Source organism: uncultured Aggregatibacter sp., assembly GCF_938046485.1.
GTDB lineage: Bacteria > Pseudomonadota > Gammaproteobacteria > Enterobacterales > Pasteurellaceae > Aggregatibacter.
In genome coordinates this window covers 1-57,671 of record NZ_CALIWN010000036.1, presented here as the reverse complement: position 1 = coordinate 57,671, position 57,671 = coordinate 1, and the positions used below count along the sequence as shown (strand labels likewise).

The window sequence follows — 57,671 nt, the reverse complement described above, 5'->3', positions numbered from 1 at the left end:
TTCCTATTGCAGGAAAACCGGAGCAGGTAATCCATAACGGGAATACCGTTACTGAAGTTGCTTTGCTGGGTGAAGAGTATGTGGGAATGCGCCCTTCGATGAAGGTTCGCGAAGGTGATGTAGTGAAAAAAGGTCAGGTGCTTTTTGAAGACAAAAAGAATCCTGGTGTGATTTTCACCGCACCGGCGAGTGGCACGATCACCGCGATTCATCGTGGCGAGAAACGTGTATTACAGTCTGTGGTAATTAAAGTGGAAGGCAATGAAGCGCTTTCTTTCGATAAATACGAGACAGCTGAACTGAACACGTTAAGTGCAGAGCAAGTGCGTAAAAATTTACAGGAATCCGGTTTATGGACAGCGTTCCGTACCCGTCCATTCAGCAAAGTTCCGGCGATTGATAGCGTGCCTTCATCCATTTTCGTTAATGCGATGGACACCAATCCCCTCGCGGCAGATCCTGCGGTTATTATTTCTGCGTCCGAAAATGATTTCGTCAATGGCTTAACCGTGTTAAGTCGTTTACATGACGGCAACATTCACTTATGTAAAGCGCCTGATAATAAAATTCCGGCATCACATGCGAGTAATGTGGTGATTAATGAATTTGCAGGCCCTCACCCGGCGGGGTTAAGTGGTACTCATATTCACTTTATTGATCCTGTGGGAATCAATAAAACCGTTTGGTATATCAACTATCAAGATGTGATTGCTATCGGTAAATTATTTACCACTGGTGAGCTCAATGTAGAACGTGTGATTTCTCTTGCAGGACCACAAGTCAAATCGCCACGTTTAGTGCGTACAGTCATCGGTGCGAACCTCTCTCAATTAACCGCAGGTGAATTAAAAGACGGTAATAATCGCGTGATTTCCGGTTCAGTGCTTTGCGGTCAAACGGCAAAAGGTGTGCATGATTATTTAGGTCGTTATGCATTACAAGTGTCTGTCATTGCAGAAGGTAATGAGAAAGAGTTCTTCGGTTGGATTACACCACAACCGAATAAATATTCGATTACCCGTACAGTGCTTGGTCACTTTGGCAAGAAATTATTTAACTTCACTACCGCAGAAAATGGTGGTGAACGTGCAATGGTACCAATCGGTAGCTATGAGCGTGTGATGCCGTTGGATATTTTACCGACATTATTATTACGTGATTTAATCGTGGGCGATACTGATGGCGCACAAGCGTTAGGTTGTCTTGAATTAGACGAAGAAGACTTGGCGTTATGTTCTTTCGTTTGCCCGGGCAAATATGAATACGGTTCAATCTTGCGTCAAGTACTAGATAAGATTGAGAAGGAAGGTTAAAAATGGGTTTGAAAAATCTTTTTGAAAAAATGGAACCCGCGTTTTTACCAGGCGGTAAATACAGCAAGCTTTATCCGATCTTTGAATCGATTTATACCTTGCTTTATACACCGGGTACGGTAACGCACAAAAACACACACGTTCGTGATGCGTTAGACTCAAAACGTATGATGATTACGGTTTTCCTCGCATTGTTTCCGGCGATTTTCTACGGTATGTACAATGTGGGTAACCAAGCAATCCCTGCCTTAAATCAATTAGGCAATTTAGAACAATTAATTGCGAGTGATTGGCACTATGCCCTTGCAAGTTCATTAGGTTTAGATTTAACCAATAATGCAACTTGGGGCTCTAAAATGGCGTTAGGGGCGATTTTCTTCTTACCAATTTACTTAGTGGTGTTTACCGTATGTACGATGTGGGAATTGTTATTCTCGGTTGTGCGTGGTCACGAAGTGAATGAAGGGATGTTCGTTTCTACGATTCTGTTTGCCTTAATCGTTCCGCCAACATTGCCATTATGGCAAGCGGCACTCGGTATTACCTTTGGTATCGTAGTAGCAAAAGAAATCTTCGGTGGTGTCGGTCGTAACTTTATGAACCCTGCGCTTGCTGGTCGTGCATTCTTATTCTTCGCTTATCCGGCACAAATTTCCGGTGACTTAGTATGGACTGCTGCAGATGGTTTCTCAGGCGCAACCGCACTTTCACAATGGTCACAAGGTGGTCAAGCCGCATTGCAACATACGGTAACCGGCGAACCAATTACTTGGATGGATGCGTTCATTGGTAATATTCCCGGTTCAATGGGTGAGGTTTCAACGCTCGCATTGTTAATTGGTGGTGCAGTGATCGTGTTTACCCGCATCGCCTCTTGGCGCATTATGGCGGGTGTGATGATCGGTATGATCGGTACTGCAACCCTCTTTAACCTTATCGGTTCTGATTCTAACCCAATGTTCTCTATGCCTTGGCATTGGCACTTCGTATTAGGTGGTTTTGCACTTGGTATGATCTTCATGGCAACTGACCCTGTTTCTGCTTCATTTACAAATACCGGTAAATGGTGGTACGGTGCGTTAATTGGTGTGATGGCAGTATTAATTCGTACAGTGAACCCGGCTTATCCGGAAGGGATGATGTTAGCGATTTTATTTGCAAACTTGTTTGCACCAATTTTCGACTACATCGTGGTTCAAGCAAATATCAAACGTCGGAGAGCAAGAACAAATGGCTAAATTTAATAAAGATAGCGTTGGCGGTACAGTTACCGTTGTTGTATTGCTAAGTTTGGTGTGTTCTATTGTGGTTTCCGGTGCCGCAGTGGCATTGAAATCAAAACAAGATGAACAAAAAGCACTTGACGTTCAGCGTAATATTTTAACGGTTGCCGGCCTAATGAAAGAAGATAATGCTTCCGTCATTAAAGACACTTATAACAAGTTTATTGAACCTCGTTTAGTGGATTTGCAAAGCGGTGATTTTGTTCAAGCCTCAAAAGAGGATGTGGAAAAGTTTGATCCAAAAACAGCGGTAAAATCGACCGCACTTAGCCAAGCCATTCCTGCTGAACAAGATAAAGCCGGGATTAAAGTGCGTGCAAATCAGGCGCGTGTTTACCTTGTGAAAGATGAACAAGGCAATGTCAGCCAAGTGGTATTACCAATGTATGGTCGTGGTTTATGGTCAACAATGTACGGTTTCGTTGCAGTTGCCCCAGATGCCAATACCATCAAAGGCATTACTTACTATGACCAAGGTGAAACAGCCGGTCTTGGTGGTGAAATCGCCAATCCGCGTTGGCAAGCACTTTTCGTAGATAAAAAACTGTTTGATGATAATCAACGTGTGGCTATTCGTGTTGCTAAAAATGCGTCTTCTAACAAAGAACACGGCGTTGATGCCTTATCAGGTGCAACCTTAACCTCAAATGGTGTGCAAGGTTCCTTTGATTATTGGTTTAGTCAAAATGGTTTTGGTCCATTCTTAGCAAAATTTAAAGCGGGGGCAAGATAATGGCTGATGCAAAAAGCAATTTAAAATCACTTTTGCTTAATCCGATCGTAAAAAATAACCCGATTGCGCTGCAAATTTTGGGTATTTGTTCTGCGTTAGCGGTAACAACTCAATTACAAACCGCAATCGTTATGGCAATTGCGGTAAGTTTAGTAACCGGTTTTTCCAGTATGTTTATTTCAATGATTCGCCAGTACATTCCAAATAGTATTCGTATCATTGTACAACTGGCAATTATCGCGTCTTTGGTAATTTTGGTTGACCAAGTATTGAAAGCTTTTGCTTATGGTTTATCGAAACAGCTCTCAGTATTCGTGGGATTGATTATTACCAACTGTATCGTAATGGGTCGTGCAGAAGCTTTTGCGATGAAATCTCGTCCGCTTGAGAGCTTTGTTGACGGTATCGGTAACGGTTTAGGTTACGGTGCAATTTTATTAATTGTTGCAACGTTACGCGAGTTAATTGGTTCCGGTCGTTTACTTGGTTTCCCAGTATTCCAAACCATTCAAGACGGTGGTTGGTATCAACCGAACGGCTTGTTCCTTCTTGCACCAAGTGCGTTCTTTATTATCGGCTTCATCATTTGGGGCTTAAGAACGTGGAAACCTGAGCAACAGGAGAAATAATCAATGGAACATTATATTAGCCTATTTGTGAAGGCGATCTTCATTGAAAATATGGCGCTTTCTTTCTTCTTAGGAATGTGTACTTTCCTTGCCGTATCGAAAAAAGTGTCAACAGCATTCGGCTTAGGGGTTGCGGTCACCGTTGTGCTTGGCATTTCTGTACCGGCGAACCAATTTGTGTTTGAACACGTGTTAAAAGATGGGGCTTTAGTTGAAGGCGTAGATTTATCCTTCTTAAGCTTTATTACGTTTATCGGGATTATCGCGGGTATCGTTCAAATTCTTGAAATGACGCTCGATAAATTCTTCCCGGCACTTTATAACGCATTGGGGATTTTCCTTCCGCTTATTGCTGTAAACTGTGCGATCTTCGGTGGCGTATCCTTTGCGATTCAACGTGAATATACCTTCGCAGAATCTGCCGTGTACGGTATTGGTGCAGGCTTGGGGTGGATGTTGGCAATCGTTGCGTTAGCCGGTTTAACTGAGAAAATGAAATATGCAGATGTGCCGGCCGGTTTGAAAGGTTTAGGGATTACCTTTATCTCAGCGGGCTTAATGGCGCTTGGCTTTATGTCATTTTCCGGTATTCAGTTATAAGGAGGGCGTAAATGAGCGAAACAACAATTCTTGTACTCGGTGTTGCAGCCTTTACCGCGATCGTTTTAGTGCTTGTCGCCATTATTCTATTTGCCAAATCTAAATTGGTCGATTCCGGCGACATTACCATTCAAATTAATAATGATCCCAATAAAGCCATTACGTTACCAGCCGGTGGCAAATTGCTTGGTGCGCTTGCCAGCAAAGGGATCTTTGTGTCATCAGCTTGTGGCGGTGGCGGTTCCTGTGGTCAATGTGTGGTAAAAGTGAAAAGCGGTGGCGGTGAAATTTTACCGACAGAGTTATCTCACATCACCAAACGTGAAGCGAAAGAAGGCTATCGTCTTTCTTGCCAAGTGAACGTGAAAGGCAATATGGACATTGAATTGCCGGAAGAAATCTTTGGTGTGAAAAAATGGGAATGTACTGTTATTTCTAATGATAACAAAGCCACCTTTATCAAAGAGCTGAAATTAGCGATTCCTGAGGGTGAAGAAGTACCATTCCGTGCTGGTGGTTATATCCAAATCGAAGCCGATCCACATACGGTTTACTATAAAGATTTCGATATTCCGAAAGAATACCACGAAGATTGGGACAAATACGATTTATGGCGTTATGTGTCTAAAGTGGATGAGCATATTATCCGCGCTTACTCCATGGCATCTTATCCGGAAGAAAAAGGCATTATTATGTTGAACGTGCGTATTGCGACGCCTCCGCCACGTCAACCGGATGCGCCTCCGGGACAAATGTCTTCTTACATTTGGTCATTAAAACCGGGTGATAAAGTGACCATTTCCGGTCCGTTTGGTGAATTCTTTGCGAAAGAAACCGACAACGAAATGGTCTTTATTGGTGGTGGTGCAGGTATGGCGCCAATGCGTTCCCATATCTTCGACCAATTAAAACGTTTACATTCTAAACGTAAAATGTCTTTCTGGTATGGTGCCCGTTCTAAACGTGAAATGTTCTATGTAGAAGATTTTGATCAGCTTCAAGCAGAAAACCCGAACTTTACATGGCACGTAGCATTATCAGATCCGTTACCGGAAGATAACTGGACAGGTTACACCGGCTTTATTCACAACGTACTTTATGAAAACTACTTGAAAAATCATGAAGCGCCAGAAGATTGTGAATACTATATGTGTGGACCTCCGGTCATGAATGCGGCGGTAATCAAAATGTTGAAAGACCTCGGTGTTGAAGATGAAAACATCTTATTAGATGACTTCGGTGGTTAATCTATAATAGAGAGAAAACTATCTCAAAACTGACCGCACTTGAGCATCATGCTTTCTATGATCAGTTTAAACACAATAAGCCCTGTATTTTGCAGGGCTTATTTTTTGTCTAAACGAATGCTTTATTTAATTTTTATTATAGCCAGCCAAAGTCTGGCTATGAAAACCATACGCTATGTGTATGGAGCTAAATAGCTTAAGCGATGAACAGAAAAAATCCTCGCTATACAGTGAACAAGGCGACAACCCAAATTCAGCATATAGGAAGATTATTTACCCCTCGTAGCGTGCAACTTGTTGCACGAATGATTAAAACATTAACTTCGATGCACAATTCATGATTTTGTGCGTAGCGTGCAACTTGTTGCACGCATGATTAAAACATGAACTTTGATGCGCAATTCACGATTTTGTGCGTAGCGTGCATCTTGATGCACGACCAAATTACACACGGAACGTTATTTAACGCTTTCGGGCATTCACGATTTCGTGCAACAAGTTGCACGCCACAATTCACTAAAATAGGGATATGAAAATAGACATTTCCGAGTGAAAGGATTTTTTGTCAGCATCGTGGGCTTAAATACAAAAGTTGTGGAGGACTATATAAGGAATCAAGAAAAAGAAGACATGGTTCAAGATAATTTATCAACGAAAGAGCATATTGACCCTTTTAAGGGATATGCAAGGAAGTCATTAGACACGCCTGTCAGTTTTCACAAGCCCTTTGAGGAGCTTATGAAGTATAGACCCTTATAGGGGAGCTTAAAAACCGCACGTTTTATGTGTGGGTTGTTATTTAGATGAATCTCAATAAAATTATTAAATAATTAGATATTATCTATATTATTCTATCTTTTATTCTAAATTTTTTCTGTTTTTGATGGTTGTTTTGGAAAAATAAGAAGAGTTGTTGCATAGTGATTCCGATTAATAAAAACAATATATGCAAACATCATCAACAGGAGATTTTTTATGTCTAACGCAGTCGCTTCCTTAGAAGCCTTCTTAGCCAAAGTCGAACAACGTGACGGAAACCAACCGGAATTTTTACAAGCGATACGCGAAGTATTCACGTCTATTTGGTCATTCCTTGAGAAAAACCCGAAATACCGCTCTGAAGCCTTATTAGAACGTTTAGTTGAACCGGAACGCATCATTCAATTCCGCGTAGCATGGACGGATGACAAAGGCCAAGTGCAAGTCAACCGCGCTTTCCGCATTCAATTTAACAGCGCTATCGGTCCTTTCAAAGGTGGAATGCGTTTTCACCCGTCCGTCAACCAATCCATTTTAAAATTCTTAGGTTTTGAACAAATCTTCAAAAATGCTTTAACCACATTGCCAATGGGCGGCGCCAAAGGCGGTTCAGACTTCGATCCGAAAGGCAAAAGCGATGCGGAAGTCATGCGCTTCTGCCAAGCCTTGATGACAGAACTTTATCGCCACATTGGTCCGGACACCGACGTGCCGGCAGGCGATATCGGCGTGGGCGCGCGTGAAGTGGGTTATTTAACCGGCATGATGAAAAAACTCTCCAATCAAACCGGCTGTGTGTTTACCGGCAAAGGCTTGAGCTTCGGCGGCAGCTTAATTCGTCCGGAAGCCACCGGCTATGGTTTGGTTTATTTCGTCCAAGCTATGCTGGCAGAAAAAGGTCAAGATTTGAAAGGCAAAACCGTCGCGGTTTCCGGCTCCGGCAACGTGGCACAATATGCCATTGAAAAAGCGATGGCGCTTGGCGCAAAAGTCATTAGCTGTTCCGACTCATCGGGTACCGTTGTGGATGAAGAAGGTTTCACGGCTGAAAAATTAGCCGCTTTAATGGACATCAAAAATGTCAAACGGGGGCGGGTAAAAGATTACGCTGATCTCTTTGGCTTGAAATATGTCGCCGGTGCTCGGCCGTGGCATTTAAAAGTCGATATTGCGCTCCCATGTGCGACCCAAAACGAATTAGAATTAGCCGATGCCCAAATCCTTATCGCCAATGGCGTACAAGTGGTGGCGGAGGGTGCCAATATGCCAACGACCATTGAAGCCACCAATGCCTTTATTGACGCCGGCGTACTCTTCGGACCGGGCAAAGCAGCAAACGCAGGTGGCGTTGCCACTTCCGGTTTGGAAATGTCGCAAAACGCACAACGTCTAAGTTGGACAAGAGAAGAGGTGGATGCAAAATTACACCGCATTATGTTAGACATTCATGCTAACTGTAAAAAATACGGCAGTGATGCACAAGGCAATATTAACTATGTCGTGGGTGCGAACGTCGCCGGTTTCGTTAAAGTGGCTGATGCCATGTTGGCGCAAGGCGTGTATTAATTTTTCAAAATTTCGCTTGCGATGTTAAAGAAAAGTGCGGTGGATTTTTAAAACGTTTTACTCCACCGCACTTTTTTATTTTGAGCTTTGCGCTTATTTCATCGCAATCATGGAACCGAAGTTAAAGCATTGGAACCAAAGCTCCACATGAGAAAAGCCGACATTTTTTAATCGCGCTTTATGGGTTTCAATGCTGTCTGTGCGCATCACATTTTCAAGTGCGGTGCGTTTTTGGCTCACTTCTAATTCACTGTAACCGTTGGCGCGTTTAAATTGATGGTGAAGATCAATCAGCAATTCATTGGTTTGTTCGTCCTCAAAGCGGAATTTTTCTGACAGCACCAATACGCCGTTTGGATTTAATCCTTGATGAATTTTTTCCAACAACGCCACGCGATCTTGTGGCGGCAGAAATTGCAGGGTGAAATTCAAAATCACCATGGATGCATTTTGGATCTCAATGTGGCGAATGTCGTCACAGAGAATCTCTACCGGAATGTCGCTATGGTAGGCGGCAACATGTTGACGACAACGTTCCACCATCGGTTGGGAATTGTCCACCCCGATAATTTTCACATTCGGTTGGTTAATATGACGACGAGCGGAAAGGGTCGCCGCCCCACGGGAACAACCTAAATCATAAACGTTGCTGTTTGCCGTCACAAAACGTTCGGCAAGCATGCCGATAGCTGTGATGATGTTGGAATAGCCCGGCACAGAGCGTTGGATCATGTCAGGAAATACTTCCGCGACGCTTTCGTCAAAGGTAAAATCGCCCAATTTTTCAATGGGCGCAGAGAATAGGGTATCCTTCATATTTTTTGCGATGCAATGATTTGAAATAAAAAGTGCGGTTATTTTAGAGAAAGTTTTTAACGGCGCAAATAAATTTCGCTTTCCAATTCAAAAGCCCAGGCAATTTCCGTATAATCGGACGGTTAATTTCTCTTTAATGATTCAGAATATAATAAGGAATAAAAAATGATGCGTTCACATTATTGCGGTGCGTTAAACCGCGCAAATATCGGTCAAGAAGTGACATTAAGCGGTTGGGTTCATCGCCGCCGCGATTTAGGTGGGTTGATCTTTATTGATATGCGCGATCGTGACGGCATCGTGCAAGTGTGTTTCGACCCGAAATACCAAGACGCCTTGACCGCGGCTGCCGGTTTGCGTAACGAATTTTGTATTCAAATCAAAGGTGAAGTGATTGCTCGTCCGGACAACCAAATTAATAAAAACATGGCGACCGGTGAAGTGGAAGTCTTGGCAAAAGCATTGAAAATTTACAATGCCTCCGATGTGTTGCCGTTAGACTTCAACCAAAACAACACGGAAGAACAACGCTTAAAATACCGTTATTTGGATTTACGCCGTCCTGAAATGGCGCAACGTTTGAAAACACGTGCGAAAATCACCAGTTTTGTACGTCGTTTTATGGATGACAACGGTTTCTTAGATATTGAAACCCCAATGCTAACCAAAGCCACACCGGAAGGTGCGCGCGACTATTTAGTGCCAAGCCGTGTGCATAAAGGCAAATTCTATGCATTGCCACAATCACCACAGCTTTTCAAACAGTTGCTCATGATGTCCGGTTTTGATCGTTATTATCAAATTGTGAAATGTTTCCGTGATGAAGATTTGCGTGCGGATCGTCAACCGGAATTTACCCAAATCGATGTGGAAACCTCTTTCCTGACAGCGCCTGAAGTGCGTGAGATTATGGAACGTATGGTGCACGGTTTATGGCAAAACATCATTGGTGTGGATTTAGGCAAATTCCCTGTGATGACTTGGCACGAAGCGATGAATCGCTTTGGTTCCGACAAACCGGATTTGCGTAACCCACTTGAATTAGTCGATGTTGCAGACATCGTTAAAGAGGTGGATTTCAAAGTGTTCCAAGGTCCAGCCAATGATCCGAATGGTCGAGTGGCGGTCATTCGTGTACCAAATGGCAGCGAAATTACCCGTAAACAAATTGATGAATACACCCAATTTGTTGGTATCTACGGCGCGAAAGGTTTGGCTTGGGCGAAAGTGAATGATATCAATGCGGGCCTTGAAGGCGTTCAAAGCCCAATTGCGAAATTCTTAACTGAAGATGTATGGAAAGCGTTAGCTGAACGTGTAAAAGCACAAAACGGTGATATCTTGTTCTTCGGCGCAGACAAATGGCAAACCACCACAGATGCCATGGGCGCATTGCGTTTGAAACTGGGACGCGATCTCGGCTTAACCCGTTTAGACGAATGGCAACCGCTTTGGGTAATTGATTTCCCAATGTTTGAACGTGATGATGAAGGCAACTTGGCGGCAATGCACCACCCATTCACATCGCCACGTGATTTCACACCGGAACAATTGGAAGCTGATCCGACAAGTGCGGTCGCTAATGCTTACGATATGGTGATCAATGGTTACGAAGTAGGTGGCGGTTCTGTGCGTATTTTCGATCCGAAAATGCAACAAACTGTATTCCGTATTCTTGGCATTAACGAACAAGAACAACGCGAAAAATTTGGTTTCTTGTTGGATGCATTGAAATTCGGCACACCGCCACACGCAGGTTTAGCATTCGGTTTAGACCGTTTAACTATGCTCTTAACCGGAACCGAAAATATTCGTGATGTGATTGCATTCCCGAAAACGACGGCAGCGGCGTGCTTAATGACCGAAGCGCCAAGTTTTGCGAATCCACAGGCGTTAGCTGAGCTGAGTATTCAGGTGGTTAAAAATGCTTAACGGCTAATTTTGAATAAAAAGTGCGGTGTCTTTTTTGATTGAATTATGAAACAAAGAAGACCGATGAGCTATATTTTAGTCATGTTACTCATGACTGAAATATAGCTTTTTTATCACTTGAAATATCGTTATTTTTCAATAGCATAGATACTACTACTACTACTACGAATAAGAATTATAATAAATAATATGGATAATAAGCCTAAAATGGTTGTGGAATAATAAATTTCTCGTTAAAATTGTGCGAATTAAGTCACACTTTCATGTAAGATATGTTACACAATGTAAAATTTATGTAATAAAAATGTTAAGTAAATGACTTGCTTTAGGTTTCTTGCTATAATCGATTTGCAAAATCGTTTCAATACCAAAGCCAAAATAACTAGAATAAGATTAAACAATATGAAAAAGCCGCGTTCTATCCCGATTATTTGTTGGACTAATATCATTATTAATTATCTTATTGTATTAGGACTCACTTTGATTGTGCTTGCTCTTGGCGACTCCTTTATTCAGTCCAGCGCTCTGCTTTTTATGCCTTATTTAAATTTTGTCGTCATTTTCTTCCTCAATAAAAACATCTTACACGGCCGACATTGGGCGAGAGATATTTTTATTGCGTGGCTGCTTGCCGTTAATGTGCTGGTTTATGTGTTGTTTGAGAATATTCCTATCACAACGTGTCATGTCTTGTTGTTAATTGTTAATCTTATTTGTTTATTTCACCCTTCTGCAAATGTATTTTTTCACTCAAAAAATACTGAATAGCACCATCGTCTCTTGAATCTCTCAATCAGGCGTACCGTGAATATAAATTTTATATGACTTTGTTAAAAATTTTATTCACTGTCATTCGTCAAGTTAGCAAGATTTATCCGTTTTTAATCTCTTATTTTTTGGAATAAAATGCTGATTTTTAGAAAAACAAAGTTTTTTATCTTTTGCTTTGTTTTTTCTTATTGCTGTGTTCACTTTACTCTAGATGAAAATTCTATTATAAATACGCACCTTTCTATCATTTAAAGAGACATTTTATGAGTGAACCAATCAATCAAGTTGAAAAATCTACATGGGCGAGTAAATTCTCTGCCTTAGGTCCCGGAATCGTCATGGCATCTGCTGCTGTTGGCGGTTCGCATATTATCGCATCCACCCAAGCCGGTGCGATTTATGGCTGGGAATTAGTGAGCATCGTAATTCTTGCGAATTTATTCAAATATCCTTTCTTCCGTTTCGGTGTGCAATATACCTTAGATACCGGCAATACCTTGTTGGAAGGTTACCGCCAAAAAGGTAAATTTTATTTGTGGCTATTCCTTGCATTAAATATTTTTGCCACCGTGATTAACACCGCCGCGGTAGGTTTGTTAACCGCAGCCATTTTAACTTTTGTGATCCCTATTCCATTGCCAATGCCGGTCCTCAGTTTATTGGTGATCGGTGTCACAACCGGTATTTTACTGTTAGGGAAATATCGCTTATTAGACAGCTTATCCAAAATCATCATGATCGCCTTAACTGTGACAACAGTCAGCGCCGTGGTGATTGCATTCATGCGTAACGGTATGCAAGGTGTCGCACCGGCAGATTTCGTTGCGCCTTCCCCGTGGGAATTAAGCAAATTGGCATTTTTAGTGGCATTAATGGGCTGGATGCCGGCGCCGATTGAAATTTCTGCCATTAACTCCATGTGGGTGGTGGCAAAACGTCGTTTGACCAAAGTGTCTTATCAAGATGGTTTGTTTGACTTCAACGTGGGTTACATCGGTACGGCGATTTTAGCGGTCGTGTTCTTGGCGCTTGGCGCATTGGTACAATTCGGTTCACCTGAAACCGTAGAAATGGTGGGCGGTAAATATATCGCGCAATTAATCAATATGTATGCCAGCACCATCGGTGAATGGGCGCGTTTATTGATTGCAGTGATTGCCTTCATGTGTATGTTTGGCACAACTATCACCGTTATCGACGGCTATTCCCGTACCAACGTTGAATCCTTGCGTTTATTACTTGGTAAACGCGAAAGCACCGTAAAAACCTTAAACATTGCCATGGTGCTTGCCGCGGTCTCCGGTTTAGCCATTATTTTCTATTTTAATAACGCCGTTGGTCCGATGTTGAAATTCGCTATGATCGCTTCCTTTGTTTCTGCGCCGGTGTTTGCATGGTTGAACTTATCCTTAACCATGAAAGCGAAACACAGCGTGAAAGGCGGATTATTGTGGTTATCCTTTATCGGCTTATTCTACCTAACCGCGTTTGCCGCACTCTTTATTGCACAGCAAGCCGGCTGGTTAGGCTAAAAATTTCTCTAAAAACGACCGCACTTTAAGGGTTTCTTTAAAGTGCGGTTCTTTTTTACGTTGTTTTAAGTGAAAATACATGGCGAACTTTTTATTTGCGTGGATATCCAATTGAAATATAAAAACAACCAATCTGTCCTTGTTGTCATTTATGCCAAAGAGAGCGGCAGAGTGCTTATGCTACAGCGTCGAGATGATCTGGCTTTCTGGCAATCGGTCACCGGTTCTTTGGAAGAACATGAAATGCCGTATGACGCTGCAGTGCGTGAAGTTTGGGAAGAAGTGCGGTTAAAAACGCCGTCAAAAAGCACCGCACTTTGGGATTGTCATGAAAGCGTAACGTTTGAAATTTTTCCGCATTTCCGCTATAAATACGCACCGAATGTTACCCACTGCCGAGAGCACTGGTTTTTGTTGGCCGTGGAGCAGGAATTTACCCCTGAATTAACCGAACATCTCGCTTTTCAATGGGTTTCGCCGGCACAGGCGGTGCAGATGACGAAATCCCCTAATAACGCAGAAGCGATAAGAAAATATTTATTTGATTTGACAAAATAGAAGGAAAACAACATGGCAGGCCATAGTAAGTGGGCAAATATTAAACACCGTAAAGCAGCACAAGATGCGCAACGTGGCAAAATCTTTACTAAATTAATTCGTGAATTGGTAACCGCTGCAAAAATCGGTGGCGGCGATGCGGGATCGAACCCACGTTTACGTGCGGCAGTGGATAAAGCGCTCAGCAACAACATGACCCGTGATACCATTAACCGTGCTATTGAGCGTGGTGTTGGTGGTGGCGATGACACCAATATGGAAACCAAAATCTATGAAGGTTACGGACCGGGTGGCACGGCTGTCATGGTGGAATGTTTAAGCGATAACGCCAATCGTACTATTTCTCAAGTTCGTCCAAGTTTTACCAAATGTGGCGGTAACTTAGGCACAGAAGGCTCTGTTGGTTATTTGTTCAGTAAAAAAGGATTGATTTTAGTGCTCCAAGCGGATGAAGATGCGTTAATGGAAGCGGCAATCGAAGCGGGTGCAGATGATGTTCAACCACAAGATGACGGTTCTTTCGAAATTTATACCGCTTGGGAAGAATTAGGCGCGGTGCGTGACGGTATTGAAGCCGCCGGTTTTAAAATTGAAAGCGCTGAAGTGACAATGATTCCATCAACGACAGTGGATTTGGATGCGGAAACTGCACCGAAACTATTGCGTTTAATTGATATGTTGGAAGACTGTGATGACGTACAAAACGTTTATCACAATGGTGAAATTAGCGATGAAGTCGCTGCAATGCTATAAGGAGCATTTATGAAATTTGTTAAAGTATTCTCTGCAATGGCTACAGTTGCCATTTTGGCGGCGTGTTCTAATGCAACAGCCAATGTCGAATCCAAAGCTGCCGGCGCCATGCCAACGATTACGGATAAAACCGTCGTGTATTCTTGCAACAAGAAAACTGTGACTGCCGTGTATCAATTCGAAGGTCAAGAACCGACAGGTGCAATGGTGATGGTCGGCAATAAAGTGATTGCAAAAGACTTTGCTCGCGATGCGTCTCAAAAAGATTTTACCGCATTTACTTCCGGCAACTATGTGTGGAATGTGGACAGCGGTTTAACCTTGGATAAATTTGATTCTGTCGTGCCGGTAAATCTTTTACAAAAAGGCAAAAAAGCCGACAAAATTATCGTGAAAAACTGTGATGTGAACGCGAAAGCGACCGCAAAAGCAAATCAATAAACTTTCACGTCAAATAAAAACGGCTAGGTCTTCTAGCCGTTTGTTTTATACCCGATTATGGCAATTATTTTAGGCATTGACCCCGGTTCGCGCGTGACCGGTTATGGCGTTATCCGACAAACCGGGCGACAATTGGAATACCTTGGCAGTGGTGCCATTCGCACTCAAGTAGATGATTTGCCAACCCGTTTAAAACGTATTTATGCCGGTGTGACTGAAATCATCACGCAATTTCAACCGGATATGTTTGCGATTGAACAAGTGTTTATGGCAAAAAATGCGGATTCAGCACTGAAACTCGGACAAGCTCGTGGTACGGCGATTGTTGCAGCGGTGAATCATGATTTGCCGGTGTTTGAATATGCAGCACGCCTAATCAAACAAACGGTGGTAGGTATTGGTTCGGCGGATAAAATTCAAGTGCAGGATATGGTGACTCGTATTCTTAAACTTTCCGATAAGCCACAAGCCGATGCGGCGGATGCTTTAGCGATCGCCATTACGCATGCCCATTCCATACAGCACTCTTTTCATGTGGCAGATGCCGCGGGTCAAAATGAAACGCAGGAAAAATTGACCGCACTTTTACGCACGCGATATAGTCGAGGCCGTTTCCGTTTAAAAATTTAACTGGATATTTATCCAGTTTTATTTTATGCTACGCACAATTTTTTACAGATAACTAGGATTACTATGATTGGTCATCTCACCGGCATTTTAATGGAAAAACAGCCACCGGAAATTTTGTTGGATGTGCAGGGTGTCGGCTATGAATTGTTGTTGCCGATGACAAGTTTTTATCATCTTCCCGAAGTGGGCAAACAAACCAGCTTATTTACCCATTTGGTCGTGCGTGAAGATGCTCATTTACTCTTTGGATTTGCACAAAAAACAGACCGCACTTTATTTCGTGAATTGATCAAAACCAATGGTGTAGGCCCTAAATTGGCGTTGGCAATTTTATCTGCCATGTCGGTAGATGAGTTTGCGTATGCCATTGAACGTGAAGAACTGTCAAAATTAGTGAAGATTCCGGGGGTCGGTAAAAAAACCGCAGAAAGACTCTTGGTTGAACTCAAAGGTAAATTTAAAGGCGTAAAAAATAACGACTTCTTTATGCAAGCGGATCATTTGCCAAGTCTTAGCATGGAAACCGTTGCAACCGCTGAACCTTCTAATGAGGCTGTTGCCGCATTGATCGCCTTGGGCTATAAGCCTGTCGATGCAGAGAAAATGGTGAAAAAAGTGTCTAAACCGGCGCTTTCCAGTGAGCAGTTAATTCGTGAAGCTTTAAAAGCCGCGTTGTAATTTGAGATAGACAAGATGATTGAAGCAGACAGAATTATCAGTGCTACGGCAAAATTAGACGAAGAGGTGATTGACCGTGCCATTCGCCCTAAGTTGTTGGCGGATTACGTGGGACAACCGCAAGTTTGCGAACAAATGGAAATTTTCATCAAAGCGGCACAATTACGTCAGGATGCGTTGGATCATTTGTTGATTTTTGGCCCGCCGGGATTAGGAAAAACCACATTGGCTAATATTGTCGCCAACGAAATGGGGGTAAATATTCGCACGACATCCGGTCCGGTTTTGGAAAAAGCGGGTGATTTAGCCGCCATGCTGACAAATCTTGAACCTCATGATGTGTTGTTTATTGATGAAATTCATCGCCTTTCACCGGCCATCGAAGAAGTCCTTTACCCGGCAATGGAAGATTATCAGCTGGACATCATGATTGGCGAAGGCCCGGCTGCCCGCTCCATTAAATTGGATTTACCGCCTTTTACGCTTATCGGTGCGACAACTCGGGCGGGTTCTTTAACCTCGCCATTACGCGATCGTTTTGGCATTGTGCAACGCTTGGAATTTTATTCCGTGCCCGATTTAACGTCCATTGTGTCAAGAAGTGCGGTCTGTTTGCAGCTTAAAATTGATGATTCGGCAGCCTATGAAATTGCTCGTCGCTCTCGCGGAACACCACGGATTGCCAATCGCTTATTGCGTCGAGTGCGAGATTATGCAGATGTGCGTAATAACGGCGTGATTACCGGAGCCATTGCCAAAGCGGCGCTGTCTATGTTAGATATTGATGATGCCGGGTTTGATTATTTGGACAGGAAGTTGCTGACAGCCGTTTTAGAGCGTTTTGATGGTGGTCCGGTGGGATTAGACAATTTAGCCGCGGCTATTGGGGAAGAGCGGGATACTATTGAAGATGTGCTGGAACCTTATTTAATTCAGCAGGGATTCTTACAACGAACACCTCGCGGAAGAATGGCGACCTCAACAACTTATCGTCATTTTGGCATTGAAAAAATATCATGTGAAGACTAAAAAACAAAAGGCTTATTCAATCAAATAAGCCTTTTGTTTCGTGAGAAATTACTGTGTTTGTTGCTGTTGTTTCATGCTGTTGAGTTTCGCCATGGCAACATCGCAACTTTTAATTTGCGTAGCTAACTCCATTTCGAGAATTTGTTTTTTACTTTGATTGAGCTTACTACGGATTTTATTGACTTGAGGGTGTGTACCTGGTTGTTTCTCCGCTTCTGCAATCAAATTTTCGGTTTCACTGAATAAATCCTTGCACTGTTGTGGAACGTTCGCAATGGATTTTGCGTTTTTGTCTTTATCCACGTCTGCGGCATTGGCTACATTTGAAACACTTGCAACCATCATTGTCGTGAAAAGTGCGGTAAAAATGTGCGTTATTTTTTGTGTCATATTGAAGCCTTTTTGTTGTTCAAGTTATCTTCAAAGTGTAAATCTTGCATGAAGTTATCAGAATCCTTTTGTGATGTCTAGTCTCTTTTTTCGAATCACCCTCATTTTTATGCAGTTAAAGTGAATAGATGTTGAAATTATGTTAATAGAATATATAATTTGATCCTGATCAATTTAGCCTAAATTACTTATTTTGAGTTGTTTTTGATTTAATTTCAAAAATGTGATCTTTGCGACATATTTCTCTATTCTTTATCCCTATATTTAGTAGTAGAATGTGCCAATCATTTGGGTTGTCTATGTAATCACTGATGTTTATCCAAATTAAGCCGCAGTCATTATAAAGATAATTTTCTTATGCAAATTCAAAACATTTTTGATGTTTATGGGGTGATTACTTGGTAATCATGAATTTAAGGACTTGTAGCTTTTACAAGGAGTCGAGATGTTAGACGTTGTTGAACTCTCAAGATTACAGTTTGCTTTAACGGCGCTGTATCACTTCATTTTTGTGCCGCTGACACTAGGATTGTCTTTCGTGCTTGTCATCATGGAAACGACCTATGTCGTAACAGGTAAAGAAGTGTATAAAGATATGACAAAATTTTGGGGTAAGTTATTTGGGATTAACTTTGCCCTAGGGGTAACGACCGGTATCATTATGGAATTCCAATTTGGTACGAACTGGTCTTACTATTCTCACTATGTAGGTGATATTTTTGGTGCGCCGTTGGCGATCGAAGCATTGCTTGCATTCTTCTTAGAATCAACATTTGTGGGTTTATTTTTCTTTGGTTGGGATCGCCTAACAAAAGGGAAACACCTATTGGCAACTTATTGTGTCGCCTTCGGTTCAAACCTTTCTGCGATGTGGATTTTGGTGGCAAACGGTTGGATGCAATCACCGACAGGTTCAGAATTTAATTTTGAAACCGTTCGTATGGAAATGACCAGCTTCTTAGATTTATGGTTGAATCCGGTTGCACAAAGTAAATTCTTGCATACCTTATCTGGCGGTTATGTTGCCGGTGCATTCTTTGTGTTGGCAATCAGTTCTTACTATTTGTTGAAAGGTCGTGATCTTGGCTTTGCTAAGCGTTCTTTCTCTATTGCGGCTACCTGGGGATTTATTGCCTCAATTGCCGTGCTAGTGATGGGCGATGAATCCGGTTACGATATTGGTAAAGCGCAACCTGTAAAATTAGCGGCGATGGAAGCTGAATTTGAAACGCATGCTGCGCCAGCGCCATTCCATCCTGTTGCTCTTCCGAATACCGCAGAAATGCGTAATGATTTTGCGATTGAAATTCCATACCTTGGTGGCTTAATTGCTACACGTTCTTTAGATAAAGAAATTACCGGTCTAAAAGAGCTTCAAGCAAAAAATGAAACGCGCGTTCGCAATGGTATTATGGCTTATGATTTGTTTACCCAGTTAAAAGCACAGAAAAAAGCAACAGGTCAGGTTAACCCAGAAACTAAAGCGCAATTTAATGAAGTGAAAGGCGATCTTGGTTTTGGATTGTTGTTAAAACGTTATACCGATAAAGTTGTGGATGCAACGGAAGATCAAATTAAACAAGCAGCACGTGATACCATTCCTAATGTTGGTCCGAACTTCTGGGCGTTCCGTGGAATGTTAGCTGCCGGTGGTTTAATTATCTTATTAACGTTTGGTGCATTTGTGCAAAATTTACGTAGTCGAGTCACTGCCTCACCCTTACTCCTTAAAGCATTGTTATGGGGATTACCATTGCCATTCTTAGCCATTGAATTTGGTTGGTTCCTAGCTGAGTATGGTCGTCAACCTTGGGCGATTTATGAAGTATTGCCTGTTGGTGTGTCGGCATCCAATTTAAGTGTGAGTGATCTCTGGTTCTCTATCGGGTTAATTTGTGTGCTTTATTTCTTCTTTATTATTGTTGAAATGTACTTAATGTTTAAATACGCCCGTTTAGGCCCGAGCGCATTAAAAACCGGTAAATACTACTTTGAGCAATCATCTAAATAAGCAGGAGACGAATTATGATTGATTATGAATTTCTACGTATTATTTGGTGGGTGCTAGTCATTGTATTGCTCATCGGTTTTTCCGTTACCGATGGTTTTGATATGGGCGTGACCGCACTTTTACCGGTTGCCGGTAAAAAAGAAGTTGAAAAGCGTATTATGATCAACTCCATTGCTCCTCACTGGGATGGTAACCAAGTATGGTTATTAACTGCCGGTGGTGCAATCTTTGCGGCATGGCCGATTGTGTATTCCGTAGCCTTCTCCGGTTTCTATATTGCCTTATTCTTAGTGTTGGCGGCATTATTTTTCCGTCCAATTGGCTTTGAATATCGTGCGAAAATTGATAACCCAACATGGCGTGCAGTATGGGATTGGGGCTTGTTTGCCGGCGGTTTTGTACCAGCATTAGTTTTCGGTGTGGCATTTGGTAATTTATTGCAAGGTGTGCCATTTGAATTAAATGAGCTTTCACAAGTGACCTATACAGGTTCGTTCTTTGCGTTATTAAACCCATTTGCACTACTTTGTGGCGTGCTAAGTCTTGCTATGTTAGTGACACACGGTGCAAACTGGTTACAAATGAAAACAACGGCAGAGTTGCGCAATCGTGCAAGAGCCATTACTCAAATTGGCGCATTAGTGACATTAATTACCTTTGTTCTTGCGGGCGTATGGCTTTCCTTTAAAGAAGGTTATGTTGTAACCAGCGTATTGGATCACTTTGCCCCATCTTCTCCAGCCTCCGGCAAAGAAGTGGCGGTTGAAGTTGGTGCATGGTTCAAGAACTTCAACGAGACTCCGGCTTTGTGGATCTTCCCAGCATTGGTTGTTATTGGTGCCTTATTAAATGTGGTTGCCTCTAAAGCAAATCGTTGTGGTTTTGCGTTCTTCTTCTCTGTATTAACCATGGCAGGCGTGATTATTACGGCTGCAGTATCCATGTTCCCATTTGTGATGCCTTCAAGTACTCACCCGGCACAAAGCTTATTAATGTGGGATGCAACATCAAGTGAACTAACCTTAACGTTAATGTTCTATCTTGCATTAGTCTTCGTGAGTATCTCATTGCTTTACACTATTTGGTCATACTACAAAATGTTTGGTCGTTTAGATGAAAGCTTTGTTGAAGACAATAAAAACACCTTATACTAAGGAGAATAATATGTTATATGCAATTTGGGTCATCGGTGTTTTATTCGCGATAGGCGTAAGTGCAAAAATTACAATGAACAAAGAGCGTTCAGGTCAATTTGACGAGTAATGCATGATTAACGCATTGTATCAATTAGCAAATAAGGGTTCGTTACGAACCCTTTCATTTGTTTTAGCACTGGCACTAACGATTTTTTTCTTTTTAAATGTCAATCAATTCTCAACACAGCTAAGAGCGGTTGAATTTTATTATGTTTTGGCAGTGATTTGGGGTGTTGTCATTTTATGGATTCATGGTATCGGTTTTGATATTCGAGCTGCGTTTTGGCGCGCAATTTTTATGCCATGGTTCGGCTATGTTGCAGCAATTATCGCACTGTTTAACAATCTACTCACTTAGAGATAATCCAACGGATATTTTTATGAGTGCTACTTGCTAATCATTTTGTAGCATTTTAAAATAGCCAACTTCTTGCCTTTTGAAGTTTGGTTAGGGATAAGAAAAATTGGAACAAAGTGTTTTTCATTATTCTGCTCGTGTTTATTATGAAGATACGGATGCAGGCGGAGTCGTTTATCATGCACGTTATTTGCATTTTTTAGAGCGTGCTAGAACAGAATATTTAAGAACATTTAATTTTTCTCAACAAGCATTGTTAGCGGAAAATAAAAGTGCCTTTGTCGTTAAATCCATGAATGTGGATTACCGAATTCCGGCAAAATTGGATGATTTATTACATATTGAAACCAGTATTACGGAAATAAAAGGGGCTTCTCTCATTTTCTCTCAAGCAATTAAACGAGATGAATTAACGTTGTGTCAGGCTACTGTAAAGGTAGCCTATGTTGATCTTGGAAAAATGAAACCTGTTGCGATCCCACAGGTAATCAAGACAATACTAACTCATCAAATATAAATAAATTATTTTCGGAGCATATAATGACCGCAGAGTTAAACTTTTTAGATTTGTTTCTAAAAGCGAGTATCGTTGTTCAGTTAGTGATTCTGATTCTTATCGCTTTCTCAATCACCTCTTGGGCAATTATTATTCAGCGTAGCCGTGTGTTAACAAAAGCCTTAAGAGAATCCATGGTATTTGAAGAACGCTTTTGGTCGGGCGAGGATTTAAATAAATTATATGAAGGGTTGTCTAATCGTCGTGATGGATTAACCGGTAGCGAACAGATTTTTTATGTTGGTTTTAAAGAGTTTACGCGTTTAAAACAAGCAAACCCAGATGCACCGGAAGCTATCATTAAAGGAAGTACCCGTGCAATGAATTTATCTATGAATCGCGAAATTGAAGATATTGAAACGCGCGTTCCATTCTTGGCAACCGTCGCATCCATTAGCCCATATATCGGTCTTTTTGGTACGGTTTGGGGGATTATGCACGCATTCATGTCATTAAGCGGAGCAAAACAAGCGACATTGCAAATGGTTGCACCAGGAATTGCCGAAGCGTTAATTGCAACAGCAATCGGTTTATTTGCAGCGATTCCGGCTGTTATGGCTTATAACCGTTTAAGTTTACGTGTAAATAAATTAGAGCAAAACTACGGCAATTTTATTGATGAGTTTACAACTATATTACACCGTCAAGTGTTTGGTAAAACGCATCATAATTAATTGTAACGAGTTCTCACCGCATTTTGATAAAGTGCGGTCATTATTTTAGCTGTTTTTAGAATTCTCAGTTTAGAGGGTTGATATGTCTTATCGTCGTCAGCGTCGCGATATCAAATCTGAAATCAATATTGTGCCATTTTTGGATGTGCTTTTAGTATTGGTTTTAATTTTTATGGCTACGGCGCCTATTATTAGTCAAAGTGTAGAAGTTGAATTGCCGGATGCCGTGCAAAGCCAAAATGTGTCTACTGAAGACAAAACACCGGTTATTTTAGAGGTATCGGGTGTGGGGCAGTACGCCATTTCAATTGGTGGTAACCGTACGGAAAATTTAACTGAAGATATGGTTACCCAATTATCAAAACAAGAGTTTGATAAAGATAACAATACGATGTTCTTAGTTGGTGGTGCAAAGGATGTGCCTTATGAAGAGGTGATTAAAGCACTGAATTTACTTCACCTTGCCGGCATTAAATCAGTTGGATTAATGACAAATCCCATTTAATAAATATAGGTAACGAGTGTGCAGAATAAGCGACAAAAAGGCGATGTTAATGCCGTTGTGATTTCGATCATAATGCACTTGGCTTTGTTTGTGTTATTAATTTTGAGCTCGCTCTATCATAACGTTGATATTATGGGCGGCGGAGAAGGTGATGATGGCGAAGTGATTGGTGCAGTCATGGTTGATACCGGTTCTGCCGCACAAGAATGGGGTCGAATTCAACAGCAGAAAAAAGGTCAAGCCGAAAAGCAAAAAAAACAATCTTTAGAAGATAAAAAACAGGAAGAACAAGCGCAAAAACAGGAAGAACAAAAACAACAAGAACAAAAACAACAAGAGGCGTTAAAAGAAGAGCAACAACGCCAAGAAGAAATTGCTCGACAAAAAGCACTGGAACAACAAAAAGAGCAGGAAAAACAAAAATTATTAGCTGAGCAGAAAAAACAGCAGGAAGAAACAGCCCGTCTGGAAGCGCTTGAAAAACAAAAGCAAGCTGAGGAAGCTAAGGCTAAACAAGCTGCTGAGGCGGCTAAATTAAAAGCAGATGCTGAAGCAAAACGGTTAGCTGCTGCGGCAAAACAAGCTGAAGAAGAGGCAAAAGCAAAGGCTGCAGCTATTGAAAAAGCAAAGCAAGAAGCTAAAGCAAAGGCTGAAGCGGAAGCCAAGGTGAAAGCTGAGGCGGAGGCTAAAGCAAAAGCGGATGCGGAAGCTAAGGCAAAAGCTGAGGCGAAAGCAAAAGCCGATGCAGAAGCTAAGGCGAAAGCCGAGGCTAAAGCAAAAGCCGATGCAGAAGCTAAGGCACAAGCAGAGGCTAAAGCAAAAGCGGACGCAGAAGCTAAGGCAAAAGCAGAGGCTAAAGCAAAGGCGGATGCCGAAGCGAAAGCAAAAGCGGAAGCCAAGGCAAAAGCAGATGCAAAAGCGAAGGCAGAGGCTGAAGCTAAGGCGAAAGCTGATGCTCAACGGAAAGCAGATCAAAATGCGCTAGATGATTTCTTTAACGGTGGTGACATCGGTGGAGGTAGCGCAACACGAGGTGGTAATGCAAATAAACAAGGAAGCCTTGGTGCAGGAGCATCAATGGGGGCGGGCGACGGTGGTAAAACCGGCTCGGCCTATGCCGGCATTGTTTACTCTTCGATAAAACCGTATTTTCGTGGCGATAATCGGTTTATCGGCAAAGTTTGCGATATTAAAATGGAAATTTCGAGTGATGGAACTATTTTGTCATATGAGAAAAAATCCGGACCAAATGATTTATGTGCTGCAGCATTAAATGCGATTTCACAAGCGAAAAAAATGCGTAGAGCGCCAACACCGGAAGAGTATCAAATGTTTAAGAGTTTTACACTTGGATTTGACCCAAGAAAAGTGCGGTAATTTTTTATTGCGTTTTTAAAACGATAGGAGAACAAATGAAAATTGTTATTCGAATTTTTAGTTTATGTATCATGCTGTTAGGGCTAACATCCGTTGCTCGAGCGGAGGTTCGTATCGTGATTGACGAAGTGATGGATTCTGCTCGTCCAATCGCTGTCGTGCCTTTTAAGTGGAACGGACCGGGCAGTGCCCCGGCGGATATTGCGCAAATCATTTCTGACGATTTGCGCAATAGTGGAAAATTTAATCCTATGCCAGTGGGGAAAATGCCTCAACAACCGACGTCAGCTGCGGAGGTGAATCCTCAACTTTGGTCTGCACAGGGTATTGAAGCGGTTATTGTTGGGCAAGTTACCCCATCCAATGGAGGCTTTGATATTGCGTATCAATTAGTGGATACCATGGGAAATGCCGGTTCGATTCTTTCACAAAATCAATATACGGTGACACAAAAATGGCTGCGTTATGGTGCTCATACGGTGAGCGATGAGTCCTTTGAAAAATTAACCGGTATTCGTGGCGCATTTAGAACCCGTATTGCGTATGTTGTACAAAAAAATGGGGGCTCTCAGCCTTACGAAGTTCGCGTAGCAGATTATGATGGATTTAATCAATTCATTATTAATAAGAGTTCCCAGCCATTTATGTCTCCGGCATGGTCTCCTGACGGCAAAAAACTTGCCTATGTTTCTTTTGAAAATAAAAAAGCGCAAATTATTTTACAAGATTTAGGATCCATGGCGCGTAAGGTCGTCGCGTCATTCCCTGGACATAATGGGGCGCCGGCATTTTCTCCGGATGGTTCAAGATTAGCTTTTGCGTCTTCAAAAGATGGCGTATTAAATATTTATGTAATAAATTTGGGTAGTGGACAGGTTTCTCAGTTAACCAGTGGTGCCGGCAATAATACCGAACCATCTTGGTCGCCTGATGGCCAATCAATCGTGTTCACCTCCGACAGAGGCGGCTCTCCGCAAGTTTACCGTATGAGTGCAACCGGTGGCGGTGTATCTTTAGTTGGTGGACGTGGTAGTGGCCAAATCAGCGCAGATGGCAATACGTTAGTGATGGTAGATGGAAGTAATAGCATCGTGAAACAAGATTTGGCATCAGGTAGCTCCGAAGTGCTAAGTTCAACTTTTTTAGATGAAAGTCCAAGTATTTCACCTAATGGTATTATGATTATTTACAGCTCTACCCAAGGCTTGGGAAAGGTGTTACAATTAGTGTCCACAGACGGACGCTTTAAAGCACGTTTACCAGGAAATGATGGACAAGTGAAATTTCCAGCTTGGTCACCATACTTAACTAAATAAACAAGGAGAATTCAATGAATAAATTAACCAAAGCATTGTTAGTTGCTGGTTCTGTAGCTGTATTAGCAGCTTGCGGATCTTCAAATAAAACTGAAAACGGTAACGGTAATGGTAATGGCCAAACTTTTGGCGGCTATTCTGTTCAAGATTTGCAACAACGTTATAACACTGTATATTTCGGTTTTGATAAATACAATATTGAAGGCGAATATGCTCAAATCTTAGATGCTCATGCTGCATACTTGACAGCTACCCCAGCAACAAGTGTTCGTGTTGAAGGTAACACCGATGAACGTGGTACACCAGAATACAACATGGCATTAGGTGAACGTCGTGCGCACGCAGTGCAAAGCTTCTTAACCTCTAAAGGTGTTCAAGGTAGCCAAATCTCTACCGTTTCTTACGGTGAAGAAAAACCAGCAGTATTAGGTCATGACGAAGCTGCTTACTCTAAAAACCGTCGTGCTGTGTTAGCGTACTAATTCTTGCAAGACGAATAAAAAAAGCCGAGCTTATGCTCGGTTTTTTATTATGGGAAAAAGAATGAAAATTATCTTTCTCTGAGATTAACATGATGCCTTTGAACCTGTGAAAGGCTTATAAGAGAGTGTTTCCTATAATCTGTGTATAATAGTATAAAATGCAGTTTCACTGCACTTTTTAGAGAACTATTATGGGTTTATCCCAATGGTTTTCGTTGTTTTATCGTATTTTAATCCAGAGTGAGATCCCTCGGATCCGTTAAAATAGATATCTTTGGGTTGAGAGCAAGCCGTGATTGTTAATATGCCGGCAAGTATAAAGAGTAGTTTTTTCATGGGGTACCTAATTTGCTAATGAAAGACGAGTTAATTATAACATAGTCTCAACTTATTCGTTTATGGTTTATTATCGGATTTAACATTGTGTATGCATTTTAAAGGCAAGCTAATAAAGAGATTAAAAATTGCATTGAAACATTTTTGCTTTTGCTAGGGATAGTAGAGCAGGTAAGAGTAGGATGATGTTACTTTTAAAAAGTAGCTCGTATTCACAATTCATTTACTTGAATGAAGTAACATTTACACAAAAAAATGATACGCTAGGAAATCAATCTGAAAATATTGATTGGTTTGGTGGGTCGTGAAGGATTCGAACCTTCGACCAACGGATTAAAAGTCCGCTGCTCTACCGACTGAGCTAACGACCCAACAATATGATTTATTTGGAGGATTTTAAAGAATAAACCATCTTTAAAATGGTGCCCGAGGCCAGACTTGAACTGGCACGCCTCGAAAGGCGAGGGATTTTAAATCCCTTGTGTCTACCGATTCCACCACTCGGGCAAAATAACTAACTGCGCTAAAAGGTTATGGAGGCGTGTCCCGGAGTCGAACCGAGCTACATGGATTTGCAATCCAGTGCATAACCGCTTTGCTAACACGCCGTTAGTTTGGAGCGGGAAACGAGGCTCGAACTCGCGACCCCGACCTTGGCAAGGTCGTGCTCTACCAACTGAGCTATTCCCGCATTCGCTGTTAGTGGCGTGCATTTTACTGACTTATGTCTCACTGTCAATAAACAATTTAGAAAAATAAATGTGTTTGTTGAAAAAAAATGCAAATTTTAAAATTTCAATAGTAAATTTTTCATTTATTTGATGAAACCGTTATAAAAATCTCCTTTAATCACATTGTGCTTTGTGCCAAAATGCATGCACGATTTTTATCAAAAGTGCGGTATAAAATTTTGTTATTTTATCGGAGGATTTATGACGCAAGAATATGAGATTGATACCTTATTGGCTCAAGCCGGTAATCGTACAGATGCGCGGACCGGTGCAGTTTCCACACCAATTTTCCTTTCTACGGCTTATGGGCATCATGGCATCGGTGAAAGTACCGGATTTGATTACACAAGAACGAAAAACCCGACCCGCAGTGTACTAGAAGAAACTATTGCTAAATTAGAAAAAGGTGATCGCGGATTTGCTTGTTCTTCCGGTATGGCGGCAATTCAATTACTAATGTCTCTCTTTACCTCACCGGATGAGTGGATTGTATCCAGCGATGTATATGGTGGCACCTATCGATTATTGGATTTTTGCTATAAAAATACGCACGGTGTGAAACCGGTCTATGTGAATACCGCGTCTGTCAGTGAGATTGAGGCGGCGATTACGCCAAATACCAAAGCCATTTTTATTGAAACCCCTTCTAATCCGTTAATGGAAGAATGTGATGTGGATGCGATTGCGAAGGTGGCGAAAAAACACAATTTATTACTTATTGTGGATAATACGTTCTTAACACCGGTGTTGTTCCGTCCAATGGAGCATGGTGCAGACATTGTTATCCACAGTGGTACGAAATATATTGCCGGTCATAATGATGTATTGGTTGGTTTAATTGTGGCGAAAGGGCAGGAATTATGTGATCGTCTATTTTACATTCAAAATGGTTCCGGTCCGGTGCTGTCACCATTTGATTCTTGGTTAACCATTCGAGGCATGAAAACTTTAGCTTTACGTATGCAACGTCATGAAGAAAATGCGAAAGCGGTTGCCGAATTTTTACGCCAACAGCCACAAGTTAAAGATGTGTTATACCCAAATAAGGGCGGAATGCTCTCTTTCCGTTTACAGGATGAAAATTGGGTAAATACTTTCTTAAAAGCCATTAAATTAATTACCTTTGCTGAAAGCCTTGGCGGCACGGAAAGTTTTATTACCTATCCGGCAACGCAAACACACATGGATATTCCTGAAGCGGAGCGTATTGCTCGCGGTATTACAAATAATCTATTGCGTTTTTCAGTAGGATTAGAAAACATTGAGGATATTAAAGCGGATTTAATGCAGGCGTTTGCACAACTTAAATAAGTCATTCAGGGAGGGCAAAATGAAAGTTGCGGTGTACAGTACAAAAAGTTATGACCGAAAGTATTTAGAATTAATTAATGCTAAGTATGGGCTGGTGCTAGAGTTTTTTGATTTTATGCTTAGCGAGCGAACAGCAAAAATGGCGGAACATTGTGATGCCGTATGCATTTTTGTCAATGATGACGGAAGTCGAAAAGTGTTGGAAAAACTGGCCGCACTTGGCGTAAAAATTATCGCATTACGTTGTGCCGGCTTTAATAATGTAGATTTAAAAGCGGCACAAGAGCTAGGCTTAACTGTGGTTCGTGTACCGGCCTACTCACCGGAAGCTGTCGCGGAACATACGGTTGGGCTAATGCTGACGTTAAATCGCCGTATTCACCGCGCTTATCAACGCACTCGTGAAGCGAACTTTTCTTTGGAAGGGTTGATAGGTTTTAATATGCATGGCCGAACTGTTGGGGTGATTGGCACCGGTAAGATTGGTGTGGCTGTTATGCGCATTCTAAAAGGGTTCGGTATGCATATTTTGGCGTATGATCCGTTTAAAAATAAGGCAGCAGAAGAGCTTGGAGCAGAATATGTGACGTTAGATGAAATTTATCATCGTTCACATATCATTACGTTGCACTGCCCTGCTACACCGGAAAACTACCATTTATTAAATCGTGATGCGTTTGCCAAAATGAAAGATGGCGTCATGATTATTAACACCAGTCGTGGCACTTTAATTGATACGCAAGCTGCGATTGATGCGTTAAAACAACGTAAAATCGGTTCTTTAGGAATGGATGTATATGAAAACGAAAGAGATTTATTCTTTGAAGACAAATCTAATGAAGTCATTTTAGATGATGTTTTCCGTCGCTTATCATCTTGTCACAATGTCTTACTCACTGGGCATCAAGCCTTTTTAACAGAAGAAGCGTTAACCAGTATTGCCGATGTGACCTTATCGAATATTTATGCGGTGGGGAGCGGTAAGCCTTGTGATAACAAGGTGCTACCATCTTAGTTTTTAGCAATTAAACTAATTTGTGCGAATGGCTCCACGCTATGCTATTATGCGCAGACATTTAAACAAGCAATGCCAGATCAAATGGCATGATTCATCAAAAGAAATAAGGACAGAAAAATGAGTGAAGTATTACATTCCAGCGATGCAACTTTCGTAGCCGATGTGGTCAATTCTGACGTGCCGGTATTGTTAGATTTTTGGGCACCATGGTGTGGTCCGTGCAAAATGATTGCCCCAGTTTTAGACGAGTTGGCAGTTGAATTTGCTGGTAAAGTAAAGATTGTGAAAATCAATATCGACGACAATCAAGCCACACCGGCACAATTCGGTGTTCGTAGCATCCCGACATTATTGTTGTTCAAAGACGGCAAACCGGTAGCAAGCCAAGTAGGTGCATTGCCTAAAAATCAATTAGCCGCGTTCATCAATCAAAATATCTAACGCATTTTGATGCGAGGATAATATTGAATCTGGCAGCGACTTCTAAGATTTGTTGCTGTCAGATTAATTTATCTTAAAATGTTTTCTAAAGGAGGGTATCAGTCCTTTAATTGAATGCAGAAACCCTCAATTCTCCGATTGATATCACTTCCAGAAACTTATCCTGCCGTTTTACTCATCAAAGATCGTTGGGTTCATCTAAGAAAAACGCCCAACCTAATGCATTACATTAACTTGGGCGCAATAAAGAAGATTTGAATGTATTAGCGTTTATTTATGCCTTATTCATCAAACATCGCTGAAATAGATTCTTCATTACTGATACGGCGAATCGCTTCGGCAAGCATTTTTGAAAGCGTTAAGGCACGCACTTTTCCTAATGCGATAATTTCATCGGTAAGAGGAATGGTATCGGTCACAACGATTTCATCAAGGGCATCACTGGCAAGATTTTTTGCTGCGGAACCGGAGAAAACCGCATGAGTCGCATAAGCAAATACACGTTTTGCGCCACGTTCTTTTAATGCTTCCGCGGCTTTGCATAAAGTACCGCCGGTATCGATCATGTCATCTACTAAGATACAGTCGCGATCAGCCACATCCCCGATAATATGCATGACTTGAGAAACGTTAGCACGTGGGCGACGTTTATCGATAATTGCCATATCCGTATCGTTTAATAGTTTGGCCACAGCACGGGCACGCACAACACCGCCAATGTCTGGAGAGACCACGATTGGATTTACTAAATCGGTTTTCTTTAAAATATCTTCAATTAACACCGGAGAGCCGAATACGTTATCCACCGGTACATCAAAGAATCCTTGGATTTGTTCTGCGTGTAAATCACAGGTTAATACACGGTCAACGCCGACACCGGATAAGAAATCTGCCACCACTTTTGCGGTAATTGGCACACGCGCAGAACGAACACGGCGATCTTGGCGGGCATAGCCGAAATAAGGCACCACAGCGGTAATACGGCCTGCAGAAGCGCGACGCAGTGCATCAACCATTACTAACAATTCCATTAAGTTGTCATTGGTGGGTGCACAGGTGGATTGAATAATGAATACATCGCTACCACGAACATTTTCATTAATTTGCACTTGCACTTCACCGTCACTAAAACGGCCAACGGTTGCATCGCTTAATTTGGTTTTTAAGCATATTGAAATACGTTTGGCGAGTTCCGGTGTTGCATTACCGGCGAAGAGTTTAATATCAGGCATATTCGTTTAACCTCGGGAGTTATAGATTTATTAAGTAAGTATTAGCGGCTTGAGTCGGGCAAATTTTCAACATTTGTGCGTTGTAACATGGCATGTAATGGAGAAAGGTTTAATCCTTTTGCAACAAAGCCAAAGCAATTTTGGGGCTTTGCCTCAAGAACCCATTGTGCAGATTTTTCATCATCAAATTCTGCAAAAACACAAGCACCGGTTCCGGTGAGTCTGGCCGGTGCATATTTTACCAACCAGTTAAGCAATTCTTCAACCTCAGAATAATGATCACGAACAACTTTTTCGCAATCGTTTGCGTATTCTTCTTGGAGTAATTGTGACAACGGTTTCTTTGGTGTTTGGCGTGGTAAATCGGGATCTGAAAATATAACAGCTGTGGAAATGGAGACATTCGGTTTGAGCACGACATACCATTTTTCCGGTGCTTCGCAATAGGTGATTTGTTCACCGACACCTTCTGCAAAAGCCGCTTTGCCATGCACGAAGATAGGGACATCGGCACCTAATGTTAAGCCTAATTTAGCCAATTTTTCAGTTGTTAAGCCCGTTTTCCATAACTCATTTAATGCCACTAAAGTCGTTGCTGCATTGGATGAACCACCGCCGACACCACCACCAATCGGCAAAATTTTATCCAATTCAAGATCGGCACCAAGTGACGTATTAGTATGGCGTTGAAGCAAGGTTGCGGCACGATAAATTAAGTTATCTTCTACGTTTAAATCAGGAATGGATGAGACTAAATTAATTTTGCCATCATTTCTCACTTTAATTGATAGCCAATCACCAAAGTCTAAAAATTGAAATAATGTTTGTAATTCATGGTAGCCATCGGGGCGTTTGCCATTGATGTATAAGAAAAGATTTAATTTAGCCGGGCAAGGAAAGCGCAACGGTTGTGCGCTTTCCAATGACGGATGAGATAAAAGTGCGGTGGAAAATTGATATGTTTTCATGCCTTAGAATTTCCATTCATCAACACGGATTTTCAGCGTTTGTCCGTCAGTTTTCAGCAAGATATTTTCCGGCATTGGTGGTTGAGAGCTGGATTGATAAGACAAATAATCCGCCGTCCACGTTTTACCGTCAAAGAAATGCGTGAACGAGGCGAGTAGATGATTTTCACCCACATGGTAGTCATCACTGTCTTTCGGTTGACCTTTTAACCAAAAAGCAAATTGATCCAATGGGAAGTCCATACCAATAATTTCCCGTAACAACATTTTGGCATCTGCGGCAGAACGTTGACGCCCTTTATTATCGGAAATGGTCATGCCTTGGGCGTGCATTTGAATTTGCAACGTTTCGCTACTGAGGGTCGAATACAATTTCAGCGTATAATTTTGGGGATTATGGTATTGCCAGTCAAAACGAGTAGAAAACCGTTCTTTTTTGCTGATATAGCCAAGCTGCCCTAAGGCTTGATAGCCTTCAATTCGTTTAATTTGTTGCAAATGTTGTTGCCAAGTCGGATCAGTGCTGTCGATATGTTTGACATCTGTTGGGCGTTGTTCATCGGTGACGACACAACCGGTTAAGAGTAAACCGATAAATAGCATCCACAAATAAGAGGTTAGTGTTTTCATAAGTCGTTATTTTTCCTGAGTGATCGTTGGGGGAGAAAAGTGCGGTAAGATTTCCGCACGTTTTTGTTTTACGGCGAAAATACGACCGCGATTCAGCTGATCGCGAATGGCTTTATGTTCAAAACCGGCAGCAATAATAGATTGAACATCGACTTTTAAGGCCGCTTGATATAAAGCCAACGCAAATTCTTGTTGTGGGTATTGGCTATGTTCAAAGCCCTTTCTGCCGCGGGTATCGGCAAAACACACTAAGAGAAATTCCATAAAACGTAATGGTTTACGCCACACATCAAAGGTATTAAATAGTTTCACCACCGTTTCCGGGCGTAGCTCAAAGATTTTGTGAATATGCGTGTGGTATTCACAAGTCAGCTCGGCTAGTTGTTGATAATAGGATGGGACTTTAAGACGTTTGCACAAATTGCGCGTAGGCGTAATACCCAGTTTTTCATGGCCATGATGATGTGGCCAATTTGATTTTGGCGTTTTTGCTTTGCCTAAATCATGACAAATGGCGGCAAAACGTACCGCACTTTTATGGCAATCTACCTGTTCGGAAAGCAAGGTGGCTTGTTGTAATACCATCATGGTATGCACAAAACTGTCAATTTCAGGATGATATTTGGCAGGGTTTGGCACACCATATAAGGCGTCTAATTCGGGAAATAAGACGGCAAGGGCGCCGACCTGACGTAAAGTTTCAAAATAAATTTCAGGATTTTTTTCGTTTAGCGCTTTTTCCGTTTCTGCCCAAACCCGCTCGGCGGTGAGATGTTGCAATTCGCCTTGCTGCGTGAGTGTTTGCATTAATTGCAAAGTTTCCGGCGCAATGGTAAATCCTAAATGATGATAGCGTGCGGCAAAGCGAGCAACGCGTAATACGCGCAAGGGATCCTCCACAAAAGCGGGGGAAACGTGGCGTAAAATGCGTTGTTGTAAATCATCGGCACCGTGGTAAGGATCGTATAAATTGCCTTGTAAATCTTGCGCTATGGCGTTAATGGTGAGATCGCGACGAATTAAATCTTGCTCGAGGGTAATCTCTGCGGAAAAGTCACAAATAAAGCCCGTATAACCTTGACCTGATTTACGCTCAGTGCGTGCGAGCGCATATTCTTCTTTACTTTGCGGATGGAGAAAGACAGGAAAGTCTTTGCCGACTTGTTGATAACCGAGATCGAGCAAGGCTTGCGGCGTCGCCCCCACAATCACCCAGTCACGGTCTTTTACCGGCAGGTTAAGCAGTTGGTCACGCACTGCGCCACCAACCAAATAAACGTGAAATGGCGTCTTAACCATTATGCCCAACCATCACGACGACGGCGTTTTGGCATGATTAATGGTAGGATTAAACCGATTAATAAGCCGACACCCAATACGGAACCGCCGTAAATAAACCATTGAATAGCAATTTCGCGTTTGCCGGCATCCAACATGGCTTCTAAATCACGGTTTTTATTTTTTGTGATTTCTAATTCGCGTTTGAGTTGCGAATTTTGTTCTAGTAATTCGCTGCTTTGTTGTTCCGCTTGTTTGGTTCGACGTTGCATTTCTGCCGTACGTTGTTGCCAAGCGTCATCTAATCGATTGAGTTTTAAGCTTAATTCTTGAATCTGGCTTTTGAGTTTTGGGTTTTCCAACTTGCTGCTGGCATTCGGGCTGAGTTCACTACTAAGAATCCACGCTTCACGATTTTTGCTGTCACGAATCAGTGTATAGCGATCTTTTTTATCAAGCACTGTGACGGCTTCACCGGCTTGAATTGAGCCTGCAATTTTAAATTGTTCTCCGGCACCTTTACGTAAAAAAGTAGAAAGATTTTCTGTGACATATTGTGTTTCCGCATAAGCGGCAGAAATTCCAACACTTAAAAAAAACGGTACAAGCAAATAATGCATGACTTTTTTCATATTGAACCCCTTCTATTGTATAAAATAATGAAAAGCCTGATTCCGGATCAAACCGATTGTCCCACTAATGCTGAGATGACACAACCGGTTAACTATGCCGTCAACAATCCGCTGCCAAATTAGACCGCACTTAAGCCGATATTAATGGAAAATGGCTTGTAGCAGATAGTAAATAATAATGGCAAATAATGCACCTGCCGGCAGCGTAACAATCCAAGAAACAAAAATATTACGAATAACCGTTAAATTAATGGCGGCAATCCCTCGTGCAAATCCAATCCCTAATACCGCACCAACAAGCGTTTGCGTGGTAGAAATCGGCAAACCGGTACCAGAGGCGAGAACCACAGTCATCGCTGTGGCAAATTGCGCAGCAAAACCACGGCTTGGGGTCAAGTCCGTAATGCCGGTACCGATAGTCGCCATCACTTTGTATCCCATAACAATCAGACCGACCATAATGCCGGAGGCGCCAAGAGGGAGAATCCACCATGCCAGTGGAGCGTTATTGATAATCTGTCCATCGCTTTCGATAATGGCAACAACGGCAGAAAGTGGGCCGATAGCATTCGCAACATCATTTGAACCATGTGCAAAGGCCATCGCACAAGCGGTCATCAGCATTAACATGCTGAAAACTTTTTCTACACCACCGAAAGCGCCGCCTTCTAGCATTTTGAATTTGAATTTACTGCTACGAAAATAGAAATGGCTGTAAACAATACTGATCAGACTGATGCCGAATGAAAGCAGAATATTTTCTGTATTGCTTAAGTTTAAGCCAACGTGTTTTAACCCTTTGGTTAAGGTGACGATACACAAAATGAAAATGGTGATGCCCATGTAATAAGGGCCGTATTTTTGCGCGTTTCGAAGTGGACTTTCTGTATCAAAAATCAGTTTTTGCGTACTATAAAAAATGGCATACGCAAGGAGACCGGCAATGACCGGTGTAATGAACCAACTGCCGACAATATTTTTAATATTGCTCCAATCCACCGACTGAAACCCTACTGTCACGCAAGAAAAACCCACAATAGCGCCCACAATAGAGTGTGTGGTGGAGACAGGCCAGCCCATTTTGGAGGCAATTAATAACCAAGCACCGGAGGCAAAGAGGGCGGCCATCATGCCGAAAACTAAGACTTCAGGTTGGTTGATGAATTGAGTGGTGTCAATGATACCGCTTTTAATGGTTTCGGTAACTTCGCCGCCGGCTAAATAGGCACCGGCCGCTTCAAAAATCATGGCAATAATAATCGCTTGTTTAGGGGTGATGGTACCTGAGCCAACGGATGTTCCCATTGCGTTTGAAACATCGTTGGCACCGACACCAAAGGCCATGAAAAAGCCGAAAACGGCTGTAATAATAATTAATAGTGAACCGTATTGAGAGAGTAATTCCATGAAGAATACCTAAATTAATGAAAATTAGGAGCGAGCCAGCATAAGTTCAATACGTGAACCGACACGTTGTGCTTGATCGGCCAATACACCGACCCATTCGATAATTTTATATAAGAACATGACATCAATAGGGTTATAACGCCCTTCGATTTCAAACAACATTTTTCTTAATTTAATTTGCATTTGATCCGTATCGTCTTCAATGGTATCAAGTTCGTTAATCATTTGATTAACAAAATTTAATTCACGTCCTTTAAAGCCGGTTTCCAATAATTGATCCATTTCTTCAATCACTTTATGCGCTTGTTCTGTGGCATCTAAGCTGCGTTTAACATAGCTCATAAATTCTTCCTGCATTTCTTGCGGAATACCGAATTGACGCCCTACCATGCGGCCTGCAATATCCTTGGCATAATTGGCTAATTTATCTTGCTGGGTAACGAGTTCTAACAAATCGGTGCGTTCAATCGGCATGAATAAACCGCGTGGTAACTTTAACCGAATTTCACGTTTTAACGCATCGGCTTGGCGCTCATGTGCGGAGATATCAAGACGAAGTTGCTCCGCACCGCTCCAGTTTTCTTTAAAGATAGCTTCAAAGAAAGGAATTAATAATTCACAGCATTCGGTAACTTTGCTGGAATGTTTTTGGAGAGGTTTTAAAGGGGAGTGAGCAAATAATCCAAGGATATTATTCATCGCCATAAAAGGAACTCCTTAGGAGATAAGGTTAATAATTCAGCGCGCATATTACATGATGTCAATGAAAAATTCACGATTTTAATCGAAAAAATCAGGCTTTTATCGGATAATGCAGAGAGAAAATACGAATAAAACAGAAAAATGAAGGAATTTAAAGGAAAGCGTATGCAGGATGAAATTGAATTAAAACTGGCGGTAGAAAATATTCAGATTGAACAATTCGCCTCGATTTTGGCACAATTTAACGTGATTGCACATCAAAAAGCCTTCTTGGCGAACACCTATTATGATACGGCTGATGGGTATTTTACCCGCCATAATATGGGGCTGCGTGTTCGACAAAAAGGCGATGATTATACGTTGACGCTCAAAACGGACGGCAAGGTGTCAGGCGGTTTGCATGTTCGCCCTGAATATAATGTGGCCTTGCCAAATGCGGAACCCAATTTGTCGGCATTAACGGAACACTATGAATTATCGCTAGAGACAGATGTGCCGTTAAACGCGATTTTTAGCACGGATTTTGAACGTCATATGTGGTTAATTCAAACCACGCCGACGAGCCAAATTGAAGTGGCGGTGGATGTAGGCAAGGTGATTGCCGGTGAAAAACAGCAGGCCATTAGCGAAATTGAATTTGAAATTAAAGAAGGCGGATTGGCGCCATTTTTTGCCTTTGTAGCGGATTTTCTACAGCGTTATCAAGGCAACGTGCATTTTTATTCTGTGAGCAAAGCCAAACGCGGTTATCAACTGGCGCAAGGCTTAATTCCTAAAGCCTCAGATTGGATTGAACGTTGGCGTGGCTTTTTGCATACGGAAAAATACGCAAAAAAAACATCGGAAAAACTGACCGCACTTTTGCATTATGAACAAGCGCTAATCGAAGAAACGTTAGCATTGGGCGCGGATCATTTTGTGAACGATTTTATTAAAACCGTTGAGCGTGTCGGCGCCTTTTTTAATTTGGCACATTATTATGACGATAACAAAAATCTCTTAGAAACGGCGCTCAACGAACAGGTCGCAGCAAATCATCACTATGCGTTGGAAAATGTGCTGACGGCATTGACCGAGGCCAACGCCCAATTCTTGGCGCAAATTCGTGAAATTATTCGCTTACATAGCGAAACGAAAGACAATGGGTTAGCAATGCGTAAATTGTTCGATCTCATCCAAACACCACAGTATGCACAGCGTATGCTTCATCTGATGACGTTAAGCCTCGGTGAGTAAGGCGGTTATCATGGCAAAAGCAAAAACGGCGTATGTGTGCAACGACTGCGGTGCAGAGTATTCTCGTTGGCAAGGGCAGTGTTCCGCCTGTAAAGCATGGAACACCATTTCCGAAGTGCGGTTGGTTTCTACACCAACTAATAAAGCGGATCGTTTTTCCGGTTATGCCGGTGAAACCCGTGCCAAAATCCAAACCTTAGATCAAATTAGCCTGCAAGAAACGCCGCGTTTTAGTAGCGGTTTTAAAGAATTGGATCGCGTTCTAGGCGGCGGTGTTGTGCCGGGCAGTGCGATTTTGATCGGTGGGCATCCGGGCGCGGGGAAGAGTACGTTGCTGTTACAGGTGATGTGTGATTTGTCGCAAAAAATGACCGCACTTTATGTGACTGGTGAGGAGTCTTTGCAACAAGTGGCGATGCGTGCTAAACGCCTCGGGCTGCCGCCGGAAAAACTCCACATGCTGTCGGAAACCTCTGTGGAACAAATTTGTCATTTGGCGGATCAGTTAAAACCCCAGATCATTGTTATCGACTCCATTCAAGTCATGCACTTAGCCGATATTCAATCCTCGCCTGGCAGTGTGGCGCAAGTGCGCGAATGTGCTTCTTTTTTAACCCGTTATGCGAAAACTCGTCAGGTCGCGATCGTGATGGTGGGTCATGTGACGAAAGACGGCACCTTGGCAGGGCCGAAAGTGTTGGAGCATGTTATTGACTGTTCTTTATTACTAGAAGGCGAAACCGATTCGCGCTATCGTACGTTGCGTAGCCACAAAAATCGCTTTGGCGCCGTGAATGAATTAGGCGTGTTTGCCATGACGGAGCAAGGGCTGAGAGAGGTAAAAAATCCATCAGCGATTTTTTTAAGTCGAGGTGATGAACAAACGGCTGGCAGTTCGGTCATGGTGCTGTGGGAAGGTACTCGACCGTTGTTGGTGGAAATTCAAGCCTTGGTGGATCATTCGATGCTTGCCAATCCGCGCCGTGTTGCTGTGGGACTAGAACAAAACCGCCTTGCCTTATTGCTTGCCGTGCTACATCGCCACGGTGGCCTACAAATGGGCGATCAGGATGTTTTCGTCAATGTCGTTGGTGGGGTTAAAGTCACAGAAACCGGCGCCGACTTAGCCTTGCTCTTAGCCCTCATTTCTAGCTTCCGCAATCGCCCGTTGCCACCGGATTTGGTCGTTTTCGGCGAAGTGGGATTAGCCGGTGAAATTCGCCCGGTGCCAAGCGGACAAGAACGTATCAGTGAAGCAGCGAAACACGGTTTTAAACGTGCTATTGTGCCTTTTGCCAATAAACCGAAAAGTGCGGTGGAAAATATGGCTGTTTTTACGGTGAAGAAGTTGGGCGATGCGATTGCAGTGCTGGATAATTTCTAGGGGCGTTTTTTTGATGTGTAATAGGACAGGTTTTCGCTTGTCCTATTTTATTGTACAAATGATTAACATTAACCTAGATGTGTAATTCGTGATTTCGTTCGTAGCGTGCATCTTGATGCACGACCAAATTACGCAGGGAACGTTATTTAACCCTTTCGGGTATTCACGATTTCGTGCAACAAGTTGCACGCTACAATTCTAGATGGGTTTGAGTATGTGATAGGACAGGTATTGCCTGTCCTATTTTGTTTGGACCACGCTTTCCTACAAATTTTCAGTTCGTAGTGTGCATCTTGATGCACGACCAAATTACACACGGAACATTATTTAACTCTTTCTGGCATTCACGATTTCGTGCAACAAGTTGCACGCTACAATTCTAGATGGACTTAAGTATGCGATAGGACAGGTGTTGCCTGTCCTATTTTATTTGGCACGCTTTCCTGCTAATTATCAGCGGAAAGCGTGAAAGTGCGGTCAAAAACGAAAACGTTTAGGGATTTGCCGGCTTGTTGTCAGCGGCCTTAATTGCAGCCTTTTCACCATTGAATTTAACTACATCTACCGCAATGGCTTCCGCTTCTTTTAAGAAGAAATCCGGCGCTTCGTAATCTTTCGGTAAATCGTTAATGTCTTTCAATGGTTTCTTGCCTTCACGCTTAAAGCGAGCATTTAAGTCTTTCAAACGTTTGTCATCGTCTTTATCATTTTCTGCTTTACGTTTTTCATAATTCAGGGATAAGAATTTACGATCACGGCGTTCATCACGCACGTTTAAATCCTCGTTTAAGGCGATAAATTCCGGATCTTTCGCCATTCTATCACGATGTTTTTGTGCTAATTCAGCGATGGAATGTCGTGCGTTTGCCACTTCGGCATAATTTACAGACGGCATTTTATCCCAAGGTAACGCATTGTCTTCTTTCTCTTCACCATATTCTTTCATATCAATGACATCAGGGAAGGTAATATCCGGTGCGACACCTTTTAGCTGCGTGCTTCCGCCATTAATTCGGTAGAATTTTTGGATAGTGTATTGCAATAAACCCAATGGCGTTTGATCTAAATCATACACAAAATTCAATGAGCGGCTTTGTTGTACGGTGCCTTTACCATAAGTGTTTTGACCGATAATGATACCGCGGTTGTAATCTTGCATTGCCGCGGCAAAAATCTCGGATGCGGAGGCACTAAAGCGGTTAATCATCACCAATAGCGGTCCGGAATATTGTTGCGCATTATCTGGATCTTCATGCACGCGAATACGTTGATATGCATCACGCACTTGTACGACAGGACCATCGCTAATAAACAAACCGCTTAGTCCAACGGCTTCTGTTAAGGCACCACCGCCGTTTTCACGCAAATCAACAATTAATGCAGCGGCATTTTTGCTTTGCATTTCAACAAGCAGTTTTTTCACATCTTCCGTTAAACCGAGGTAAAAACTTGGAATTTTGATCACAGCCACATTCACGCCATCGACTTTTTCAATGGTTAATTTGGCGGCTTGATCTTCAATGCGGATTTTGTCTCGAACCAGTGTGATGATGCGCGATTTTCCGCCTTTCGCCGGTTCGACTTCTAAGCGGACTTTAGAGCCTTTTTTGCCTTTAATTTTGTCAACAATGTCTTCTAAACGCCAGCCGACAACATCTTCGATTTCGCCTTTTTCTTGGCCAACACCAACGATTTTATCTCCAGCTTTGAGTTTTTTGCTGCGAGCCGCCGGCGCGCCCGGCACTAAAGATTTGATACTGGTTTCATCATCTTCAGATTGCAATGTTGCACCAATCCCCTCTAGAGACAGGTTCATGCTTTCATTAAAGCTTTTTGCTGTACGTGGTGCTAAATAGCTGGTGTGCGGATCAATTTCACGCGCAAAGGCATTCAGATAGGTTTGCACCACATCATCTGCTTTGGTTTGTGTGAGACGACGAATGGCTAAATTGTAACGCTTAACGAGTTTTTCTTTAATTTCCGGCCATTTTTTATCTTTTAATTTCAAATTGATAATGTCGTTTTTAACACGGGCTTCCCACAATTTCTCAGCGTCTGCTTCGGTTTTTGGCCAAGGCGCTTTTTCACGATCAATTTCAATTTGATCATCACCGGTTAAATCCGGTTCTTTATCTAACAATGACAACGCATAACGATAACGCTCATAACGGCGTTTCATCATTAAATCATACATATCAAAAGCAATGGTTAATGTACCGGCATTTAATTCGTCATCAATTTTCTTGCCGTATTTTTCGCGCATTTCATCGATATCGGATTGCAAAAAAGTCGTACGATTAAAATCGAGCGCCTTAAGATAACGATCAAAAATCTTTTCCGAAAATTCGTCATCAAGTTGAAATTTACGATAATGAGATTGTGTTAGGCGAGTAGTGGCACGCTTGGTGGCGAACATATTCGCCTCTGAAGGCTGCAATGTCACGAGATCGCTGGCTTTGAGTTTTGGTTGCACGGCATCTGCAGCACTGATATTAAGAAAAAGCACCCCTAACACAAGTGCGGTCAAATAATTTTTCGTTTTAGTTAATTCCATTCAGGCTTTCCTAATAAATACGCAATAAAAAAAGTTATCCGGCAAGATAACTCTATTGAAATCTAAACTAGGCAAATAAACGATCAGCGGTGATGTTGATGACGACACCATTATCTAATTCTACACGGGCGGTTTCATTAGAAAATGCTAACACCACAGCACTTTGCGCACGTTCACCGACTTTTACTTTCACGTGTTGACCTTTTTGGAGTGAGGTCATATCCACATTATTTAATGTTGTTTTAGGTTTACGGGCAGGTCTTTCGCTTGGTTTGGTGGTACGTTTATGGCGACGTGGTGCGTCTTTTTTCTCAACTTCGCCTTTCGCTGCTCTTTCTGCCGCACGTTTTTGTGCAACAGCTGCTTTGGCTTCGTCCAATTGTTTTGCGGCGTGTTCAGCGTGTTCTTGCTCCAATTCGCCGGCAGGATTTCCGTTTAAATCTACGCGTACAGTGCCGGCGCGACAGCCGTATAAATAACGCCAATTGGACGTGTATTGGCGTAAGGCTTGGCGTAGTTGGGTTTTGCTGACGCGCTCATCGTCTTTTAATGCTTCGCTGAGATCTTGAAACAAGCCGATTTTTAATGGTTTTGCTTCGCCCTCGATTGAAAAACAACGCGGAAATTTTTCCGCTAAATAAGCAATAATTTCTTTGTTATTCGTTAACTTTTGTACTTCGGTCATAATGAAATCCTGCATCGATTTTTAAGTAGAAAAACTCACCATAGTTTAGCTCACTTTCAGAAAAAATGACAATTAATAATCGATTTCCGGCTTGATAAATAAAAAAACATGGTTAAAAATGACCGCACTTATTTAGAAAATGCAGCGAATACATACAAAAGCATGGAAATACAGTGTAGAATACGTTCTCTTTTAGCCCTTGGATCATCTTACTCATGACAGCAACTTCTTCTGTGAATTTTGCCAATGCGAATTTCTACCGCATCGTCCGTTGTGGTGGTTGTAATGCTGTGGTTAAAATTTCCACCTTGCAACAGGGGCAAAGTGCGGTGTGCCCACGCTGTCACCATGTTTTGTACACCAGTGGAGGTTGGAGTTTAAAGCGCTGCGCGATTATTGCCATTTCAATATTAATTCTCATGCCTTTTGCATTAACGTATCCATTACTTAGCATTGATTTGCTTGGAGAAAAAATCGATGCCTCGGTTTGGTTGGGCGTGTGGAAAATGGCGACCCAAGGATTTTCATATACGGCGTTTTTAATTTTTATTTGTGCCGTTTTTATGCCCATTGTTTTTGCATTGTTGGTCATTTTATTGCAGTTATCCAAAATGATGAAAATTCAGCCACGCAATTTGTTAATTTCTCTTGGCTATATCAAACCTTGGGTAATGTTTGACGTGTATTTGGTGGCTTTAGGTGTGAGTATTTTTAAAGTGCGCGAATATGCCACGTTACAATTGGATGTCTATTTAATTGCTTTTGTTTTCACCGCACTTTTAACCACATTACTGTTTATTAAAATTAACCCGACCGAAGTGTGGAACGATTTCTATCCTCAAAGCAAAGGCGTGAATGAACTCACGAAGGCAGAGGATTTGCGCTATTGTCATGCTTGCCAGTATAGCTTTATTGATCCGTTATCTGATCGTAAGGGGCGAGATATCTGTCCTCGCTGTTTGTCACAAATCGACATTCCCCCTTCTATTCGATTGCAACGCACGTGGGCATTATTACTTGCCGGTATTATCATGCTATTCCCCGCTAATTTATTGCCAATGTCGGTGGTTTATTTAAACGGTGCGCCTAGTGCAGATACGCTGATGTCAGGTGTGATGGGCTTTATGGAAATGGGAAGCTATTTCATCGCCTTTATCGTCTTTATCGCCAGTATTTTTGTGCCGATTAGCAAAGTCTTGATTATGTTATATTTGCTGATTTGCGTGCATTTTAAGCTCAAACATTCCATTCGTTGGCAAATGCGTTTATTACATCTTGTGCATTTTGTCGGCCGTTGGTCTATGTTGGATTTATTCGTATTAGCATTAATGATGTCCTTGGTTACGCGCGGACAAATTATTGATTTTTCTGTGGGTACGGCTGCCTTTTATTTCGGTGCTGCTGTATTTTTAACAATGGTTGCAGCGGAACAATTTGACAGCCGCTTAATTTGGGAAATCTATGACAAACAACAAGCAAAACACCTCCATGCCGGAAACTGAAGCTGTGGCAAAAGTTCGTCAAAGTAAACGAATTTCACCTTTCTGGTTACTTCCTTTTATCGCTTTATGTATCGGCGCCGTTTTGTTCTTCCAGATTGTGCAAGAACAGGGGATTAGCATTCGAATCACCTTTTCCAGTGGTGATGGCATTGTTGCGGGGAAAACGCAGATTCGTTATCAAGGATTGCAGATCGGCGTGGTGAAGAAAGTGAATTTCACCAATGATTTGCAGAAAGTGGATGTGGTCGCCAATATTTATCCCGAAGCCAAAAGCGTTCTCCGTAAAAACACCAAATTTTGGTTGGTGAAGCCAAGTGCTTCTTTGGCCGGTATTTCCGGTTTGGATGCGTTAGTCTCCGGTAACTACATTACGTTGCAACCCGGTGATGGGGATTCGGAACATAAATTTGTTGCGGAAACGGAAGGGCCGATTGCCCAACTCAATCCCGGTGATTTGTTGATTCATTTGGTTTCGGAAGATTTGGGTTCCATTTCTATTGGCGCATCTATTTATTATAAAAAAATGCCGGTCGGTAAAATCTATGACTATCATTTCTCTGAAGACGGAAAAAAAGTGGAAATTGATGTGGTCATTGATAAGCCTTATGCCAAATTTGTGAAAAAAGACAGCCGTTTTTGGAATATTAGCGGCATTAGTGCGAGCCTCGGTGTTTCAGGTTTAAATGTAAACATGGACAGTTTAAATTCCGTGGTTCAAGGCGCGGTTGCTTTTGATTCGCCAAATGAAAGCGCTAAGGCGGATATGAATGAAAAATATACCCTTTATTCTAATTTACAAGCGGCGAAACGTGGTATCAATATTGATGTCAATATTCCCAATACCGCCGGATTGGAAGAGGGTAAAACCCGCGTGTATTACCAAAACATGGAAATCGGTGTCTTGTCGAAATTAAGTGCGGTGGAAGATAACGATGAAATGCTCAGTGGTTCATTGCTCATTGAACCGAACTTGGCGGATTTATTTAAGAGTGGTTCTAATATTGTGCTACGCGAGAAAAAGCCGGGGCTGGCTGATTTAACGAATATCCAAAAGCTACTGCGTGGAAAATATTTTGAAGTCTTGCCGGGAAACGGTGACAGCAAAATGGCGTTTGATGTTACTAAAGAAAGCGAACTGTTGCTAAAACAGCCTAACACCTTGGTACTCACGCTCACCGCACCGGAAACTTATGGCGTGAGCGAAGGGCAGCCGTTGATGTATAATAATATCCAAATCGGTGAAATTGTGGCGCAATATATTGAGACCGATGGCGTGAAATTTAAAGTGGCGATTGCCGGCGAATATCGTCATTTAATTCATGGTGATACTCTCTTTGTCGCGGCATCGAATTTTGATGTGACTATCGGCATTGATGGTTTACGCTTTGAAGCGGCAACGCCGGAAAAATGGCTACAAGGCGGTATTCGCGTAATTGCCGGTAAAACGCAAAGCCATCCGAAAGACACTTATGCGCTTTACAGTGATTTAACCAATGCGGAAGCCGGGATTACCGATTCACAACCGAAACCGACAATTACTTTAAACACCACGAATTTGCCGAGTATTAATAAGGGCTCTTTAGTGCTTTATCGTCAGTATGAAGTCGGAAAAATTTTAGACATCCGTCCACAAACCCAAAACTTTGCGGTGGATGTGTTTATTTATCCGAAATATCAGCATTTGTTAACAGAGAAAAGCGTATTCTGGGTGGAAAGTGCGGCGCAAATTGATATCACGCCAAAAGGCATTAGTATTCAGGCTGCACCGGTGGCACGCTCACTCAAAGGCGCAATCAGTTTTGATAATAGTGGCGGTAAAAATAATCACACCCTTTATCCAAATGAATTGCGCGCGAAATCAGCCGGTCAACAAATCATATTAACGGCAGAGGATGCCACCAACCTCAGCAAAGGCATGGCATTGCGCTATCTTGGGCTAAATATTGGGGAAATTGAGAGTGTTCAACTTGATCAAAAGAGTCACAAAATTATTGCTAAAGCGTTGATTCATCCAAATTACATGGGGTTGATTGCTAAGGAAGGATCCCGTTTTAACGTGATTTCACCGAAGATTTCTGCCGGCGGCATTGAGAATATCGATAGCCTGTTGCAACCTTATATTGATGTGGAAGTGGGCGCCGGTAAAACCAAAACCCAATTTGCTCTCAGCCAAGCGGTTAACAATAACATCAAATATACCAACGGGTTACCGCTTGTGCTAGAAACCAATGATGCACTGAATATCACAGCAGGATCGCCTATTATGTATCGTGGGGTAGAAGTGGGGACGATTAAAAACCTCGAATTGAATACGTTGGGTGATCGGGTCTTGATCCATGTGCTTATTGCACCGAAATATCAGCATTTAGTTCGTCAAAATTCTGAGTTTTGGATCGCCTCCGGCTATGACTTTAGCCTGAGTCTTATCGGCGGCGCACAATTCAATACCGGCAGCGTACAACAATTGCTGAAAGGTGGAATCTCTTTCTCTACGCCATCAGGCACAGTTGTGCAGGCACAAGCGAAGGCGAATCAGCATTTCTTGTTGCAAGTAAAACGTCCGACGGATGCACAAAAGTGGAATCAAGGTGCCTTACCGGCTCAATAATGTGTAGAAATATCAGCTTTTTGTTAGGTTGTGTAAATTAAGTAAAAGGTAAGAAAATCGGAAGATTTTTCCCAATTTTCTTTTTATAATGTCCGACCTCTTAGCTAGGGATTAGCTAAGAGGTTTTCTTTTTTTGTTTTATTTTTCTTTATTTTTATTTCTGGAGTACTTATGAAACATGCAATCACACTCACAACCTTGCTGATGGTCTCCTCAGACCTGTTTGCCGGTTTTCGGAATGTGAATGAGTTGGATAGTTGTTTGGTGACGGTGCAGGCCGTCAAGTCCATGGAGGCGCATTCTGTTGTAGCGCTAGAGGGACGATTGGTTCGCCAAATTGATGATGACGAATTTATTTTTCGCGATGCAACGGGGGAAATTAAGGTAGGTGTGGGTGATTATGCTTGGAACGGTATCAATATTACGCCAAACGATCGTGTCCGCATTGAAGGGGCTGTTGATAAAGGTTTTATCATGCCCACCACGATCGATGTGCATCAAATTCAAAAAATTCAATAATGCTACGGTGTTACCCTGGCATTGATTGGATGTAAACTGCCATTAAACCGACCGCACTTTTAAAGCGTTTTTCCTGCGTGATGTAACAATGAAAGTGCGGTTGTTATTTCTCAAGTTTTTATACCACGGTTTTTTATACTACAGTTTTTATACCACGATTTTTTTATACTACGGGTTTTTCCCGATAGAACAGTAAACCCGGTAAGGCTAAGCCGAAAACTAACGCGCCGAGAATAAAGGTCGTGTTAATAAAAGAAGCGATCATTTGTTCAAATAAAGCGTTGGAAAAGCCGTAATGGTGAATTTGTACGATGGCAATCATTGCTTTGTATGCTTGTACGCCGGGAATCATGGGAATAATGGCCGCGACAGTAAACACTTTCGGATGTGCCAGATAACGATGAGACAAATGCACGCCGATAAAACCGATTAATGCGGCACCCACCAAGGTGGCGAAAACAATAGGAATATCGCCATGCATGAGAACGGTGCGCGTTACGTGCCCCAAAGCCCCGAGTAGGGCGCAATATTTTAATGCTTTCGGTGGCACATTAAACACCAAGGCAAACCCCACCGCCGGAATCGCGGCAAAAAACATATCGTCCAATAATAGCAGTAACCAATCCATCTTAATGTCCCCAAGTGGTGATGTTGAGTACGCTTAAGGCAAACACAATGCCGAGACAAGCGCCGAAAGTGAGAATAGTGGCGATTGCCCAACGCCCGATCCCCATGTTCACATACCCTTTTAAAATATCTGCCAAAGAATTGATGAGCGGAAAGCCCGGCACCAGTAACAACACGCTGGAAGCCAAAGCGATTTGTGGGTCATTACCAAGTTGATATTTTAGGCTAAGGCCGGCAAGAAGTGAGGCAACAAAAGCAGTGACAGCAAAGACGATGATCGGATTGTAATGCCGTTTGGATAATTCTTGTCGCACAAACATGGCAACCGAGGCAGCGATGAAGGTAATGAGCGAAATGAGTGCATCACCACCCGATAAATGGGCAAAAGAGGCGCAGGATAAGCCAATCATCAAGAGTACGAAATAACGGTTATATTTTAATGGCTTGAGTTGTTTGAGCTTCTTCCTGACCATGTGCAGGTTGTATATTTTATGTTCGGCAGAAATTACGATGCGTTGAACGTCCGTCACCATTTGCATATTAATGCCTTTGTCGCTGTTTTTACGGGTGGTCGTGATGCAGTGGTTGTTCGCCAAAGTGGTAATAATGACAGCATTAGCCGTGAGGGCGCATTCTACGCTTTCAACCCCTAATGCCAAGCCGAGTCGTTGTGCCATTTGCGCCACGACGGTGCTTTCCGCACCATGTTGTAGTAATAACAGCGCCGTTTGCACGCATAAACGCGTGATTTCCCGTTGATCTTCGTGCGTGATATTTTCTTTTGTCATAATGAATCGACCTAAAATAAACGCATAGCATTATAGACCTTTCTCATAAAACAAAAAAACGGTTAATGAAATCCCTTCAAAACAGGCGCAAAAGTGCGGTGTGATTTTTAGATAAATTTTAGGATTTATGCTAACTTAAACGTATTTTCAATGAGGAGTCAGTATGCAACATCATCATAAAACGATTGTCGTGAAATTTGGTACCAGCACATTAACCCAAGGTTCCCCAAAATTGAATTTGGCTTATATGATGGAAATTGTGCGCCAACTTGCGCAATTACATCAAGCCGGTTTTCGCTTGGTGATCGTCACCTCCGGCGCTATTGCGGCGGGGCGTCATTATTTGAATCATCCGCAGTTGCCACCGACAGTGGCCTCTAAGCAATTATTGGCGGCAGTGGGGCAGAGCCAGCTCATCCAAACTTGGGAAAAATTATTTGCGATTTATGACATTCACATCGGACAGATGTTGCTCACCCGCGCTGATATTGAAGATCGCGAACGTTTTTTGAATGCTCGCGATACATTGCAGGCGCTGTTAGATAATCAGATTATTCCGGTCATCAACGAAAATGATGCGGTGGCAACGGCGGAAATTAAAGTCGGGGATAACGATAATTTATCGGCATTGGTAGCGATTTTAGTGCAAGCAGAGCAGCTTTATTTGCTCACGGATCAGCAAGGGTTATTTGACAGCGACCCGCGTAAAAACCCGCAAGCGAAATTAATTCCTGTGGTGGATAAAATCACCGATCATATTCGTTCTATTGCCGGTGGTAGCGGGACGAATTTAGGCACAGGCGGAATGTCCACGAAAATCGCGGCGGCAGATGTTGCCACCCGCTCCGGCATTGAAACCATTATTGCACCGGGTAACCAAGCCAATGTGATTGTCGATTTGGCCTATGATCAGGCGATTGGTACGAAATTCACCGTGCAGGCGGATCGTTTGGAAAGCCGTAAACAGTGGTTATTTGCGGCACCCTCGGCCGGCGTGTTGGTGGTGGATGACGGCGCTGAAAGTGCGGTGTTAATTCAGCATAAATCCTTATTGCCGGCAGGTATCGTCGAAGTTAGCGGACGTTTCTCCCGTGGTGAAGTGGTGCGTATTCGCACGCGATCAGGCAAGGATATTGCTCTGGGTATGCCACGTTATAATAGCGATGCGTTAGAGCTTATCAAAGGCAAACATTCGCAAGATATCGAAAACATTTTAGGCTATGAGTATGGCGCAGTAGCAGTACATCGTGATGATATGATTGTTCTGTAAAATGCGATCAACGTTGACCGCACTTTTCTATGGATTTGATGGTATTTTATGCCGTTATGCCCTATGTGATGTACTTGATGTGTCGTATTCCATGTGGCTCGTTACATTGCGTAATTGAATAGGAGCCAAAGGTGTTAAAGGCGTTGATTTAAGAGAAAGTGCGGTAATTTTTTACCGCACTTTTTTCATCGTATTTTTACTCTATAGAGGATGAATTTGATTTTTGTTTTGCGAGGTTTTTGCGCATTTTTGTGTTCAGTGATTCCACCAGCACAGAAAAGCCCATAGCAAAATAAATATACGCTTTAGGAACATGAATACCGGCACTTTCAATGATTAAGGTTACCCCAATGAGGATCAAAAAGGTCAACGCTAAAATTTTGAAGGTCGGGTGGCTTTCCACAAAATCCCCGATGGGTTTTGCGGCAAACATCATCATGCCCACGGCGATAATAATGGCGCTGACCATAATGCCAATTTGATTGACCATACCCACCGCTGTAATCACGGAGTCGAGTGAGAAGACGATGTCCAGCAAGGCAATTTGAATCAATACGCCGATAAAACTCACTTTCTTATGGCTTTCATGATGTGCCTCTTCCTTATGTGGCACCATCGCTTCGCGAATTTCATTCATACTTTTGACGATCAAGAATAAACCACCAAAGAAGAGAATCAAATCACGGCCGGAAACGCCTTTGCCCAGAATCTCAAAGAGCGGCTCAGTAAGTCGCATCATCCAAGAAAGTGTTAATAAAAGTAGGATACGTGTTCCCATTGCCAGACCTAACCCGATAATACGCCCCGGTTGACGTTGTTTTTCCGGTAATTTGGCAACAAGAATGCTGATTAAAATAATGTTGTCGATACCCAATACGATTTCTAATGCTGCAAGGGTAAATAAGGCGACTAACGCCTCAGGGCTTAATAGCCATTCAAACATAATGTTTCCTTAAAATACAAATGGGTGCGCAATCATATAGCGTTGGCGATGAAATGAAAAGAGGCTAAATGCTCTGCTGCACAAATTGTTGCAGAATTTCGTGGGTAAATGCTTTACGCAAGTAAAAACCGAGAGGAAGGGTATCGATAATTTCGCCATTTTTGCCGATACCTTTGGTTAAGGACTTACTATTCGCGCCTTTTGGGCGGAGTTGCAAGACTTCGCCTAAACGCGCATTAATTTTATCCAGTTGACCTAGCACGATGTAATCCATGAGTTCTTCCCAGTCTCGTTGTAGTTGGTGTTCTTGCTGTTCGCTAGGTTGCCAGAGAATCGGCGTACCGATGCGGCGTTCTGCCAAGGGAATAGAGCGACTTCCTTCTATGGGAATCCAAAGCACGCGCGACAACTTATGGCGCACATGGGAATTTTGCCAATTCACACCACTATTTTGGATGAGAGGGGCAAGACTCACGAACGTGGTTTCCAAAGGATAGCCTTGCGCATTAATGGGGATCGTTTTTAACTCAATCCCTAAATGGCGGAAGTCCTGTTCCGCTTTGCTGCCTGCCGTTGCACCCAACGCTGTTTCAAGCAGCATACCCACCCAGCCTTTATCACGTTTTAAATCCGGTGGCACGGGAATGCCGAGTTGTGTCGCTAACTCGCCAAAACTGAGTCCGGCAATGGCTTGCGCACGGGAAAGAAGTTCTTCAGTCGTTTTTGGGATCATTGGTGATACTTCTTGAAAAAACGAGGTTTAACGGTTTCTTTGCCTTTATCAATATAAGGGATGTTTTCCAGCTGGAGCAGAAAACGTTTAGCGACTAAGCCACCACCGAATCCGGTCAGTGTTCCGTCTTTGCCTAAAATACGATGGCAAGGAATGATAATACTGATCGGGTTGCTTCCGACTGCGCCACCCACCGCACGCACGGCATTGGGGTTGTCAATACGTTTGGCTAACTCACCGTAACTGCTGGTTTCGCCATAGCCAATCTGGCGGAGCGCTTGCCAGATGCGTTGCTGAAACGCCGTGCCTTGTGGAGCTAGCGGAATGTCATCAAAACGTTCCGGTTCCCCGTTAAAATAGCGATCCAGCGCCTCGCACACTTGTGCAAACAAAGGCAACTCGTTGTTTTCCTGCCATTTTGGATTGGGCGCAAATTGTTCCAGTTCACAATCTAAATGCGTCAAAAACTTGCCATCGGATAGCATCAGCAATTTGCCGATGGGCGAGGCGTAATAACGGTAAAAAAGTGCGGTCATATTTTTCTCTGTTTCAAAAAATAAAAGCGTACCGAAGTACGCTTATATTATGCGGAATTTTTATGCCGATTAGAAACGGTAATTGAGGTTTAAACCGTAAAGGTTGGCGGACGCTTTTGAACGATAATCAGCCTCAACCATAACCAAGCCATTAGCTAAGCTTTGTGTTTCTTTAAAGTTAAGTTTTTTCCCGTGTAGGTAAGCATAACCGAAATCTACGTCAAAATTCGGTGTGAATTTATAAGTCGCACCCACGCTATACCAAGTGCGGTCGGTATCCGGGATAGAAGCGGAATGATGTTCTCCGGCGGCACTCTTATCATAAGCTACCCCTGCGCGTAGGGTTAACTGCTCGGTTAAATCATAGGTTGTTCCCAACGCGAAGCGTGAGTTATTACGATAGCCTTCTTCTTTGTGGAACGCCACTTGACCGTTGTTATAGGTCGCATGGAGATCTTTTAGGCGGTGCCATTGCGTGTATTTGTAACTATAATGCAACGCCAATTTATCGGTCAGCTGGTGGAAACCGGACAGTTCCCAATAGCTTGGCAAGTGTAACGTCAGTCCGCCTTCGCCGACATAAGCAGAAGTGCCACGTGGTGCGTAACTGATGGCATTGTTATCTTTAAAATCAATATCTACTTTGGCGTGATAAGCGAGACCAATGCGATTTTTTTCATCGAATTGATAAAGTAAACCCGCATTCCAACCAAATGCCCAAGCGGATTTGTCTTGTAAGTGCGTGAGCAAGGTGTCTTTATTAATTTGTGCGCCTAATCCGCCAAGACGAGCCATTAAACCTGTTGGTGGCAAACCTGCAGCTGCGGCTCTTGCGGCAAGTTGTCGTTGTAATGCCGGGCTGGTGCGTACATTATCGATGGCGGTGTCTAAAATACCGGCGGTGCGTTCCACTTTGGCTTTAGCGTAAATCGCGTTTAATCCTAAACCGGCACTCCAATTTTCAGTCATTCGATAAGCGCCACTGAGATTTAAATTAATGGCTGTTAAATCAGTTTTCCCACCAAAAAGCCCGGCATCATAGCCATCTTCATATTCACTTTTTAAGCCGAAGTTCACGTTCATGCCGGCGCCGATAGCGAATTTATCGTTAACTGGTGAAACAAAATACATATTCGGAATAAACGAACCGGGTACAACGCTTTTGTGATTGGCTGAACCTTGTGCGACCTCAACACCGAGTACGTTGGCACGCACCGGGCCTCTCATGTGAATGCGAGAATCCACGTAAACACCGCCGGCAGAAAAGGCATTTTGTTTGAAGAGATTCATTAATGCCGGGTTGGTGGCAACCACGGAGGCGTTATCTGCCATTGCCGCTTCACCGGCATAAGCACGACCTAAACCGGAGGTGGAAACTTCTGCTAATTGGAATGCGGCAGCAGATGCGCCGGTTGCGGCACCAAGAAGAAGTGTAGAGAGGAGTGTTTTTGTCAATTTGCTTGTTGTCATTTTATTCCCTTTTTTTGCCTGCCCGAAGGTGGCGTCTGGTCAAAGTTTATTGGTTGTTATTTTAAAAGTTGGTCATTCTAAGAAAGGCAGGGAGAGGGAGCAATGTTCTTTTCGATTTTTATAAAGTGTTCAGACCAGTCAGGCAGGAAAAGTGATCTGCACCCCAAAACCTGGACACCTATTTTGAGGTGCAGATTATGTCTTACTCTTATCAATTTCGTTTGAAAATTATCAAACTCGTCACCGAACAGGATTATGGTATCCGTGAGGTGGCTAAACTTCATCAAATTTCCCATTCTCTCGTCATTTATTGGCTAAAAGCATTTCGGGAAAGAGGGCTTGATGGCGTAAAATCGCCTTATACAAACCTTCAAACACCGAAAATAGTGAAGTCAAAAATGAAAAAGAAAGACATTGAAATCCCGGAAACCACAGACTTTTCACCTAAAGCGTTTAAAAAGTTACAACGAGAGCTTGCCTTGGCTCGAGCGGAGATTGCTTATCTGCGCTAGACCGTCAAAAACAACGACAGAAAAAAGAAAAATCATTGAAAGATTGAAGCAAGACCATGCGTTAAATGATTTACTTCATGTGGCTAAAATGCCTCGCTTAAGCTTTTACGATAAAGAGATTAAGCGAAATTATCACGAGGTAAAAGAGACTATCTTATCGCTGTATAAAAAGAACAGAAAACGAGATGGTTATCGCCCCATGACGTTTAAATTACGCCAAATGGGTTTTAATTTGAATCATAAAACGGTGTTAAAGCTGATGAACGAGTTAGGTATTCATTCCATTTTACGCAAGAAAAGACATGGAAAACGTGGAAAAACATCGCATATTGCCCCGAATTTGCTTAATCGTGACTTTACAGCAACGGCACTCAATCAAAAATGGGTAACCGATGTTAGCGAGTTTCAGGTTGGGCAAGAAAAGCTCTATTTTTCACCGTTGATGGATTTGGCTAACCGAGAAATTATTGCCTATAACTTTGCGACACGCCCGAAGTTTTCATTGGTAAAAAAGATGTTAGAACAAGGGCTTAGTCGGCTTAAACCGACAGAATGCCCGATTATTCATAGCGACCAAGGTGTATTGTATGGCTCGGCGGAATGGGAGAAAATGTTGGAAGGTAAAGCGGTTCAAAGTATGAGCCGCCGAGGAAATTGCTACGATAATGCGGTGATTGAAAGCTTTTTTGCGATACTAAAATCAGAGTGTTTTTACTCTCGGACTTATCATTCAATTGCTGAATTAAACTTGGTTTAAAAGGATTGAGCCCAGTGCAATACCGAGCTCAATATTTAAGTTAACTAACCTGTCCAACTTTTGGGAGCAGATCATGTCACTATTAGTTAATCTCTTGATCGTATTGGAGATAAACCACGTGAGTTTGGAGGTACTCTTCTAAACCATGTTTACCGTCTGCACCACCAATACCTGATTTGCGCCAACCAGCGTGGAAACCTTGCATTGCTTCAAAGTTTTCACGGTTAACATAGGTTTCACCAAATTTTAAGCGAGAAATCACTTTCATTGCTTTATTGATGTTTTGCGTATAAACCGAAGAAGTTAAGCCATATTCACAATCATTCGCTAATTGAATTACCTCATCAACTGTATCAAAGGTAGCAACTGGAATCACTGGTGCGAAAATTTCTTCACGTAAAATCGCCATATCATTGCTCACATCAGCAATGACTGTTGGCTCAAAATAATGCCCTTTACCTTGAACAGCTTTTCCGCCAAGCAAGAGCTTACCACCCGCTTTAATGGTTTCATCTACCATTTTTTGAGCATGTTGTTGACCTTGGAGATTCACCATTGGCCCCATGTCTAAACTCTCATCGGCTAATGGATCACCAAAGCGAACTTTTTTCATCAGTTCCACTAATTTTTCAGTAAAGGCTTCTTTTACTTCACGTTGAACATAAATACGTTCTGCACAGTTACATACCTGTCCGCTGTTAATCACACGAGAGGCAACAATAGCTTTCGCGGCTAAATCTAAATCAGCATCTGCAAATACAATTGCAGGCGCTTTTCCGCCTAATTCAAGGTTAACTTTAGTAATGTTTTGGCTTGCTGCTTCCATGACTTTACGACCAGCAGGCTCACTTCCTGTTAATGAAACTAAGCCGACTTTTGGATTGGCTGAAAGCTCATAACCGATTTCGCCACCAGAGCCATGAACAACGTTGAACACACCTTTTGGTAAACCCACTTGATGAACAATTTCAGAAAATAAAACTGCGTTAATTGGCGAATCCACACTTGGTTTTACCACAATGGTATTCCCCGTAACCAATGCTGGCGCCATTTTGCGAGCGATTAAAAAGAATGGGAAGTTCCACGGTAAAATACCGGTTGTTACACCAATAGGTTTTTTGTAGATAAAAATATGTTCATTTGGACGGTCACTTTGGACGATTTCGCCTTCATAACGGCGTGCCCATTCTGCCATATAATCCATATAGTCTGCGGTAAAGTTAACTTCAACGCGGGCAAGCGGTAAAACTTTGCCCATTTCAGCTGAAATGGTACGTGCAATTTCTTCCGATCTTTCGCGAATGCCTGAAGCAATTTTACGTAAATAGCCTGCACGTTCGATTGCAGGTAATTTTTCCCAAGCCAGTTGTGCCTGTTCAGCATAATCAATTGCCGTTCTTGCATCTTCTGCTGTTCCTTTAGTTACTACGGCAATGACTTCTTCAGTGGCTGGGTTAAATACTTCAAAAGTATTACCGCTTTTAGATTCTACAAATTCACCATTGATATACATTTTGAGTGTGCCCATTCTTTTCTCCTTTTGTGTGAATGATGCCGTTATTCTAATGTTATATTTGTGAAAAGAATGTGAAATAGATCACGGAAATCAACATTCGTTATTTACGATATTGACTTGGTGAACGCTGATAAGCACTTTTAAACGCTTTAGAAAAATGTGCTTCTGTTTGATAACCGACAGCTAATGCAATTTCCAGCACACTTTTTTGCGTGCTCTTCAGTAAATAAGCTGCTTGTTGCAACCGAATTTTAGTTAAAAATTTTGCAGGCGGTAAACCCAGTTGCTGCTGAAATACACGACAAAAATTAGCGCGTGACATATTCGATAGCCCCAACGATAGCGCGCGTCTCCTGACGCGTGCTTTTTTATGCTTTGAATTTAGGCACGCGTAGGGAGACGCGCGCCAGCGTTATTCCGGCAGTATAGAATGTGCTATCTTTATTTATAGAAATTAATTTTGTTTTGCGATCTGAGTTCCAAGATGAGTGTTTTATTGTTGAATTTATATTTTCTGCTAATTATGTTGTCTACTTTTGAGGTGTGTAATGAGCAGAAAATATAAATTTAATAATAAAGAAGGAATCTATTTTGTTAGTTTTGCAACCGTATATTGGATTGATGTTTTTATTCGAGAATCCTATTTTGAACTGATGATTCAAGCGTTATCATTCTTTCGAAAAGAGCGTGGAATGCTGATTTATGGATATTGCATAATGTCTAGCCATGTTTATTTATTATTTCAAGCTAAAAAAGAGAATCCATCGGCGCTGATAAGAGATTTAAAGAAATTTACAGCAACGAATCTGGTGAATTTAATTCGCGATAATCAACAAGAAAGCCGTAAAGAATGGTTGTTGTGGATGTTCAAAAGGGCAGGAACAAAAAACTCCAATGTCACTCACTATCAATTCTGGCAACACCACAACCAACCCATCGAAATTCATTCCGATAAATTTTTCAACGAAAAGTTAGACTATATTCATCAAAATCCGGTGGTGAGCGGGTTTGTGTCTGAGCCACAGGATTGGAAATATAGCAGTGCGAAAAATTATTGGCATGCGGTTGATTCTGTTTTAAATATTGATCTGCTTAGCTAAAAAGTGATCTGCACCCCAAAACCTGGACACCTAATTTGAGGTGCAGATTATGTCCTACTCTTATCAATTTCGTTTGAAAATTATCAAACTCGTCACCGAACAGGATTATG

Annotated in this window: 52 protein-coding genes, 4 tRNA genes and 4 pseudogenes (1 of these 60 running past the window's edge); 37 read left to right on the top strand and 23 right to left on the bottom strand. The window is 42.3% G+C overall.

All coding sequences use genetic code 11. From position 1 onward, the window contains the following. The 8 genes and pseudogenes from Q0203_RS05015 to gdhA form a co-directional block, all read left to right on the top strand. Positions 1 to 1,313, top strand: partial view of a Na(+)-translocating NADH-quinone reductase subunit A gene (locus Q0203_RS05015; protein ID WP_297929984.1) — the 3' portion only. The gene continues 28 nt to the left of window position 1, outside the view; only the last 1,313 of its 1,341 coding nucleotides appear in the window; its start codon lies beyond the left edge, outside the window; it ends in the stop codon at positions 1,311 to 1,313. Positions 1,314 to 1,315: 2 nt separating this feature from the next. After that, positions 1,316 to 2,551 carry an NADH:ubiquinone reductase (Na(+)-transporting) subunit B gene (locus Q0203_RS05010; protein WP_295973689.1) on the top strand — a complete coding sequence of 412 codons (1,236 nt, stop codon included), beginning with the start codon at positions 1,316 to 1,318 and terminating at the stop codon, positions 2,549 to 2,551. Continuing rightward, entirely contained in the window at positions 2,544 to 3,329 is a 786-nt protein-coding gene (locus Q0203_RS05005; RefSeq protein ID WP_295973687.1) for a Na(+)-translocating NADH-quinone reductase subunit C, read from the top strand. The genes Q0203_RS05010 and Q0203_RS05005 overlap by 8 nt, the downstream gene beginning before the upstream one ends. Then, positions 3,329 to 3,958 (top strand): NADH:ubiquinone reductase (Na(+)-transporting) subunit D, encoded by a 630-nt coding sequence (locus tag Q0203_RS05000; RefSeq protein ID WP_297929982.1) that lies wholly within the window; start codon positions 3,329 to 3,331, stop codon positions 3,956 to 3,958. Before Q0203_RS05005 ends, Q0203_RS05000 begins: the two co-directional genes overlap by 1 nt. Positions 3,959 to 3,961: 3 nt before the next feature. Further along, the gene (nqrE, locus tag Q0203_RS04995) at positions 3,962 to 4,558 is read left to right on the top strand and encodes an NADH:ubiquinone reductase (Na(+)-transporting) subunit E (protein ID WP_005633378.1); all 597 of its coding nucleotides are present in this window, start codon (positions 3,962 to 3,964) and stop codon (positions 4,556 to 4,558) included. A gap of 11 nt (positions 4,559 to 4,569) precedes the next feature. Then, positions 4,570 to 5,805 (top strand): NADH:ubiquinone reductase (Na(+)-transporting) subunit F, encoded by a 1,236-nt coding sequence (gene nqrF, locus Q0203_RS04990; RefSeq protein WP_209364440.1) that lies wholly within the window; start codon positions 4,570 to 4,572, stop codon positions 5,803 to 5,805. Positions 5,806 to 6,309: 504 nt separating this feature from the next. After that, a pseudogene (locus Q0203_RS04985) lies at positions 6,310 to 6,486 on the top strand (IS200/IS605 family transposase); the annotation flags it as partial. A gap of 294 nt (positions 6,487 to 6,780) precedes the next feature. Continuing rightward, the gene (gene gdhA / locus Q0203_RS04980; RefSeq protein ID WP_295975924.1) at positions 6,781 to 8,130 is read left to right on the top strand and encodes an NADP-specific glutamate dehydrogenase; all 1,350 of its coding nucleotides are present in this window, start codon (positions 6,781 to 6,783) and stop codon (positions 8,128 to 8,130) included. 93 nt (positions 8,131 to 8,223) lie between these two features. Here the strand turns inward: gdhA and cmoA are convergent, their stop codons facing one another. Then, positions 8,224 to 8,946, bottom strand: a complete 723-nt coding sequence (gene cmoA, locus Q0203_RS04975; RefSeq protein ID WP_297929980.1) for a carboxy-S-adenosyl-L-methionine synthase CmoA — start codon at positions 8,944 to 8,946, stop codon at positions 8,224 to 8,226. Between the two features lie 165 nt (positions 8,947 to 9,111). On the opposite strand from cmoA, the gene aspS reads away from it, so the two are divergent. The 8 genes from aspS to ruvB all read left to right on the top strand — a co-directional run bounded on the left by aspS (position 9,112) and on the right by ruvB (position 17,270). Further along, complete coding sequence (aspS, locus tag Q0203_RS04970; protein ID WP_297929978.1) at positions 9,112 to 10,878, top strand: aspartate--tRNA ligase; 1,767 nt, start codon at positions 9,112 to 9,114, stop codon at positions 10,876 to 10,878. A gap of 1,034 nt (positions 10,879 to 11,912) precedes the next feature. Then, a complete protein-coding gene (locus tag Q0203_RS04965; RefSeq protein ID WP_297929976.1) occupies positions 11,913 to 13,181 on the top strand; it encodes an NRAMP family divalent metal transporter in 1,269 nt (422 codons plus the stop codon). A gap of 111 nt (positions 13,182 to 13,292) precedes the next feature. Continuing rightward, a complete protein-coding gene (gene nudB, locus Q0203_RS04960; protein WP_297929974.1) occupies positions 13,293 to 13,739 on the top strand; it encodes a dihydroneopterin triphosphate diphosphatase in 447 nt (148 codons plus the stop codon). Positions 13,740 to 13,751: 12 nt separating this feature from the next. Continuing rightward, complete coding sequence (locus Q0203_RS04955) at positions 13,752 to 14,492, top strand: YebC/PmpR family DNA-binding transcriptional regulator (RefSeq protein WP_297929973.1); 741 nt, start codon at positions 13,752 to 13,754, stop codon at positions 14,490 to 14,492. 9 nt (positions 14,493 to 14,501) lie between these two features. Continuing rightward, positions 14,502 to 14,933: a hypothetical protein gene (locus Q0203_RS04950; RefSeq protein ID WP_209364444.1), complete on the top strand. Its 432-nt coding sequence runs from the start codon at positions 14,502 to 14,504 to the stop codon at positions 14,931 to 14,933. 57 nt (positions 14,934 to 14,990) lie between these two features. Continuing rightward, positions 14,991 to 15,563, top strand: coding sequence for a crossover junction endodeoxyribonuclease RuvC (gene ruvC / locus Q0203_RS04945; protein WP_297929971.1), 573 nt, complete (start codon positions 14,991 to 14,993; stop codon positions 15,561 to 15,563). Positions 15,564 to 15,626: 63 nt separating this feature from the next. Then, positions 15,627 to 16,241: a Holliday junction branch migration protein RuvA gene (gene ruvA / locus Q0203_RS04940; protein ID WP_297929969.1), complete on the top strand. Its 615-nt coding sequence runs from the start codon at positions 15,627 to 15,629 to the stop codon at positions 16,239 to 16,241. A gap of 15 nt (positions 16,242 to 16,256) precedes the next feature. Further along, positions 16,257 to 17,270: a Holliday junction branch migration DNA helicase RuvB gene (gene ruvB, locus Q0203_RS04935; RefSeq protein ID WP_297929967.1), complete on the top strand. Its 1,014-nt coding sequence runs from the start codon at positions 16,257 to 16,259 to the stop codon at positions 17,268 to 17,270. Between the two features lie 48 nt (positions 17,271 to 17,318). Here the strand turns inward: ruvB and Q0203_RS04930 are convergent, their stop codons facing one another. Further along, positions 17,319 to 17,660 (bottom strand): DUF5339 domain-containing protein, encoded by a 342-nt coding sequence (locus Q0203_RS04930; RefSeq protein ID WP_021615170.1) that lies wholly within the window; start codon positions 17,658 to 17,660, stop codon positions 17,319 to 17,321. A 445-nt stretch (positions 17,661 to 18,105) separates the two neighbouring features. On the opposite strand from Q0203_RS04930, the gene Q0203_RS04925 reads away from it, so the two are divergent. From Q0203_RS04925 to pal, 9 genes are all read left to right on the top strand, one after another. After that, positions 18,106 to 19,671 (top strand): cytochrome ubiquinol oxidase subunit I, encoded by a 1,566-nt coding sequence (locus tag Q0203_RS04925; protein ID WP_021615169.1) that lies wholly within the window; start codon positions 18,106 to 18,108, stop codon positions 19,669 to 19,671. Positions 19,672 to 19,685: 14 nt separating this feature from the next. After that, positions 19,686 to 20,825: a cytochrome d ubiquinol oxidase subunit II gene (gene cydB / locus Q0203_RS04920; protein WP_209364448.1), complete on the top strand. Its 1,140-nt coding sequence runs from the start codon at positions 19,686 to 19,688 to the stop codon at positions 20,823 to 20,825. 112 nt (positions 20,826 to 20,937) lie between these two features. After that, complete coding sequence (gene ybgE / locus Q0203_RS04915; protein WP_021615167.1) at positions 20,938 to 21,225, top strand: cyd operon protein YbgE; 288 nt, start codon at positions 20,938 to 20,940, stop codon at positions 21,223 to 21,225. Positions 21,226 to 21,331: 106 nt separating this feature from the next. Then, positions 21,332 to 21,742, top strand: coding sequence for a tol-pal system-associated acyl-CoA thioesterase (gene ybgC, locus Q0203_RS04910; protein WP_297929964.1), 411 nt, complete (start codon positions 21,332 to 21,334; stop codon positions 21,740 to 21,742). Positions 21,743 to 21,765: 23 nt separating this feature from the next. Continuing rightward, entirely contained in the window at positions 21,766 to 22,455 is a 690-nt protein-coding gene (gene tolQ / locus Q0203_RS04905) for a protein TolQ (RefSeq protein ID WP_021615165.1), read from the top strand. Positions 22,456 to 22,537: 82 nt separating this feature from the next. Continuing rightward, entirely contained in the window at positions 22,538 to 22,960 is a 423-nt protein-coding gene (gene tolR / locus Q0203_RS04900) for a colicin uptake protein TolR (RefSeq protein WP_021615164.1), read from the top strand. Between the two features lie 18 nt (positions 22,961 to 22,978). Continuing rightward, positions 22,979 to 24,337 (top strand): cell envelope integrity protein TolA, encoded by a 1,359-nt coding sequence (gene tolA / locus Q0203_RS04895; protein WP_297929962.1) that lies wholly within the window; start codon positions 22,979 to 22,981, stop codon positions 24,335 to 24,337. A 35-nt stretch (positions 24,338 to 24,372) separates the two neighbouring features. After that, positions 24,373 to 25,653, top strand: coding sequence for a Tol-Pal system beta propeller repeat protein TolB (tolB, locus tag Q0203_RS04890; RefSeq protein WP_295976229.1), 1,281 nt, complete (start codon positions 24,373 to 24,375; stop codon positions 25,651 to 25,653). Positions 25,654 to 25,667: 14 nt separating this feature from the next. Further along, entirely contained in the window at positions 25,668 to 26,135 is a 468-nt protein-coding gene (gene pal / locus Q0203_RS04885) for a peptidoglycan-associated lipoprotein Pal (RefSeq protein WP_295976232.1), read from the top strand. Between the two features lie 631 nt (positions 26,136 to 26,766). Here the strand turns inward: pal and Q0203_RS04880 are convergent. The 4 genes from Q0203_RS04880 to Q0203_RS04865 all read right to left on the bottom strand — a co-directional run bounded on the left by Q0203_RS04880 (position 26,767) and on the right by Q0203_RS04865 (position 27,162). Further along, positions 26,767 to 26,842 (bottom strand) — tRNA-Lys (locus Q0203_RS04880). Positions 26,843 to 26,891: 49 nt separating this feature from the next. After that, positions 26,892 to 26,978, bottom strand: a tRNA-Leu gene (locus Q0203_RS04875). Positions 26,979 to 27,005: 27 nt separating this feature from the next. Further along, positions 27,006 to 27,079: transfer RNA gene (locus Q0203_RS04870), tRNA-Cys, on the bottom strand. 7 nt (positions 27,080 to 27,086) lie between these two features. Continuing rightward, positions 27,087 to 27,162 (bottom strand) — tRNA-Gly (locus Q0203_RS04865). 241 nt (positions 27,163 to 27,403) lie between these two features. On the opposite strand from Q0203_RS04865, the gene Q0203_RS04860 reads away from it, so the two are divergent. From Q0203_RS04860 to trxA, 3 genes are all read left to right on the top strand, one after another. Beyond that, positions 27,404 to 28,513: a methionine biosynthesis PLP-dependent protein gene (locus Q0203_RS04860; protein ID WP_297929960.1), complete on the top strand. Its 1,110-nt coding sequence runs from the start codon at positions 27,404 to 27,406 to the stop codon at positions 28,511 to 28,513. Between the two features lie 19 nt (positions 28,514 to 28,532). Next, on the top strand, positions 28,533 to 29,528 hold the full coding sequence (locus Q0203_RS04855; RefSeq protein ID WP_033002311.1) for a 2-hydroxyacid dehydrogenase: 996 nt from the start codon (positions 28,533 to 28,535) through the stop codon (positions 29,526 to 29,528). A gap of 120 nt (positions 29,529 to 29,648) precedes the next feature. Beyond that, on the top strand, positions 29,649 to 29,972 hold the full coding sequence (trxA, locus tag Q0203_RS04850) for a thioredoxin (protein ID WP_021615158.1): 324 nt from the start codon (positions 29,649 to 29,651) through the stop codon (positions 29,970 to 29,972). Positions 29,973 to 30,253: 281 nt separating this feature from the next. Here trxA and Q0203_RS04845 read toward each other — a convergent pair whose 3' ends face one another. The 7 genes from Q0203_RS04845 to Q0203_RS04815 form a co-directional block, all read right to left on the bottom strand. Next, the gene (locus tag Q0203_RS04845; protein WP_021615156.1) at positions 30,254 to 31,204 is read right to left on the bottom strand and encodes a ribose-phosphate pyrophosphokinase; all 951 of its coding nucleotides are present in this window, start codon (positions 31,202 to 31,204) and stop codon (positions 30,254 to 30,256) included. Between the two features lie 41 nt (positions 31,205 to 31,245). After that, positions 31,246 to 32,172, bottom strand: a complete 927-nt coding sequence (gene ispE, locus Q0203_RS04840; protein WP_297929957.1) for a 4-(cytidine 5'-diphospho)-2-C-methyl-D-erythritol kinase — start codon at positions 32,170 to 32,172, stop codon at positions 31,246 to 31,248. A 3-nt stretch (positions 32,173 to 32,175) separates the two neighbouring features. Beyond that, entirely contained in the window at positions 32,176 to 32,802 is a 627-nt protein-coding gene (gene lolB, locus Q0203_RS04835) for a lipoprotein insertase outer membrane protein LolB (protein ID WP_297929955.1), read from the bottom strand. Between the two features lie 6 nt (positions 32,803 to 32,808). Further along, entirely contained in the window at positions 32,809 to 34,101 is a 1,293-nt protein-coding gene (locus tag Q0203_RS04830; RefSeq protein WP_297929953.1) for a multifunctional CCA addition/repair protein, read from the bottom strand. After that, positions 34,101 to 34,712, bottom strand: coding sequence for a TIGR04211 family SH3 domain-containing protein (locus Q0203_RS04825; protein WP_021615152.1), 612 nt, complete (start codon positions 34,710 to 34,712; stop codon positions 34,101 to 34,103). The genes Q0203_RS04830 and Q0203_RS04825 overlap by 1 nt, the downstream gene beginning before the upstream one ends. Before the next feature lie 141 nt (positions 34,713 to 34,853). Beyond that, positions 34,854 to 36,119 carry an inorganic phosphate transporter gene (locus tag Q0203_RS04820; RefSeq protein WP_290521527.1) on the bottom strand — a complete coding sequence of 422 codons (1,266 nt, stop codon included), beginning with the start codon at positions 36,117 to 36,119 and terminating at the stop codon, positions 34,854 to 34,856. Between the two features lie 24 nt (positions 36,120 to 36,143). Further along, the gene (locus Q0203_RS04815) at positions 36,144 to 36,824 is read right to left on the bottom strand and encodes a TIGR00153 family protein (protein ID WP_021615149.1); all 681 of its coding nucleotides are present in this window, start codon (positions 36,822 to 36,824) and stop codon (positions 36,144 to 36,146) included. A 162-nt stretch (positions 36,825 to 36,986) separates the two neighbouring features. Here Q0203_RS04815 and Q0203_RS04810 point away from each other — a divergent pair, with 162 nt between their 5' ends. Together Q0203_RS04810 and radA are read left to right on the top strand one after the other, a co-directional pair. Further along, positions 36,987 to 38,057, top strand: a complete 1,071-nt coding sequence (locus Q0203_RS04810; protein ID WP_297929951.1) for a CYTH domain-containing protein — start codon at positions 36,987 to 36,989, stop codon at positions 38,055 to 38,057. Between the two features lie 10 nt (positions 38,058 to 38,067). Further along, on the top strand, positions 38,068 to 39,441 hold the full coding sequence (radA, locus tag Q0203_RS04805) for a DNA repair protein RadA (protein ID WP_297929949.1): 1,374 nt from the start codon (positions 38,068 to 38,070) through the stop codon (positions 39,439 to 39,441). A 493-nt stretch (positions 39,442 to 39,934) separates the two neighbouring features. Here radA and prc read toward each other — a convergent pair whose 3' ends face one another. After that, complete coding sequence (prc, locus tag Q0203_RS04800; RefSeq protein WP_297929948.1) at positions 39,935 to 41,995, bottom strand: carboxy terminal-processing peptidase; 2,061 nt, start codon at positions 41,993 to 41,995, stop codon at positions 39,935 to 39,937. A 67-nt stretch (positions 41,996 to 42,062) separates the two neighbouring features. Beyond that, positions 42,063 to 42,680, bottom strand: a complete 618-nt coding sequence (gene proQ, locus Q0203_RS04795; RefSeq protein ID WP_297929946.1) for an RNA chaperone ProQ — start codon at positions 42,678 to 42,680, stop codon at positions 42,063 to 42,065. 215 nt (positions 42,681 to 42,895) lie between these two features. Here proQ and Q0203_RS04790 point away from each other — a divergent pair, with 215 nt between their 5' ends. The 3 genes from Q0203_RS04790 (at position 42,896) to Q0203_RS04780 (ending at position 47,309) form a co-directional block, all read left to right on the top strand. Then, entirely contained in the window at positions 42,896 to 44,182 is a 1,287-nt protein-coding gene (locus Q0203_RS04790; protein ID WP_297929944.1) for a paraquat-inducible protein A, read from the top strand. After that, complete coding sequence (locus Q0203_RS04785) at positions 44,142 to 46,790, top strand: PqiB family protein (protein ID WP_297929943.1); 2,649 nt, start codon at positions 44,142 to 44,144, stop codon at positions 46,788 to 46,790. The genes Q0203_RS04790 and Q0203_RS04785 overlap by 41 nt, the downstream gene beginning before the upstream one ends. 171 nt (positions 46,791 to 46,961) lie before the next feature. Further along, entirely contained in the window at positions 46,962 to 47,309 is a 348-nt protein-coding gene (locus tag Q0203_RS04780; RefSeq protein ID WP_297929941.1) for a NirD/YgiW/YdeI family stress tolerance protein, read from the top strand. Positions 47,310 to 47,472: 163 nt separating this feature from the next. Here the strand turns inward: Q0203_RS04780 and Q0203_RS04775 are convergent, their stop codons facing one another. Continuing rightward, on the bottom strand, positions 47,473 to 47,937 hold the full coding sequence (locus Q0203_RS04775; RefSeq protein ID WP_297929939.1) for a threonine/serine exporter family protein: 465 nt from the start codon (positions 47,935 to 47,937) through the stop codon (positions 47,473 to 47,475). A 1-nt stretch (position 47,938) separates the two neighbouring features. Beyond that, complete coding sequence (locus Q0203_RS04770; protein ID WP_297929937.1) at positions 47,939 to 48,724, bottom strand: threonine/serine exporter ThrE family protein; 786 nt, start codon at positions 48,722 to 48,724, stop codon at positions 47,939 to 47,941. 163 nt (positions 48,725 to 48,887) lie between these two features. Here Q0203_RS04770 and proB point away from each other — a divergent pair, with 163 nt between their 5' ends. Beyond that, a complete protein-coding gene (gene proB, locus Q0203_RS04765; RefSeq protein WP_297929935.1) occupies positions 48,888 to 49,994 on the top strand; it encodes a glutamate 5-kinase in 1,107 nt (368 codons plus the stop codon). A 196-nt stretch (positions 49,995 to 50,190) separates the two neighbouring features. On the opposite strand, the gene Q0203_RS04760 is transcribed toward proB, so the two are convergent. From Q0203_RS04760 to Q0203_RS04745, 4 genes are all read right to left on the bottom strand, one after another. After that, positions 50,191 to 50,937 (bottom strand): TerC family protein, encoded by a 747-nt coding sequence (locus Q0203_RS04760; RefSeq protein ID WP_297929934.1) that lies wholly within the window; start codon positions 50,935 to 50,937, stop codon positions 50,191 to 50,193. 64 nt (positions 50,938 to 51,001) lie between these two features. Further along, positions 51,002 to 51,670, bottom strand: a complete 669-nt coding sequence (gene mutH / locus Q0203_RS04755; RefSeq protein WP_297929932.1) for a DNA mismatch repair endonuclease MutH — start codon at positions 51,668 to 51,670, stop codon at positions 51,002 to 51,004. Then, complete coding sequence (locus tag Q0203_RS04750) at positions 51,667 to 52,206, bottom strand: methylated-DNA--[protein]-cysteine S-methyltransferase (RefSeq protein ID WP_297929930.1); 540 nt, start codon at positions 52,204 to 52,206, stop codon at positions 51,667 to 51,669. Before Q0203_RS04750 ends, mutH begins: the two co-directional genes overlap by 4 nt. A 69-nt stretch (positions 52,207 to 52,275) precedes the next feature. Beyond that, positions 52,276 to 53,676 (bottom strand): outer membrane protein transport protein, encoded by a 1,401-nt coding sequence (locus Q0203_RS04745; protein WP_297929928.1) that lies wholly within the window; start codon positions 53,674 to 53,676, stop codon positions 52,276 to 52,278. Between the two features lie 197 nt (positions 53,677 to 53,873). Between Q0203_RS04745 and Q0203_RS04740 the strand changes: the two are divergent. Together Q0203_RS04740 and Q0203_RS04735 are read left to right on the top strand one after the other, a co-directional pair. After that, positions 53,874 to 54,235: pseudogene (locus Q0203_RS04740) on the top strand (transposase). Beyond that, positions 54,181 to 54,945 (top strand): annotated as a pseudogene (locus Q0203_RS04735) (IS3 family transposase); the annotation flags it as partial. The pseudogenes Q0203_RS04740 and Q0203_RS04735, both read left to right, overlap by 55 nt. 82 nt (positions 54,946 to 55,027) lie before the next feature. On the opposite strand, the gene aldA reads toward Q0203_RS04735, so the two are convergent. Then, positions 55,028 to 56,473 carry an aldehyde dehydrogenase gene (aldA, locus tag Q0203_RS04730; RefSeq protein WP_297929924.1) on the bottom strand — a complete coding sequence of 482 codons (1,446 nt, stop codon included), beginning with the start codon at positions 56,471 to 56,473 and terminating at the stop codon, positions 55,028 to 55,030. An 88-nt stretch (positions 56,474 to 56,561) separates the two neighbouring features. Then, positions 56,562 to 56,792: pseudogene (locus Q0203_RS04725) on the bottom strand (helix-turn-helix transcriptional regulator); the annotation flags it as partial. 217 nt (positions 56,793 to 57,009) lie between these two features. Here Q0203_RS04725 and Q0203_RS04720 point away from each other — a divergent pair. Further along, positions 57,010 to 57,561: a transposase gene (locus tag Q0203_RS04720; RefSeq protein WP_297929923.1), complete on the top strand. Its 552-nt coding sequence runs from the start codon at positions 57,010 to 57,012 to the stop codon at positions 57,559 to 57,561. Positions 57,562 to 57,671 lie beyond the last annotated feature (110 nt).

Coding starts and splice junctions, on each gene's coding strand:
- cmoA (WP_297929980.1), bottom strand. CDS start 8,946: ATGAAGGATACCCTATTCTCTGCGCCCATTGAAAAATTGGGCGATTTT.
- Q0203_RS04785 (WP_297929943.1), top strand. CDS start 44,142: ATGACAAACAACAAGCAAAACACCTCCATGCCGGAAACTGAAGCTGTG.
- Q0203_RS04950 (WP_209364444.1), top strand. CDS start 14,502: ATGAAATTTGTTAAAGTATTCTCTGCAATGGCTACAGTTGCCATTTTG.
- trxA (WP_021615158.1), top strand. CDS start 29,649: ATGAGTGAAGTATTACATTCCAGCGATGCAACTTTCGTAGCCGATGTG.
- cydB (WP_209364448.1), top strand. CDS start 19,686: ATGATTGATTATGAATTTCTACGTATTATTTGGTGGGTGCTAGTCATT.
- Q0203_RS04925 (WP_021615169.1), top strand. CDS start 18,106: ATGTTAGACGTTGTTGAACTCTCAAGATTACAGTTTGCTTTAACGGCG.
- Q0203_RS04930 (WP_021615170.1), bottom strand. CDS start 17,660: ATGACACAAAAAATAACGCACATTTTTACCGCACTTTTCACGACAATG.
- nqrF (WP_209364440.1), top strand. CDS start 4,570: ATGAGCGAAACAACAATTCTTGTACTCGGTGTTGCAGCCTTTACCGCG.
- Q0203_RS04770 (WP_297929937.1), bottom strand. CDS start 48,724: ATGACAAAAGAAAATATCACGCACGAAGATCAACGGGAAATCACGCGT.
- Q0203_RS04745 (WP_297929928.1), bottom strand. CDS start 53,676: ATGACAACAAGCAAATTGACAAAAACACTCCTCTCTACACTTCTTCTT.
- Q0203_RS04855 (WP_033002311.1), top strand. CDS start 28,533: ATGAAAGTTGCGGTGTACAGTACAAAAAGTTATGACCGAAAGTATTTA.
- Q0203_RS04830 (WP_297929953.1), bottom strand. CDS start 34,101: ATGGTTAAGACGCCATTTCACGTTTATTTGGTTGGTGGCGCAGTGCGT.
- ruvC (WP_297929971.1), top strand. CDS start 14,991: ATGGCAATTATTTTAGGCATTGACCCCGGTTCGCGCGTGACCGGTTAT.
- Q0203_RS04955 (WP_297929973.1), top strand. CDS start 13,752: ATGGCAGGCCATAGTAAGTGGGCAAATATTAAACACCGTAAAGCAGCA.
- lolB (WP_297929955.1), bottom strand. CDS start 32,802: ATGAAAACACTAACCTCTTATTTGTGGATGCTATTTATCGGTTTACTC.
- Q0203_RS04825 (WP_021615152.1), bottom strand. CDS start 34,712: ATGAAAAAAGTCATGCATTATTTGCTTGTACCGTTTTTTTTAAGTGTT.
- Q0203_RS04760 (WP_297929934.1), bottom strand. CDS start 50,937: ATGTTTGAATGGCTATTAAGCCCTGAGGCGTTAGTCGCCTTATTTACC.
- ruvB (WP_297929967.1), top strand. CDS start 16,257: ATGATTGAAGCAGACAGAATTATCAGTGCTACGGCAAAATTAGACGAA.
- proQ (WP_297929946.1), bottom strand. CDS start 42,680: ATGACCGAAGTACAAAAGTTAACGAATAACAAAGAAATTATTGCTTAT.
- Q0203_RS04810 (WP_297929951.1), top strand. CDS start 36,987: ATGCAGGATGAAATTGAATTAAAACTGGCGGTAGAAAATATTCAGATT.
- mutH (WP_297929932.1), bottom strand. CDS start 51,670: ATGATCCCAAAAACGACTGAAGAACTTCTTTCCCGTGCGCAAGCCATT.
- Q0203_RS04775 (WP_297929939.1), bottom strand. CDS start 47,937: ATGGATTGGTTACTGCTATTATTGGACGATATGTTTTTTGCCGCGATT.
- Q0203_RS04845 (WP_021615156.1), bottom strand. CDS start 31,204: ATGCCTGATATTAAACTCTTCGCCGGTAATGCAACACCGGAACTCGCC.
- proB (WP_297929935.1), top strand. CDS start 48,888: ATGCAACATCATCATAAAACGATTGTCGTGAAATTTGGTACCAGCACA.
- radA (WP_297929949.1), top strand. CDS start 38,068: ATGGCAAAAGCAAAAACGGCGTATGTGTGCAACGACTGCGGTGCAGAG.
- Q0203_RS04790 (WP_297929944.1), top strand. CDS start 42,896: ATGACAGCAACTTCTTCTGTGAATTTTGCCAATGCGAATTTCTACCGC.
- nqrE (WP_005633378.1), top strand. CDS start 3,962: ATGGAACATTATATTAGCCTATTTGTGAAGGCGATCTTCATTGAAAAT.
- Q0203_RS04780 (WP_297929941.1), top strand. CDS start 46,962: ATGAAACATGCAATCACACTCACAACCTTGCTGATGGTCTCCTCAGAC.
- prc (WP_297929948.1), bottom strand. CDS start 41,995: ATGGAATTAACTAAAACGAAAAATTATTTGACCGCACTTGTGTTAGGG.
- Q0203_RS05000 (WP_297929982.1), top strand. CDS start 3,329: ATGGCTGATGCAAAAAGCAATTTAAAATCACTTTTGCTTAATCCGATC.
- Q0203_RS04820 (WP_290521527.1), bottom strand. CDS start 36,119: ATGGAATTACTCTCTCAATACGGTTCACTATTAATTATTATTACAGCC.
- tolR (WP_021615164.1), top strand. CDS start 22,538: ATGTCTTATCGTCGTCAGCGTCGCGATATCAAATCTGAAATCAATATT.
- aldA (WP_297929924.1), bottom strand. CDS start 56,473: ATGGGCACACTCAAAATGTATATCAATGGTGAATTTGTAGAATCTAAA.
- ybgE (WP_021615167.1), top strand. CDS start 20,938: ATGATTAACGCATTGTATCAATTAGCAAATAAGGGTTCGTTACGAACC.
- ruvA (WP_297929969.1), top strand. CDS start 15,627: ATGATTGGTCATCTCACCGGCATTTTAATGGAAAAACAGCCACCGGAA.
- Q0203_RS04815 (WP_021615149.1), bottom strand. CDS start 36,824: ATGGCGATGAATAATATCCTTGGATTATTTGCTCACTCCCCTTTAAAA.
- Q0203_RS05005 (WP_295973687.1), top strand. CDS start 2,544: ATGGCTAAATTTAATAAAGATAGCGTTGGCGGTACAGTTACCGTTGTT.
- aspS (WP_297929978.1), top strand. CDS start 9,112: ATGATGCGTTCACATTATTGCGGTGCGTTAAACCGCGCAAATATCGGT.
- Q0203_RS04750 (WP_297929930.1), bottom strand. CDS start 52,206: ATGACCGCACTTTTTTACCGTTATTACGCCTCGCCCATCGGCAAATTG.
- Q0203_RS04860 (WP_297929960.1), top strand. CDS start 27,404: ATGACGCAAGAATATGAGATTGATACCTTATTGGCTCAAGCCGGTAAT.
- Q0203_RS05010 (WP_295973689.1), top strand. CDS start 1,316: ATGGGTTTGAAAAATCTTTTTGAAAAAATGGAACCCGCGTTTTTACCA.
- ispE (WP_297929957.1), bottom strand. CDS start 32,172: ATGAAAACATATCAATTTTCCACCGCACTTTTATCTCATCCGTCATTG.
- tolQ (WP_021615165.1), top strand. CDS start 21,766: ATGACCGCAGAGTTAAACTTTTTAGATTTGTTTCTAAAAGCGAGTATC.
- Q0203_RS04720 (WP_297929923.1), top strand. CDS start 57,010: ATGAGCAGAAAATATAAATTTAATAATAAAGAAGGAATCTATTTTGTT.
- pal (WP_295976232.1), top strand. CDS start 25,668: ATGAATAAATTAACCAAAGCATTGTTAGTTGCTGGTTCTGTAGCTGTA.
- tolB (WP_295976229.1), top strand. CDS start 24,373: ATGAAAATTGTTATTCGAATTTTTAGTTTATGTATCATGCTGTTAGGG.
- Q0203_RS04965 (WP_297929976.1), top strand. CDS start 11,913: ATGAGTGAACCAATCAATCAAGTTGAAAAATCTACATGGGCGAGTAAA.
- gdhA (WP_295975924.1), top strand. CDS start 6,781: ATGTCTAACGCAGTCGCTTCCTTAGAAGCCTTCTTAGCCAAAGTCGAA.